The organism is Pelagimonas phthalicica (assembly GCF_004364805.1).
GTDB lineage: Bacteria > Pseudomonadota > Alphaproteobacteria > Rhodobacterales > Rhodobacteraceae > Pelagimonas > Pelagimonas phthalicica.
In genome coordinates this window covers 799404-854002 of the sequence record NZ_SOAP01000002.1, presented here as the reverse complement: position 1 = coordinate 854002, position 54599 = coordinate 799404, and the positions used below count along the sequence as shown (strand labels likewise).

The following is a 54599-nucleotide window of genomic DNA, read 5'->3' as shown; positions in this document are numbered from 1 at the left end:
CAAGGCCTGCGCCGCCTGACAGTTTGTCGACCCCGCGCGCCGCCGCATATCCCAAAGCCACCTTTGCCAGTGTTCCCATCAGACCCATGACACATTCCTTTCCCAGACTAACTGGGGTCAGAGTGCCATGGGATGCGCAAAAGTGTAGGGGAAAATTTGTGGTGTTGCGGGTGCTGCGCTCAGGTGCCGCAGAAGGTGGCTTTGACTTCCTCTTCCGGGCGGGGCGGTGATTGCAGGTCGGAATGTGCCGGTTGTTCGTCAAAAGGGGTGGCGAGCACTTTGTTCAAACGATGGAACAGGCTGTCATCGCCTTCGACTGCGGCGGCAATCATTTCTTCGATCTGGTGATTGCGCGGAATAAAGGCCGGGTTGGCCCGGGTCATCACTTTGGTCGGGGCGGTTTCATTGGACAACCGGGTCTGCCAGCGCATGTGCCAGGCGTCATATCCGGCTTGGTCCGAGAATTCTTCGCGTGCGGACCCGGCGGTCAAGGCCCGGAACGTATTGGTGAAATCGGCCCGGTCCTGATGCATGAGCTTGAGCAGGTCGCTCACCAGCGCCTCATCCTCGGGTTTGGGGGCCGCAATGCCGATCTTGGCGGCAAAACGCGTCAGCCAGTTGTTGCGGATCAACTCGGGCATGGCGTTGATTTGGGAAGTGAATTGTTCAATCGCAGCATCGGTGTCAGGCGTCAGCAGCACAAGCGACGTGGCCAACTGCGCAATGTTCCAAACGATGATATCGGCCTGGGCGCTATAGGCATAACGACCATGATGATCGATCGAGGAATAGCGGCCATGGGCGTCAAACCCATCCAGGAAGGCACAGGGCCCATAGTCGATGGTCTCACCCGAGAGTGTGCAATTGTCGGTGTTCATGACCCCGTGGATGAACCCAAAGGACATCCAATGCGGGATCAGGGCCGCCTGACGGTCGATGACCATTTGCAATAGATCGCCGGGGTCCTTGGCCGCGGGGTAGTGGCGCGCGACGGTGTAGTCGAACAGGGTCTGCAGAGATTGTACATCGCGGCGTGCGGCAAAGATCTGAAAGGTGCCCACCCGGATATGGCTTTGCGCCACGCGTGTCAGAACCGCACCGGGCATGGGGCGTTCGCGGATGACATCCTGACCAGTTCGGGTGGCGGCCAGGGCGCGGGTGGTCGGCACACCAAGCGCATGCATGGCCTCGGACACCACATATTCGCGCAGGACCGGCCCCAACCACGCCCGCCCATCGCCACGACGGCTATAGGGGGTTTGACCCGATCCTTTGAGCTGGATGTCGCGCCGAACACCATGCGTATCAACTACTTCGCCCAGCAAAACCGCGCGTCCGTCGCCGAGTTGCGGGTTGAATTGGCCAAATTGATGCCCAGCATAAAGCTGCGCTATGGGCTCGGCCCCCTCAGGCAGTGCATTCCCGGCCAAGGCGGCAATATCGTCAGATGTGGGGTGGCCCGTGATGCCAAGCTCTTTGGCCAGATCTTCATTGAAGGCGATCAAAGAGGGTTTGGCGACCGGCATCGGTGCCTGGCGGCTGAAGAACGCCTCGGGGAGGCGGGCATAGCTGTTGTCAAAAGGGATGTGCATGGTCATGGGCAATAGATAGGGCAGAGATGTGCCTTTGTCAGGGTGTTTGCAGGTCTTGACGCACTTGCATCAGAATTTTCCCAAGCTTGTTCAACCCGTTCCCGTCCGGCCCACAGCCCCAATAGGCATCCATGGGCGCATTTTCGATGATCTCCCGCTTGCCGGTCGACAAAAGCAAGTCGCGACAATGGTCATGTGTTTGGAACTTTGTTCGCACCGCGCTGAGCATGATGCCATCTTTGACCTCTTCCCAATCATCGCGCAGCGGCAGTGAGCGAGTCATGCCAAGCGCTTTGGCATCTTTGGGGCGATTGGAAAGGCGGATTTTGCGGCGATAGTCCTGATCCTCAAACTTCTGGGCTTGAAAGTAATGTTCAACAGTGGGCCACCATGCGCCGTCCATGGCCACGCCATAGGGGGCAAAGTTTGAGAATTCCGAATAGGCATCAGTCTGAGAATAGAAATAGATTTTCTCGTTCTCAGACATAAGCTTACAGCTCCTTGCTCATCAGCACATATTTGTCGCGTTTCTGAAAATGGGCGCGGCGGTAGAAGCGTTGCGTGGCCTCGTCCTCGCGGTCGACCTCAAGGTGGAGCGCGCGCACACCGCCTTCGCCCAGGGCTTTGGCAATACCTGCCAAGGCTTCACCGCCCATGCCGCGTTTGCGCACGGCGGGACGAATGAACAACTCGTCGACAAAGGCATCCATGCCGCCAAACTCCAGCGACCAGCCAAAGGTGACGGCGATATATCCAACCGGGGCCTTGCGCGGGCCGATCAACCAGATAGCCCCATGGGGCGACCCGGTCAGCAGCGGCGCAACGGCGGCCGTCTGCTGCTCTTCGGTGGTGGCAAATCCCATCTCTTGGTGAAAGGCCGCGACGAGCGGCAAGAGTTTTGCCGCGTCCCCTTCGTTTGCGAGTTGCAGGGATTTCATAGCCGCGCCAGCCTTTGTGTGATCAGAGCAAAGAACCCATCCGCATCAAGATCCCCCATAAAGGTCGCGTTCTTGGGGCGATCCGTGACGCCCCACCAATCCGCAACGGTCATGCCGCGGGTGAGTTCGGACTTGGTTTCGATCTCAACATTGATGTGACGCCCTGAAAAGAGGTCGGGGTTGATCACATAGGCGGTGACACAAGGATCATGCAGTGGAGCCCCGGCTGAGCCGTATTTTTCCTTGTCGAACCGTTCAAAGAAATCGGTCATCTCGGCTGATGCGATCCCGGCCGGGTTGCCAAGCGCGCGAAAGGCATCGTTGCGCGGCTTGGTCACCAGTGCCTTATGGGTGACATCCAAAGGCATAACGCTGATCGGCGCACCGCATTTGAAAACGATCTCGGCGGCTTCGGGATCCACATAGATGTTGAATTCGGCTGCGGGCGTGATGTTGCCCACCTCGAAATAGGCCCCGCCCATCAGCACGATTTCCTGAATGCGCTCAGCAATATCCGGGGCCTTTTGCAAGGCCGTTGCAATATTGGTCAGCGGGCCAAGAGGGCACAGCGTGACAGTGCCAGGGGGCTGTTCGCGCAGGGTGTCGACTATGAAATCAACCCCGTGTTTGTCCTGTACCGGCATGTGAGGCTCGGGCAGGTCCGGGCCATCCAGCCCGGTTTTGCCGTGCACGTGCTCAGCCGTCACCAGGCTATGGGCCAGCGGGCGATCACAGCCCGCGTAAATCGCCGTTTCGGGTTTACCGGCAAGCTCGCAGATTTTGCGCGCATTCAGCGTGGTCAGTTCCAGCGGCACATTGCCCGCCACGCTGACAATGCCAAGCACATCAATCTCTTCGGGAGAGGCCAGTGCCAGCAGAATGGCCACGGCATCGTCCTGCCCGGGATCCGTGTCGATGATGATCTTGCGCGGTTTTGTTGTTGTCATTGGGATTCACCTATTCTTTGGCAAGATTGGTTACATGACGGGTCCGCATGATCAAGCAAATGTCAGCGCTATCGGCGGAGGAAGGCGCAGTCGCGCCATCATCAGTGTGGCCGTTCAGAAGGGAACGGAGCGTCACCTTTCCCCTAACTATGCTTTGGAATAGTTGATTTGGTCGTTCAAAAAGGTACTGAGTAAAAAATGGGCATAAGACTAATAAGATGCAAACACTGTAATCACGTAAACAAGTTTGGTGCGCGTACCTGCAGTTATTGTTTTAAGCCGACGTCGTTTCTGAACCGCATCCTGTTTTGGGTCATCCTTGCGGTCGGGTTGGGAATGGTCGTCTATTTGAACACTGACTGGATGGGGCGCTAACCTGTTACAGAAAAAAGGCGAGACAGTTGAGCCAGATGGTTCAGGCGGAGCAGCTGGCTCCGCCGAGAACACAGAATTTGGCGCAATGGGGGTGGTTCAGGGGAACGGCGCGTTCGGCGTCTTTCAGGGTTTCCCCCAATTCGAATTGCGGGTCATAGGGCAGCAAGGTACAGGCCAGAACCGTTGGTTTTTCTGCCCCTTTTCGTTTGACCACCATACGGGACGATGCACACATGACGCTTTCGGGCGACTTGTTGAGGATCGACCAGCACTCCGTGGTGATCTCGGGGACCTCAACAGTTTCGTCCATCTCGGGGAAGAGGACGGTCTGGCCTGGGTTGTAAGCATCGATATCGAACCCTTCGCTGAGGAATAGCGCGGCAAAGCCATCGCGCGCTTGCTTATCCGTTTCATCCCACATGCTGCGCCCGGCCACGGCCATCGGAATGCCCGCATCCCGCAACCAGCGCATACCGATCAGGGTTTTCTCAAAGGCACCAGTGCCACGTTCTTCGTCATGGAACCGCGCGCTGTGATGATCGACCGAGATGCGCAGGGTCAGTTTGCCGGGATAGGCCGCATTCAGATCGCGCAAACCCTCTTGGACGCGGCGGCGCATCATCGGCAGCATGGCATTGGTCAGGATCAACACCTCATAGCCACGGTCCAGCGATACACGGGCCATGTCGATCATGTCCGGATTCATAAAGGGTTCGCCGCCGGTAAATGCGATCTCACGCACGCCCCAATTGCGATCCTGCAACTGGTCCAGATAGTCACTGACCTCATCCGTTGTCAGATAGACAAGCCGGTCATTGGTGGGCGAGCTTTCGATGTAGCAATTGGCGCAAGTGATGTTGCACAAGGTACCGGTATTGAACCACAGCGTTTGCGGATCGGTCAGGGCGACACGTGCGCGCTGATCCCCCTTGGCGGTGATGCCGGGATGCTCGAACTTTCCGATATTTGTCGTCGCGCTGTCTTTCATGGTCGTCCTCAACTCGCTGTTCAAACAGACCTATTGCCTCCATCACTGTGTGACCAGCCCATGAATATTTTGCTGACGCCATTGTGATGGATCAATTGGATGTTAGACTCTTGCGAAAAGATCGGGTAAACGCGCCGGTGAATGAACCCGTTAGCGCTAACGATCCTAAGAGGGGCCAGCCATGGTATCACGCGTCATTCCGGTCGAAAACTTCGACCTCGTCATTTTTGGGGCGACCGGCGATCTTGCCCGCCGCAAGATTCTCCCCGGTCTATTCCGCCGCTATTGCGCGGGGCAAATCCCCGAAGGGTCCCAGATCATCGGGGCCGCGCGGTCTGATGAAGGGGATGAGGGGTTTCGCAAAACCGTTGCCGAGGCGATCCGCGAATTTGGCAGCGGCAGCCATTGCGAAGACGGTACCTTGGACCAGTTTCTTGAGTGCATCCATTACGAGCGTGTGGACGCGATGGGAGAGGCCGGGTGGCAGGAGCTCAAGGGGCGCTTGCGCGACAATGTGATCAAGGCGTTTTACTTTTCCGTCGCCCCCAGCCTGTTTGGGGCCCTGGCTGAGCGTTTGCGCAGCTTTGGCTTGGCGGATGATGACAGCCGCGTGGTTGTTGAAAAGCCCTTTGGCCACAATCTGGAAACCGCCCGCGCCCTGAACCAAACCCTGGCGCAGCATTTTGACGAACACCAGATCTACCGGATTGACCATTACCTGGGTAAGGAGACTGTTCAGAACCTGATGGCGGTGCGCTTTGGCAATATGCTGTTCGAACCGCTGTGGAATGCGCAATACGTCGATCACATCCAGATCACTGTGGCGGAAACCGTCGATGTTGGGGGGCGCGGGGGCTATTACGATAAATCGGGTGCCATGCGGGATATGGTGCAAAACCATTTGATGCAGCTCTTGTGCCTGATCGCCATGGAACCGCCGGCGCGTTTTGAACCGGATGCGGTTCGGGATGAAAAGCTCAAGGTGATCCGTGCGCTGGATCCGGTAGACTATCATCATATTGTGCGCGGCCAATACGGGGCGGATGAAAACCAGCCGGGTTATCGCGCCCATGTCGAGGACCCGCGGTCGCGCACCGAAAGCTTCGTGGCGCTGAAATGCCATATCTCCAATTGGCGTTGGGCGGGAACGCCGTTTTATTTGCGCACCGGTAAGAAGCTGAAGGCACGCACCAGCGAGATCGCTGTGGTGTTCAAGGACGCGCCGCATTCGATCTTTGGCACGGATGCTGGGCAACACCGCAACGTGCTTGTCATCCGCTTGCAACCCAATGAGGGCATGACGCTGGATGTAACCATCAAGGAACCCGGTCCAGGGGGCATGCGTCTGTTGGATGTGCCATTGGATATGAGCTTTGCCGAAGCGCTGGGCGCAGAAGCGGATGAGGTACCAGATGCCTATGAGCGTTTGATCATGGATGTGATCCGTGGCAACCAGACCCTGTTTATGCGTGGTGACGAGGTCGAGGCTGCCTGGGCCTGGACAGATCCCATTATCGAGGGCTGGCAAAACCGGGGCGAAGTGCCCAAACCTTATGAGCCAGGCTCTAGCGGACCTGAGGATGCCCTGATGTTGATGCACCGGGATGGGCGCAAATGGCGGGAGATCAAAGCGTGAGCTACGAATTCATCGAATACCCGGATCGGGATATGCTGGCCATTGATTTGGCCAACCAGCTTGCCACCGATCTGGAAGAGGCGTTGCTGCACGAGGACCGTGTGGCAATGGCCGTGCCCGGAGGAACCTCGCCCGGTCCTGTCTTTGACGATCTGTGCAATGCTGACCTTGATTGGACCCGTGTTGACGTCATGCTGAGCGATGAGCGTTGGCTGCCCGAAGAACATGAGCGCTCCAACACCCGGCTGTTGCGTCAAAGACTGTTGGTCGAGCGAGCGGCCAAGGCGAATCTCCTGCCCATGTATGCACCCAAACCCACACCAGGAGAGGTTCTGCCTGAGCTGGAAAGCATGATTGCGCCTGAATTGCCTTTGGCGGTTGTGCTCTTGGGGATGGGCGAGGACATGCATACAGCCTCGATTTTCCCCGAGGCTGATCGTCTAGAAGACGCCTTGTCGCCAAAGGCTCCGATCCTGCTTCCGATGCGCGCGCCCGGTGCGCCCGAGCCGCGCATTACCCTGTCGGCGCGTGTTCTTGACGGCGCTTTGCGCAAACATGTGTTGATCTTTGGGGCGGGCAAGCGTGCGGCCCTGGAGAAAGCCAAGGGGCTATCGCCAGTAGAGGCCCCCATCAATGCCGTCTTGAACGGTGCCAAGGTTCATTGGGCGGAGTAACATCATGTGGATTGATCTAAAGAACCACGCCACGCGCGTTGCGGATCGGCGTATCGAAGAGCTGTTTGCAGATGACAGCCGCGCCCAAACCTATAGCACGACGGCGCTGGGCATGTTGTTTGACTATTCTAAAACCCAGATTGATGCCGATGTGATGGACACGCTCATTGCCTTGGCCAAAGCGTCAGAGGTCGAAGCGCGGCGCGATGCCATGTTCCGCGGTGACAAGATCAACGAGACCGAAGGGCGCGCAGTGCTGCACACAGCTTTGCGTAACCTTGATGGCGGCGCGATTGAGGTCGACGGGGCGGATGTGATGCCCGAGGTGCTGGGCACTCTGGATCGGATGGAAGCACTGGCCGAAGAGATCCGAGCGGGTGACATCACTGATGTGGTGAATATCGGGATTGGCGGTTCTGACCTTGGGCCGGTCATGGGTGTGCTGGCGCTTGCTCCGTATCATGACGGTCCGCGATGCCACTTTGTGTCCAATGTGGATGGGGCGGATATCGCCGATACGCTGCGCGGCTGTGATCCGGAAAAGACGATGTTTATCGTCGCCTCCAAGACCTTTACCACCATCGAAACCATGACCAATGCCCGCACGGCCAAAGCGTGGTTGGCCGATAAGGGCGTGTCCGAAGAGGGGCGCTTTGTTGCGCTGAGTTCCAATGTGGACGGGGCAGGGGCCTTTGGTATCCCGGCCGAGCGTGTCTTTGGGTTCGAGGATTGGGTTGGCGGTCGCTATTCCATGTGGGGCCCGATTGGCCTGTCCATGATGATCGCCATTGGCGGCGCGGCCTTCAGGGCCTTTCTGCGTGGTGGTCAGGCCATGGATCGGCATTTCCAAGCCGCCGAGCTGCATGAGAACCTTCCGGTTCTGCTGGCTTTGGTTGGGATCTGGCACAATCAGGGCATGGGTTATGCCTCGCGCGCTGTGCTGCCCTATGACAATCGCCTGATGCGGCTGCCCGCCTATCTCCAGCAACTCGAGATGGAGAGCAATGGCAAAGGTGTCGCCATGGACGGGTCCGATCTGGCAGTCCAATCTGGGCCGATTGTCTGGGGTGAACCGGGGACCAATGGTCAGCACGCCTTTTACCAGTTGATCCATCAGGGCACTGCCGTTGTCCCTTGCGAATTCCTTGTTGCGGCCCAAGGTCATGAGCAGGACCTCAAGCACCATCATCAATTGCTGGTTGCCAATTGCTTTGCGCAATCCGAGGCCCTGATGCGTGGTCGGACCTTGGACGAGGCGCGGGCCAAAGTGGCGGGCAAGTTCGAAGGTGATGAATTGGAACGCCAGGCGCGTCATCGCGTGTTCCCCGGAAACCGCCCGTCGACGACCTTGATCTATGATCAGCTCGATCCGGAAATCCTAGGCAAGATCATCGCGCTATATGAGCATCGCGTCTTTGTCGAAGGAGTGATCTTGGGGATCAATTCCTATGACCAATGGGGTGTTGAGCTGGGCAAAGAGTTGGCAACTGCGCTGGGCCCTGTGGTTACGGGAGATGCGTCCGCCGCCGATAAAGACGGGTCGACGCAGCAGTTGGTTTCCTTCTTTCTACGCCATAACGCGTAACCTGCAAGTTCACAGGCATAAATTGCGGCGGGCGGACCATGCCCGCCGCTTTACCTTTTACGCCTCTTGCGGCTCGGCTTTGACCATGGCTCCGGCAAGCTTTTCGCTGACAAAGCCAAACAGATTGCCCAGGATCAGCGAAGCGACGACCATTGCGGCAGCTTGGCCCGTGGCGGCGATGTCGCCAATTGCAACACCGGTCAACAGGCAGAAGGCCGCTGTCGATGCATAGCCGTAAACCGCCGCCGGGATCGTCGACAAAACCGGCAAATGCGCCCCAAGCACCAGGACAATAACGGACGCTCCGACCAAGAGCGACGTGACCTCGACTGATCCGCCAACAGTGCCGACGACAACCAGCGCGACCGTCGCAACCAGAGCCCCCCAAACATGGTTGATCGCAGATTTCGTCAACCCGTCTGATCCGCCACCGGTGTGATAAAAGCTTCCCCATCCGATGAACAGGGCCCAGACCTGAAGACCATAGCCGTTGCCCAAACACAGCCAGGTTGCAATGGCTGCCAACACGCCGATCGAGATCGCAAGTGCGTTGATTAGATTCATAGTTTCCTCCCATTTTTCCGGTCACGCCAGAACGGCTTGACCGGCGCCGGAACGTTAGTTTCGGGGCTGCAATGGGGGTATGGTACTTTGGTTCATTCGACCCGAAAGGGCTTGACACCGCATGGTTGGCCGAGCCTGGGTCACCCTTGTCCAATAGGGGAAAGTCGTGACGTTTCAGATCCTTTAAGGTGATTCCCGGATGTGGTTTCAGGGAATATCGAAACCGGCCTCGGCCAATTCAAAGCCTGAAAACTGAAACGCGGGTGAGACGGTACACCCCACCAAAGTCCAATCTCCCACGCTCTTGGCAGCCTGCCAATGACCGGTGGGAACGATAATTTGCGGCTGTTGATTTGACGAAAGGTCGGGTCCCAAGGTCAAATCTTGACGTGGGCCAGCCTCGGTTGCCGCCAGGGATAGCACCAGCGGCGCACCCGCGTAGTAATGCCAGATCTCCGCCGCATCCACTCGATGCCAATGACTGCGCTCGCCGCCTTTCAGCAGGAAATAGATGCAGGTCCCGGCTGGTCGATCATCGCCAGTCGCCTCGGCAATCCAGGTCTGGCGGTAATACCCGCCTTCGGGATGCGGGGCCAGGTTGAGCTTGGCAATGATATCATCCGCTGTCAGCACCGTGCGTTCCTCTCAGAGTTGGTTAACGAACCGGGGTCACCCTTTGCCGCATTCCTAACCGCTTCGAGCAGGAGGCACAAATGGCGGCACTCAAGAAAGATGTTCGGCAGATGGCCGAAGAGATCGTTGCCCGCGAGGGTGGCTATGTGAATGATCCAGACGATCCGGGCGGGGCGACCAAATATGGGGTCACGATCCACACCATGCGTCGGTTGGGCATTGATCTGGATGGTGACGGCAAGGTGACCCCCAATGATGTCAAACGTCTGAGCCGGAATCAGGCGGTGAATATCTTTCTGGAACATTACTTCATTCGCCCGCGCATCGCCGAGCTGCCCTCGGTTTTGCACAGCACGGTTTTTGACATGTATGTCAATGCCGGGGGCAATGCGGTGAAGATCTTGCAGCGCATGTTGCGTCAGATGGGCGAAGAGGTCAGCGTTGATGGGGCGATTGGTCCACTGACCATTGCTGCGACGGTGCGCGCCTTTAACAAGGCCCCGGATCACATCGTGGACGCCTATGGGATCGCGCGGCGCAATTATTACTTTGGCATTGCGGATCGGCGTCCGGCCAGCCGCAAATATGCGCGCACCCGTGCCGGGGGCAAAGGCGGTTGGATCAAACGCGCCGAAGAGTTCATTTCGCCGAAATATCACCTGACCGAGGCGCAATTTGCAGCGCGGGTGGCGTCATGGGCCTGATCGAACGGTTGCTGGGATTGGTTTTTGGCGGCGGGCGCAATGTCGTTGCCGAAACCGCCGAAGTCTTTCGCGTGAATGCCGAGGCCGAGGCCGCGCGCAATCATGATTTGCGCAGCTCGGCCTTGCAGCAATTTGGCCAAGAGTTCCGCATTGTCCGGCGCAGCTGGTTTGATCGGTTTATGGATGCTCTGAATCGTGTGCCGCGCCCGGCCATGGCCTTGGGGACATTGGGTTTGTTTGTGGCCGCCATGGTCGATCCGGTGTGGTTTGCCGCGCGCATGGCCGGAATCGCCTTGGTGCCCGAGCCGCTTTGGTGGCTGCTCGGGGCGATTGTGTCATTCTACTTTGGCGCACGCCATCAGGCGAAAGGGCAGGAGTTCCGAAACCAACTGGCCGCGACCATGGCGGCTGTTCCTCAAGTGGTGCAAACGGTGCGCGAGGTGGAATCACTGCGCCACGTTACGCCAGAGCCGGTCGGGCAGGATGACGCCCAAGAGGACATCCCAGATGCGCAGTTTTCTGACAATCCCGCCCTGGCCGATTGGAGCGCAAAGACCAAGTCGTAACTGCACGCGCCCAAATGCGCGACAATGTGAACAGGTTGGCCTAACATAAGTCATTGGACGCTGAAATTGATGGGCGTATAAACATGCCCATGATTACAGAGCTCGGCCACTTCACCCTGATCCTCGCCTTCATGGTGTCCATCGTCCAGGCGGTGGTCCCTTTGATCGGTGCCCATAAACGTCTGCCCGGCTGGATGGCCGTCGCGGAGCCCGCTGCCACCACGCAATTTGTGCTGGTGGCGGCGTCTTTTGCAGCCTTGACCTATGCCTTTGTGGTTTCGGATTTCTCGGTGCAACTGGTTTACGCCAACAGCCATTCTGAAAAGCCGATGCTTTACAAAATTAGCGGTGTTTGGGGCAACCATGAGGGGTCCCTGCTGCTTTGGGTCTTTATCCTGGCCCTGTTCGGGGCGATGGCGGCCTGGTTTGGCGACAATCTGCCACCGACATTGCGCGCACGGGTTTTGGGGGTGCAAGCCTCGGTCGGGGCGGCGTTTTATGCCTTTATCCTGTTCACCTCGAACCCGTTCTTGCGCCTGAATGTGGTACCGATGAACGGACAGGATCTGAACCCGCTTCTGCAGGACCCGGGCCTCGCCTTTCATCCCCCGTTTTTGTATCTGGGCTATGTCGGTCTTTCGATCTGCTTTAGCTTTGCGGTGGCGGCCCTGATCGAAGGTCGCGTTGATGCAGCCTGGGGGCGCTGGGTTCGGCCCTGGACTTTGATATCCTGGGTGTTTCTGACCATCGGCATCGCGCTTGGCTCTTGGTGGGCTTATTACGAACTTGGCTGGGGTGGTTTCTGGTTCTGGGATCCGGTCGAAAACGCCTCCTTCATGCCCTGGCTCTTTGCGGCGGCCTTGCTGCATTCAGCCATCGTTGTCGAAAAGCGCGAAAGCCTGAAAAGCTGGACCATTCTACTGGCGATCATGGCGTTCAGCTTTTCCTTGATCGGCACCTTTATCGTGCGCTCCGGCGTTCTGACCTCGGTCCATGCCTTTGCCACCGATCCTGAGCGGGGGGTCTTTATTCTGGGCATCTTGGTCTTTTTCACAGGTGGCGCGCTGACCTTGTTTGCAGGCCGCGCTAGTGTGATGGAGGCCAAGGGCGTCTTTGGTGTCGTCAGCCGCGAGAGCGCGCTGGTGGCCAACAACATCCTATTGGCAGTGGCCAGCCTTGTGGTCTTTGTCGGGACCATGTGGCCGCTGGTGGCCGAAATGGCCTTTGCCCGCAAGCTTTCGGTTGGACCGCCCTTCTTTAACATGGCCTTTACACCCTTCATGGTGCTGCTGGGGCTGCTTTTGCCGGTTGGCGCGATGCTGAGCTGGAAGCGCGGGCGCGCCGACAAGGTTTTGCGCCAATTGGCTCCGGCTTTGATCCTGTCACTGGCCTTGGCCGGTCTGGTTTGGTCGATGCAAACCGGGCGCACCATGCTGGGGCCGGTTGGGGTTTTCCTTGGGGCCTGGCTGGTCTCGGGTTCGATCATTGATCTGATCGCCAAAACCGGGCGTAACCGCGACCTGTCCCGCCTGTTCCGTTTGCCACGCGCTGAGTGGGGCAAGGCGGTGGCCCATGGTGGGCTGGGCATTACCATGCTGGGAATCGCCGGCCTGATGGCCTGGGAGGAAGAGCGCGTTTTGGTCGCCCAGATCGATGAACCTTTCACCGTTGGGCAATTCGACTTTGTTTTGAAAGGCGTCGAAACCGTTCAGGGGCCGAACTATGTCTCGGACATGGCCGAGGTGGCGGTGCTGCGTGGTGGCAAAGAGATCGTGCGCGTCTTCCCAGAAAAACGCAACTATCCGGTGCAGCAGATGCCAACCACCGAAGCGGCGATCGATTACCGCTTTTTGCGCGATATCTATGTGGTGATTGGTGATGCCCAGAATGACGGCGGCTATGTCATGCGCATTTATATCAAACCGCTGGCCAATTGGATTTGGGCGGGCTGTATCCTGATGTCGCTGGGGGGCTTGCTAAGCCTTTCTGACAGACGTTATCGCGTAGCCGCGGGCGCACGCAAAGCCGCTCCGATCAAAGGGGTGCCTGCGGAATGACTGTGTTGCGTCTGTGGATCTCGGTCTTGCTGATTGCTTTGGCTGCGCCTTTGGCGGCGGTGGAACCGGATGAAATGCTGGATGACCCGCTGCTGGAAAAGCGGGCACGCCATATCTCTGACGGGTTGCGCTGCCTTGTCTGTCAGAATGAGAGCATTGATGAATCCAACGCATCGCTGGCCAAAGACCTGCGCATTCTGGTGCGGGAACGGCTGAGCGAAGGTGATAGCGACACCGAAGTGGTCGACTATATCGTTGCGCGCTATGGTGAATTTGTCTTGCTGCAGCCAACCACCGGCGGTTGGAACTGGGTACTTTGGGCGACCGGGCCGATTGGGTTTGTTCTGGCGCTGCTGATTGCGGCGGGTTATTTGCGCGCGCGCTCCAAGGCTCCGGTGAAGCCTGTTGAGGGCTTGAGCGCCGAAGAGCAGGCGCGTTTGGACGAGATCATGAAGGGCTGAGTTGGCCTGAGGCGGGGAAGGGGCGCTGCCCCGCCCCGAGCAAGCTCGGGACTCCCCGGGATATTTTTGGCCCAAAGAAGCCTGGGCGTTGACCTGTTTGCCTGGAAGCTATAGCTCTGAGGCAAGGGTGACAGGGACCCTAGGCGCCGCCACTTGCTAAACCTGTCGTTTTCTTCTGCGTTTCCCTGATGTTTCGGGCGATACCTCTGGACAAGGGCGGACCTCCTTCCCATGTCGGGTTTGGTATCGTCAGAACGGAGGACCCGATGAGTCGGGAGACGATTACACTCGAGATCAAGGATCTCACGCAATTTGCGCGCAGCTTGCGGGCGGAATTGCCCCATAAGCCCAGCCATGTCGAAACCTTGGGTCTGGTGGCCCGCGCGGCGGGGTATCGCAATTTTCAACATCTGCGCGCCCGCAATGCGCCAAAGCCTGTTGCCGATGACAAGCTGGTGGCGCGGGCCTTGGAGCATTTTGACGACAATGGGTTTTTGAAACGCTGGCCTGGCAAGACACGTATTCAGGCCTTGTGCCTGTGGGTCCTGTGGTCGCGTTTGCCCGCGCGTCAGGTGATGCGTGAGCGCGAGATCAGCCAAGCCATTGACGACATGACCTTGTTTCGCGATGCCGCGCAAATTCGGCGTGGCATGATCGAACATCGCTTGGTGATGCGCAATCTGGACGGGTCGGCCTATGAGCGTATCGAACAGGCCCCACCACCAGAAGCGCGCGCCCTAATCGCGCAATTGCCCTGAGGAATATTGCTGACGCGGCGTTTCGCTTTGCCAATCCCGCGCCAGCAGTATTTGATGGGCGCAACAGGTTAACGGAGTTCTCATGAAATACGATGCGATCACCTATGTGGTTGAAGATGACATTGCGACGATCTCGATCAATCGGCCCGATGTGATGAATGCGCTCAACACGCAAATGCGCGCCGAATTGGCGGATGCGTTTACACGCGGCGGCAAAGAGGCGCGGGTTGTGGTGCTCACGGGCAATGGCAAGGCGTTTTGTTCCGGGCAGGATCTGGGCGATGGCAAGAATGTCGCTCAGCTTGATCTGCAACGGACGCTGAATGACGAATATGTGCCGATGTTGCGGGCGATCTATGAATGCCCGGTGCCGACCATTGCGGCGGTCAATGGTCCCGCTGCTGGGGCTGGGGCCAATCTGGCGCTTGCGGCGGATGTGGTGATCGCGACTGAAAGCGCCTATTTCCTGCAGGCCTTTAGCAAGATCGGGTTGATCCCGGATGCGGGCGGCACCTGGTTCCTGCCGCGCCAGATCGGTCTGGCCAAGGCGATGGGCAAGGCGCTGTTTGCGGAGAAAATCAGTGCGCGTCAGGCGGATGAATGGGGCATGATCTGGGAAGCCGTCCCAGATGGTGAGTTCGAGATCATCTGGAAGGCCCGCGCGGCGCATCTGGCCAAGGGGCCAACCCAGGCCTATGCGCGGATCAAACAGGCCATGCGCGCCTCCTTTGACAATACGCTAGAGGATCAGCTGTCGCTTGAGGCGAGCTTGCAAGGTCAGGCGGGCAAGACGCGCGACTTCATGGAAGGGGTCATGGCGTTTCTCGACAAACGTGCGCCGGATTACGAAGGGCGCTAACTCTGGCCTTATTGCAAAAAAAAGGGGCGCGAGAATTTCGCGCCCCTTCTTTTTTCAACCCTGTGATGATTAGACCATCGCGTCGGCCATATCATCGACCTGATCATCGGCAGTGGTCTGGTCATCCGCGACTGCCGCCGGATCTGCGTCTTTCATCAGATCATCATAGGTGACGTCATATTGGCCACAATTGCCGCCGGTTTCGGAGGCATAGCACAGATCGTCAACCGCGCCGGAGCCGGCCAGAGTGACCTGCATCGAAGCCACGCCATCAACGGCGATGTCGATGGTTTGCACCGAATTGTCGCCCGCCGCCGGAATGGCGATGGAGTCGATCAACTCGCCTTCGCTGTCATAAAGGTCGATCGCGCCGCCCTCTTCTTCGATGTCGAGCACGTTCAGGCTGACAACATCGCTGGGTGCTGCAAAGTCAAAGGTGATGGTGCCGCCGCCCGCATTGTCGTCAGGATCGGTTGCGTCATTGTCTTCGGAGATAATGATCGCATTGCCCTGATCGGCATAGCCGAGATCGCTGTCGCCACCGGTTGGGTTGGCCGTGTCAAAGATCATCGCGTCGTTTTCGCTGTCAGCGGCATCACCGGCGCGCTGAGCGGTCACGGTAAAGCCGTCAAACTGCAGAGCGGCGGTTTCGCCTGCTGCGGCATCTTCGAAATCTTCGCAAGTGCCGTGTTCGTCGACGGGCACTTCGACTTCGGTCAATGTGCTGACCTCGACATTGTCGATAAAGATCTCTTCGTTACCCGCGGAGATGTCAGCGTCCAGAACCAGCTGAACCGAGCTTGCGCCATCCAGAGCGCCGCCGGAATAGGTCAGGGTTTGGCTGTCGGCTGTGATGGTCTGGCCGGTTGTGTCGCCCACCAGCGCGGTGCCTTCATCATTGACGACAAAGGTGTCCATCAGGACCCATTCATTGCCGTCAACCAGCGCCCAAACTTCGAGGCTGTCACCATAGCAGCCGCCATTTTCGAAATACTCGGTGTGCGGGGCCCGGGCGTCAAAGGAGACTTCAGCGTCGCCGTTTACTTGTGCAGTTTCAAACCACAGGTTGCCATCGTGGCAGCCATTGGCCTCGGCTTCGCCATTGGTGGCCTGCCAGCCGCCATGCCATCCGCCGTTCCACGCCACGTTTTGTGCGTCTTGCAGGTTGGAAACGCCATCAAAATTCTCAGCCAGAACAACCTCTTCGACAGTCTCGGTGGTTGTTGCGCCGCTGTCATTGCCTTCGACAAGAACGGTTTCGCTGACCTCGACATTGTCGATAAAGATCTCTTCGTTACCCGCAGAGATATCGGCATCCAGAACCAGCTGAACCGAGCTCGCGCCATCCAGTGCACCGCCGGAATAGGTCAGGGTCTGGCTGTCGGCTGTGATGGTCTGGCCGGTTGTGTCGCCCACCAGAGCCGTACCTTCGTCATTGACCACAAACGTGTCCATCAGGACCCATTCATTGCCATCAACCAGCGCCCAGACTTCGAGGCTGTCACCATAGCAGCCGCCATTTTCGAAATACTCGGTATGTGGCGCGCGGGCGTCAAAAGAGATTTCAGCATCGCCGTTCACGGCTACCGGCTCGAACCAGATATTGCCGTCATGGCAGCCATTGGCCTCGAGTTCGCCATTGGTCGCCTGCCAGTAACCGCCATAAGAGACGATATCGCTTTGCGAGGCATAAGAGATGCCGTTGAAATCGTCAGAGGCAAGGACGTTGGTCTCGTACACCGCAGCCTGATCATCGCCTGTATTGCCGATACCACCGGTCAGGGCCATGCCGCCGCCATTGTCGGTGTTTACAACCGCTGTCAGGTTGGACAGGTCAATGCTATCCGCGGTCAGGTTAGAGCCGCCACCGTCAATATAGAAGGTCAGCGTCGCCTCGTTCACATCGCCCTGCGACGAATAGGGCGTGGTGCCGAATTCCAGACGCACGTCATAAGGTTCCTGAACCTGCGCGCCATTGTCCATCTGGTTCAAGGTGCCGGTCGCCACTGTAAAGCCGGTGACATTTTCACCGTTAGAGCCGATCGCCTCGTCATAATCGGGGTAGATGGTCAGCGCGCTGGCATCGACATCATCGGCAAGGTTGAAGAACAGCGCGTCAATGTCCACGGCATCCGGATCGGGCGCGACAACGCGCATAAAGAGATTGCCGTTATCTTCGATGATCTCGACACGAACCTGAGGTTCGCAACCCAAAAGGATCTCGGTGGTGTTTCCTGTGGACATGGTCAGCTCCTGCACAAACGGGCAAACGTTAAAAATTTGACCAATTCATGCCGAAATCTGTCCTCAAACGCTCGAAATATGATGGAAACAATCCGTTTCAGCCATTTTGGTGCCACAATTGGTGATGGACCGCTGACGTTACGGGAACAGTAACTCGCAACCAATTGAATTGTTTCGATGAAAGGTGGCGGGATTTGGGCAAAGAAAAACCCGACCTTTCTCAAGGCCGGGTTCTTCTTGGTTCGATTCGGAGGCGTTTAGCGCTTTTCGATATCCGTATAGTCACGCTCGGTCTCACCGAGATAGAGCTGACGCGGGCGACCGATTTTATGCGCTGGATCAGACAGCTGCTCTTTCCACTGGGAGATCCAACCAACGGTCCGGCTCAGCGCAAAGATCGGGGTGAACATCGAGGTTGGGAAGCCCATCGCCTCAAGGATGATGCCCGAATAGAAGTCCACATTCGGGAACAGCTTCTTTTCGGCAAAGTACGGATCGGCCAAAGCGGCCTCTTCCAGCGCCTTGGCGGTTGCCAAGATTGGGTTGTTTTCAACACCCAGCAGATCCAGAACCTCGTCGGCGGACTGTTTCATCACGGTCGCGCGCGGGTCAAAGTTCTTGTAGACGCGGTGACCAAAGCCCATCAGGCGGAACGGATCGTTCTTGTCTTTGGCACGGGCGATGAATTCAGGAATGCGATCGGGTGACCCGATCTCCTTGAGCATCTCCAGGCACGCCTGGTTTGCACCACCATGGGCCGGACCCCAAAGGCAGGCGATGCCCGCAGCAATACAGGCGAACGGGTTGGCACCGGACGAGGAGGCCAGACGCACGGTCGAGGTCGAGGCGTTCTGTTCGTGATCCGCATGCAGGGTAAAGATACGGTCCATGGCGCGGGCCAGGATCGGATCAACCTGATATTCCTCGGCCGGAACGGCAAAGCACATATACAGGAAGTTCGCCGCGTAATCGAGATCGTTGCGAGGGTACATGAAAGGCTGGCCGATAGAGTATTTATAGGCCATCGCAGCGATGGTTGGCATCTTGGCGATCAGACGGTGCGACGCGATCTCGCGCTGGCGCGGATCAGAAATGTCGGTGGAGTCATGATAGAAGGCCGACATCGCACCCACAACACCCACCATGGTGGCCATCGGATGCGCATCGCGACGGAACCCACGGAAGAAGTTGTGCATCTGCTCGTGGATCATGGTGTGGTTCGTGATGGTGTTCTCGAACTTTTCCAGATCAGCGGCGGTCGGCAGTTCACCGTAAAGCAGCAGGTAGCACACTTCGAGGTAATGCGATTTGCCAGCCAGTTGATCAATCGGATAACCGCGATGCAGCAGCTCGCCCTTGCCACCGTCGATAAAGGTGATTGTGCTGTCACAGCTCGCAGTGGAGGTGAAGCCCGGGTCATAGGTGAACACGCCCGCCTGGGCATACAATTTACGGATATCCAGCACATCAGGGCCGGCAGTCGGCGAATGGATTGGCAGGTCGTAGGATTCCCCATCAATCGTCAATGTCGCGGATTTTGTCGATTCAGCCATGCGTGTCTTCCCTTATTCTCGAACGAAGCGGGCCACGTCCTGCAGCCCGCAAGTGTTTTGTTCTTTGGGGAAGGCTGCGGCGAAATGCCCTCAGCTGTCTCCCCCAGTTGCGGCTTGGGTCAGCCGTTCCAGGCTGGTCTCCTTGCCAAGTACGAGCATCATGTCAAAAACGCTCGGTGTGGCAGCCCGGCCTGCCAGGGCCGCGCGCAGCGGTCCGGCCAGCTTGCCGAATTTCATGCCATTTTCCTCTGCGAAACGGTTCAGGACCGTTTCTAGGTCATCCCGCGACCAGCTAGCATTTTGCAGCTGCGGCGTCAATGAACTCAGTATACCACGGGATACACTATCAAGGTTTTTTGCGGCTTTTTCATCAGGAACAACCGCGCCTTCAATCAGGGCAAAGTGAGCCTTTTCAATGAGTTCCGGGAAAGTCTTGGCCCGGTCTTTCAGGCAGTAAAGCGCGGCGTTCAGCCGCTGTGACTGAACGTCTGTCAGGTCCGGCAATCCCGCAACCGCACGATACATCACGATCTCTTGCAGCAATGCAGCATCGTCAGTGATCGCAATATGTTGGCCACAGATATTCTCCAGCTTCTTAAAGTCAAATCGGGCGGGTGATTTGCCGATTCCATCGGTCCCGAACCACTCCTTTGCCTGATCATCGGTAAAGAATTCGTCATCGCCATGGCTCCAGCCCAGACGCGCAAGATAGTTGCGCATGCCCGCCGCAGGGTAACCCATGGCCTGATATTCCTCGACCCCCAGCGCGCCGTGACGCTTGGACAGTTTTTTGCCATCGGGCCCGTGAATCAGCGGAATATGGGCATAGACCGGCAGGTCCCAGCCCATGGCCGTGTAGATGCCCATCTGGCGCGCAGCATTGTTCAGGTGATCATCCCCGCGAATGACATGGGTCACGCCCATATCGTGATCATCCACCACAACAGCCAACATGTAGACGGGCGTAGCGTCGGAGCGTAACAGGATCATGTCATCAAGATTGGCATTCTTGATGCGCACAATGCCCTGAACCTCATCCTCAATCACGGTTTCGCCGTCCTGAGGGGTTTTCAGTCGCACCACAAAGGGGGCATCTGGGAAGGTGCTTGGGTCTGCATCACGCCAGGGGCTTTGGAAATGGGTCGATGTCCCCTCGGCGCGGGCCTTTTCACGAAAGGCTTCGATGTCTTCCTGTGTCGAGAAACACTTGTAAGCCGCGCCTTTGGCGAGCAGCTCATTGGCGACCTCGACATGGCGATCTGCGCGGGCGAACTGGCTGACAGCCTCGCCATCATGGTCCAGCCCCAGCCAGTCCATGCCTTTCAGGATCGCCTCTGTCGCTTCGGGGGTTGAACGGGCGCGGTCGGTATCCTCGATGCGCAGCAGGAATTTGCCGCCGCGACCGCGGGCATAAAGCCAGTTGAACAGCGCCGTGCGGGCACCGCCGATATGAAGATAGCCCGTGGGCGAAGGGGCAAAACGGGTCACGACTTGCGTCATCTTGGTTAACCTTTTGCTAACAAGGAAAGGGGTAGCTTGGGCTGTTCCTTAAACACAGGTCCGCCCTTGGGCAAGTGGAGCCATGGTGCGGATCAGCAAAGGTCTGGCATGAGGCACGCCTTTGACATGTTTGCGGGGGTGATGCTAGCGCAGCGCGGTCACCTCTTTCCCTGGTCGCCGGTCTGTCTGGCCGTCGGCATTGGCTGCTATTTTGCCCTGCGGGTGGAGCCGCAGCTTTGGGTTCTGATCACACTCGCTCTTTGCGGATTGATAACGGTGCTGCTCAGCGCGCGCGTTGGTCCGGTTTTCGCCCCCTTGCTGAGCGCGCTGGCGTTGGCGGCTGTCGGCTTTTCTCTGGCGGGTGCGCGGGCGCATTTGGTTTCGGGCCCGGTGCTGGATTTTCGCTATTACGGCGCGATTGAGGGGCGGATTGTTGCGATTGACCGGTCTGGCTCGGATGCGGTTCGTTTGACTTTGGACCGTGTGGTTCTGGAACGCATGGATCCGGCAGTGACGCCTGAACGGGTTCGTGTCTCTTTGCATGGGCAGCAAGGCTACATGGAGCCGCGACCCGGTGCCGTGGTGATTCTGACCGGGCATTTGTCACCCCCTGGTGGTTCAGTGGAACCCGGCGGGTTTGATTTCCGCCGACACGCCTGGTTTTTGCGGCTCGGCGCGGTGGGATACACCCGCACGCCGGTTCTGTTGCTCGAAGAACCGGGCGCAGGCCAATGGTTGTTCAAGGCCCGAATGTGGCTGTCTGCCCGCGTTCAGGCCCAATTGCCCGGCGAAACCGGGGCCTTTGCCGCCGCGTTGATGACAGGCGACCGTTCGGGCATGGGGCAGGGCACCTTGCAGACGCTGCGCGAAACCAACCTCGCGCATTTGCTGGCGATCTCCGGGTTGCATATGGGGCTCTTGGCGGGGTTTGTCTTTGCCGCTGTGCGCTTTGGTCTGTTGCTGAACGGCCATACGCGCCACAATTGGCCGGTGAAAAAGATTGCCGCTGCCGTGGCCCTGTTGGCGGCCCTTGGCTACCTGTCGCTGAGCGGGGGAAGTGTTGCCACACAGCGCGCCTTTATCATGGCCGCCGCCGCCCTGACCGCGATGATGCTGGACCGGCGGGCCTTGTCCTTACGCTCTGTGGCGATGGCGGCCTTGGTCGTTTTGGCCTTGCGACCCGAAGCTCTGGTGTCGCCGGGATTCCAAATGTCCTTTGCCGCAACAACCGCCTTGGTGGCGGTGTTTGAGCAAGTCTCGCTTTGGCAGCAGGGGCGGCAGGTGCCGCGATGGTTAAACCCGGTTGTTGGGTTGGTTGTCTCCTCAGCGGTTGCTGGGGCTGCGACGGCCCCCGTGGCCATGGCGCATTTCAACATGTTGTCGCAATACGGATTGATCGCGAACTTGCTATCGGTGCCGGTGATGGGGGCCATTGTTGTGCCCTTGGCCGTTTTGGCGGCCTTGTTGATGCCGTTTGGGCTGGATTGGATCGCTTTGGCGATTATGGGGCTGGGCCTGGATTGGATCCTGGGTGTTGCAGAGGTTATCGCATCCTGGGACGGCGCAACCCGCGCAATCATCGCCCCGGATTGGCAGGTCTTGCCCTTATTGGCCTTCGGAGGCCTGATCCTATGCCTATGGCGCGGAGGAGGGCGGGCAGTTGGCTTGGTCCCCATGATCCTTGCGGTGGTGCTGTGGTCGCAGACGGATCGGCCTGTCTTGCTTGTCTCGGATACCGGCACCTTGGTAGGTCTGATGACAGAACAAGGCCGGGGATTGTCACGCCCCAAAGGGGCTGGCTTTGTTGCGGAAAACTGGCTGGAAAATGACGGGTTTGGCGGCAGTCAACAGGAGGCCGCCCAAAGATGGCCCGGAACGGTTGAGGCCCGCATCGCGTTGAGCGGGCTGGGCGACCTGGAAGTGGTGCATTTACAAGGCAAACGCGCGGTCGGGCGTTGGTCGAGCTGCCACAAGGGGCAGATCATTATCGCCAGCACGCCAATTACGCTTTCCGGTGGCTGTCAGATCTTTGATCCGACAACATTGCGTAGCACTGGATCACTGGCCTTTTGGGCCAGTGATACAGGGATCAAAATGGTCACGGATCGTCAGATTTCAGGCCACCGCCTGTGGCATGGGATGCCAAAGGACGACTTCAAACTGGCCTCTCAAACTCAATAGGTGCGGATCAGCCCGACCAATCGGCCCTGAACGCTGACCGATCCCTCGGGCAGAACGCGTGGTTCATAGGCAGGGTTGGCCGCCTCAAGCACAATCATACCACCGCGACGGCGAAACCGTTTCAGCGTCGCCTCGTAGCCTTCGACCTGAGCTACCACAATGTCGCCCTCAGCGGCGTCGCTGCTTTCACGGATCACCACCACATCGCCATCATTGATGCCAGCATCGATCATTGAATCGCCTTTGACCTCAAGCGCATAGTGCTTGCCCGCGCCTTGTACCATCTGACCGGGCACCATCACGCCGGGTGGCACATCATTGATCGCTTCAATCGGGCGACCGGCGGCAATGCGCCCCATCAAAGGTAGCTCAGCAATTGCCCCCTTGGAAATCTCAATCGCATTTGACGGCGTGTCCGGGCGGTCCCCCTCAATCACCTGAGGCCGAAAGCCAGCGGGCGCGCCCCCAAGGCTTTCGGGCAGTTTTACAATCTCAATCGCGCGTGCCCGGTGGGCCAAGCGGCGAATGAAACCACGTTCCTCCAAAGCGGTAATCAGCCGGTGAATGCCGGATTTTGACCGCAGATCGAGCGCATCCTTCATCTCATCAAAACTGGGCGGTACGCCATCCTTGGCCAAACGCTTGTTGATAAAGTCCAAAAGGTCCAATTGCTTTTTCGTCAGCATGGTCTGCTCCCAACCTTGTGTCAGGTTTTGTTCTACCCCTGTTCTCGTTTTGTGTCAATGAGGCTGTGGATAATTCAATCACAGCGGGATGTAGTCGACGGCGTCACCAACCTGGCGCTCAGGATCTTTTGGTGCGCGCACCAAAAGCGCGTTGGATTGGCCCAAAACGCTGAGCAGGCTGGAATCCTGTCGCTCAAAGGCTGTCAGCCCCTTTGGCGTCACCTCGGCGCGCATGTAGTGTTCACGCGGGCCATTGGCAGCGACGGGGGCGGCCAGTTTGGCCTGCAGACGCGGCGCGGGCGCGTTGCCCAGACCAAGCATGGCGCGGATCACCGGCGCGACAAAAACATGGCCGCAGACCATGGCCGAGACCGGATTACCGGGCAGGCCCATCATCATGGCACTCCCCAAACGGCCCGACATCAGCGGTTTGCCGGGGCGCATGGCCACCTTGTAAAAGGCGCGCTCCATCCCAAGATCACCCGCCACCTTGGCGACCAGATCATGATCCCCGACCGAAGCCCCCCCGATGGTGATCACCAGATCCGCGTCATCAATCAGGCCGAACACGGTCGCCAGCGATGCCTCATTGTCGCGCGCAATCGGCAAGAGCCGCGGTTCCGCCCCGAGTTCGCAAAGCATGGCATGCAGGCCAAAGGTGTTTGAGGCGATGATTTGATCGGGGCCGGGGTCTTCGCCAGGCATGACCAACTCGTCACCGGTCGAGATCAAGGCGACCTTGGGTTTCCTGGCAACGGTGACCGTCGGAATGTTCATGGCCGCCAGCAAAGCGACGTCATTCGCACCCAGCAGGCGCGGCGCACCCACGATCTGTCCATCTTGAAAATCACCGCCGGCGGGGCGGATATTGGTGCCGTGCTCGGCCTCATTGATGGTGATGTGATCGCCCGAGCGGGTGACATCCTCTTGAATCGTGACATGGGTCGCGCCCTTCGGAACGGGGGCCCCGGTGAAGATGCGCACGCAGGTGCTGGCGGTCACCTCGCCATCAAAGCGATGCCCGGCAGCGGCTTCGCCAATGACCTCTAGCGTTTGCCCGACTTGTGGGTTGACCGTCGCATAGCCATCCATTGCCGAGGCCGCAAAAGGCGGCTGATCCCGCCGCGCCTGCACAGGTTTGACCATCACCCGCCCAGCCGCCTGGATCAGCGGCACCTCTTCCTGACCCAGCGGGCGGGCAAGGGCAAAGAGGTGATCAAGCGCTTGGGAAACCGAAATCATGGCCGGGCCTTTCCTTTGGCATAGTGGCGATACGGGGCTGGAATTGCTGTGACTGTCACTTGGTTGTCAGTTTCACTCTGCCTCGTAACGCCCTGACTTTCCGCCATCTTTCAGGATCACACGGGTGCCGCCGATTTCCATGGCTTTGTCGACGGCCTTGACCATGTCATAGACGGTCAGCGCGGTGACGGACACCGCGGTCAGCGCTTCCATCTCGACACCGGTTTGGCCGGTGGTTTTCACGGTGGCTTTGATACGGAGGCCGGGCAGGTCTGGGTCTTGGGTCAGGTCAACTGACACCTTGGTGACAGGCAGCGGGTGGCAGAGCGGGATCAGATCCGGGGTTTTCTTGGCCCCCATGATACCTGCCAGCCGGGCGACCCCGATCACGTCACCCTTCTTGGCGCGCCCTTCTGTAATCAAATCAAAGGTTTCCGGGGTCATCTTGACCCAGCCTTCGGCGGTGGCAATGCGCGAGGTGACAGCCTTGTCAGAGACATCGACCATATGGGCGTTGCCGTCTTCGTTGAAATGGGTCAGATCGCTCATGACATCTCCTTAGGCGGGCACGGGGTTGGCAAGCAGGGTCTCGGTGGCGCTCCTGACATCCTCTTGACGCATCAGGCTTTCGCCAATCAGGAAGGTGCGCGCGCCATATGCCGCCATATCGGCCAGATCAGCCGGGCTGTTCAGCCCGCTTTCCGAGATCAGCATACGGTCCGCAGGCACCATCTTGGACAATTCGCGCGTTGTGTCCAACGTCGTCTCAAAGGTCTTGAGATTGCGGTTATTCACCCCGATCAGCTTGGATTTCAGCCGCAAGGCACGTTCCATTTCATCGGCATCATGGGTTTCGATCAACGCATCCATGCCCCAGGAAAACGCGGCATCTTCAAGTTCTTGCGCCTGTGCATCAGACACAGAGGCCATGATGATCAGGATACAATCCGCCCCAAGCGCGCGCGCCTCGGCGACCTGATAGGTGTCATACATGAAATCCTTGCGCAGGGCAGGCATATTGGTGGCCGCGCGCGCCTGAACCAGAAACTCCTTGGCCCCTTGGAAAGACGGGGTGTCAGTCAGGACCGACAGGCAGGTTGCACCGCCATCCTCATAGGCTTTGGCTAGCTTGGCTGGCTCGAAATCAGCGCGGATCAGCCCCTTTGAGGGGGAGGCTTTCTTGACCTCGGAAATCAACCCGTAGCCTGTTTTCTCAGCGGCAAACAACCGATCTGCAAAGCCACGCACGGGAGTTGCATTGCGCGCGGCTTCTTCGACATCGGCCAAAGAACGGGCGGCTTTGTCAGCGGCCACTTCCTCAAGCTTATAGGCTTTGATCTTGTCAAGAATGGTGGTGCTCATGGGGTTGTCCAGTCGATTTCTGTCTGTCCATTGGCTTTAAGCCAGTCATTGACCGTGGAAAAGGGGCGCGAGCCGAAAAAGCCGCGCCGGGCGGACAAAGGCGAGGGATGCGCGGTTTTCAGGATCAGGTGATTGTCACCTTGAATATGCTTGGCAAAGCCCTGCGCATGGCCGCCCCAAAGCACAAAGGCGCGGGGGCGGTCAGAAAGGAAGGCGATGACCTGTTCGGTCAGCTTGGCCCAGCCGAGTTTCTGATGCGCATTGGCCTCGCCCGCGGGAACGGTCAGCGCGGTGTTCAGCAGCATCACACCCTGGCGCGCCCAGGGGCGCAAGTCACCGGTGATGGGCGCGCTGCCCAGATCCTCAACCATTTCTTTGTAGATATTGCTCAAACTACGCGGCAGTTTCACGCCGGGTTCTACCGAAAAAGCCAAACCATGGGCATGGCCGTGTGTGGGGTAGGGGTCTTGGCCCAGAATGACCACTTTGACGGCGTCGGGTGCGCAGGCGTCAAAGGCGGCAAAGATTTGCTGCTGCGGGGGAAAGATTTGGCGACTCTCCTGCGCCAGTTGTTTGGCGATGGCAGGCAGGTCCTCTGCAAAGAACGGTAGATGTGCCCAGTCTTTTGGAACGCGTAAATCCATGTTTCCCCTAGACATTTGCGAGGCCCGCCAATCGGCGGGATGAGCAGGCCTCAGGCGGCCTGCGTTGCCTTTGCCAGCGCGTCGATCTTGGCTTTGGCGGCACCGCTATCAATGCTTTCGCGCGCCATTTCAGCGCCTTGTCTCAGATCGTCCGCTTTGCCTGCCACGGTCAGAGCTGCGGCTGAGTTGAACAAAACCGCATCGCGATAGGCGCTTTGCTCTCCCCCCAGCAAAGCGCGGAAAGCCACCGCGTTTTCCTCAGGTGTGCCACCCAGAATATCCTCGAACGGATGAACAGGCAGGCCAGCATCTTCAGGGTGCAGTTCTGTTTCAGTGACACTGCCATCCTCTTCCAGAGCGGCGACCCAGCTGATGCCGGAAATTGCCAGCTCGTCTGTGCCATCCGAGCCATGCACCAGCCAGGCGCGTTCCGAGCCAAGCTGCCCCAGCGTCTCCGCCATGGGCCGGATCAGGTCGCGAGTGAAGGCTCCGGTCAGCTGGCGTTTTGCCCCGGCCGGGTTGGTCAGTGGTCCGAGGATGTTAAAGATTGTGCGGGTGCCCAGCTCCATCCGCACCGGCATCACATGTTTCATCGCCGGGTGGTGCATCGGGGCCATCATGAAGCAGATGCCAACCTCGGCCAGCGCCTTTTCCACCGCATCGGCCCCGATCATCACATTGATGCCCATCTGCCCCAGCGCATCCGCCGCGCCGGATTTTGAGGACAGGTTGCGGTTGCCATGTTTGGCCACGACCTGACCGGCCCCGGCCACAACAAAAGCCGTCGCGGTTGAGATGTTCAGTGTGCCTTTGCCATCGCCGCCTGTCCCGACAATGTCCATCGCGCCCTCGGGAGCGGCGACCTTGTTGCATTTAGCACGCATCACGGCGGCGGCGGCGCTGTATTCGTCGACGGTTTCACCACGCGTGCGCAATGCCATCAACAGGCCGGCAATTTGGGCTGGGGTGGCGTCGCCTTCGAACAGAACGGTAAAGGCGGCTTCCGCCTCTTCACGGGTCAAAGCGCGGTCGGCGGCGGCCCCGATCAGCGGTTTCAAGAGGTCACTCATGCCGGTTCCTTTGCCAGATCGAGGAAGTTCTGCAGCATCGCATGCCCATGTTCCGAGCGGATCGATTCCGGATGGAACTGCACGCCCTGGATGGGCAGGCTCTCATGTTGAAGGCCCATGATCGTGCCATCCTCAAGCTCGGCAGTGACTTGCAGGCAGGACGGCAGATCGTCGCGGCGCACGACCAGCGAATGATAGCGGGTGCCCAGCAGCGGTGAGGGCAGGCCTTTGAACACGCCTTTGCCCTCGTGATGGATTTCGCCCATTTTGCCATGCACAATCTCGTCATGGCGCACCACGGTGCCGCCAAAGGCCTGGCCAATGGTTTGATGTCCCAGACAAACCCCCATCAAGGGCGTGCGGGTTTCGGCGGCGGCTTCGGTCAGGGCCAGACAAATCCCGGCCTGATCCGGGTCACAGGGGCCGGGGGAGAGCAGAATTGATGACGGTTTCAGCGCCATTGCCTCTTGAACGTTCAGGGCGTCGTTGCGGTGCACCACCACATCGGCCCCAAGTTCCCCAAGGTAATGAACAAGGTTGTAGGTAAAGCTGTCATAGTTATCTATCAGAAGAAGCATGATATTGCGCTCTTATGTCTGGCGGCTAGCCGCATGGTCGCGGTATACATGCACAGGCAGTCAGACCGGCGTCAAGGGGCGCAAAGGTGCGACCACAAGGCAAACAAGGGCGCAAAGCCGTATAAACGGGTGAGGAGTGGCACATGGCACGAGGATTTCTGAGCGGCGCGATCTGGGGCGTGGTGGTCTCTGGTGTCTCGGCTGGGGCGGTATCGGTTGCAATGGGGCCGCCGGATCGTCCTGATCCTGCGCAAGCCGTCGACAATGATGTGGCGGTCATTGCGCCGGAACAGGTTGATGATGGCGCGACGCCTGATCCTCAGCAAGCGGTTGATGCGGACACCGCCAAGGAACCTGACACAACGGCAGTCATGGAACCCCCGGCCAAGGATCCCTTGCCTCAGACACAGGATGCTGGTGCGGCACCCGCTGTGATGGCTGACGCGGCCAAGCCCGGGCGACGCCCGCAGGCCGAAACCGGATTTGAGGCCCCCAAAGCGCCGGGCGGTGCCTTGGATGCGCCCGATGGGCCATTTAGCGCAGAGGCGGATACGGATCTGCCACAACAACCGGTGATTGGCGCGGCCCCGGATGCGCCAGTGGCTGCTGATCCTGCCTCGGAAACGGCTGAGGTCAGCGTGACCACCGATGCGCCGGTGCAACCCTTGGCGCAGGCTGAAATTCCGGGCGCGCCTGTGGCCGAGGACAGCCTCGATATTTCCACCGACCCGGCCCAGCCGCCAATTCCTGCGGTGCCCGAAGCCGAAACAGCTTTGATCGTCGAAGAGGCTCCTGTCGCCGAAGAACCTCAGCTTGAGGATGTCGCCGAACAAGCCCCAGCGCCCGAACTGGAACAGCCCGAAGCTGTACCGGATTTGGAAACCGCCGAGGCCCCGATTGCGCCTGAACCTGTTGCAGAGCCAGAGCCGCAAGAGGCCCCTGAGCCGCAGCCAGAACCTGAGCAAGTTGCCGTCGCCGCGCCGGAACCCGAGGTTGAGAACAATCGCCCGAGTATCGGCAAACCGGCGGGGTCCTTCCTTGATCGCGACACAGGCGTGCAAACCTCGCGCCTGCCGCGTTTGGGCGCGGAAACTGCGGATGCCAGTGCGGATGCGCCGCAAACTGAAACACCGCTGAGCAAATTCGCCGCCAAGCCTGATCCGGCTCCGGCGGTGGATCTGCCACGCATTTCGGTGATCCTAATTGATGACAAGGTTGATACTTGGGGCCCCGAGGCGCTCAAAACCCTGCCGATCCCGGTCAGCATCGCCATTCCCCCCTCGCATCCTGAGGCCACCAAAACCGCCGAAGCCTATCGTAAGCTGGGTTTCGAAGTGTTGGCCATGGCGGACATCCCAGAGGGGGCTGCGCCATCAGATGTTGAGGTCACCCTGAGCGGCACTTTGCAAACCATCCCCGAAGCCGTTGCGATCCTCGAAGATCCGGCCGGGGGCGTGCAATCAAGCCGCGCCGTGTCGAGCCAAACTGCGGCCTTTCTGGCCGAAAGCGGTCATGGATTGGTCATGTTGCCCAAAGGCTTGAACACCGCGCAGCAATTGGCCGCCAAGGCGGGGGTGCCCTCGGCCAGCCTGTTCCGTGACATGGACAAGGACAATCAGGATGCCGCCCATGTCCGCCGTTCGCTCGATCAAGGGGCGTTTCGTGCCAAACAGCAGGGGGCGGTGATCATGCTGGGGCGCTTGCATGCCAATACGTTGTCGGGGCTAATCCAATGGGGCTTGCAGGACAAAAACGCCTCTATCGCGATTGTGCCAGTGTCGACCGTCTTGCAGGAAGCATCGCAAGAGTGATCTCAAACCGGGACCGGATAAGGGCGGGGTAAGACAGCACACCGCCCATTGCGAAGCTAAAGATCAGGATCATAAGGCGCGGAGCCGTGTCTGGTGTGAAAAGGCTAAACCAGAAATAGAACTCGGGCGCGCCGATCAGGACGCTTGTCAGGAAAATGTCGCAGGTGAAGGCGCAGATGAGGCCAATATTGGCTTTCAGCGTTTTGACTGCGATCAGAGCTGGGCGTTTGGATATCAGTGCCAGGACAGTGGCTGGACCAAAAAGAGCAAAGAAACAATAGCTTGCAACCTTGGCCCAATATTGCCACCAGGGCAGGGAGAGCAGTTGCAGATAAATCGGCGTCACCTCATCTTCGTGATGCAAAATGATGTTCAATTCGCGCCAAAACGCATCGTCCATGTGACCAAACCAAAGCGTGGCTGACGTGTATTCGCCCAGCATGACCCAGCCAAAAATCAGCGCCACCGACAGGCTCAAGCCGAAAGCATGCCAATGCAGCCGATAGGTCGGAACCCGTTTTCGGATCAACCACCAAGGCAGGGCCAAGGCCACAGCCAAGGGCAAAGCGCAGGCCAGCCATAGCAAGACAAGCAGATTCAGCTCTTTGGGGTTCGCGAAAATGGTGATCCAGGCCAACCCCTGAAGCCAAAGGACCAGGGCCAATGGCAGGCCTGTCCAGAGCAAAATCCAGGATCTCAGGTTTAACTTCGTCATGACTGTCCCTTTCTTATTCGGGACAGAACACCATTGTTGGTTTGCAGGATTTGTGCAGGTTTTGACGGCGGCTTGAGGAGGGGGCGTTAAGTCGTTCAAAGTTTTAACAAAAGGGTGAGTTGAGATTGTGAATATTTGAGCGATATTAACCAAATTTTTGTTCACTCAGCCCGTGCTTTTCACGGTGATGCATGCCCGAATACCTTTCCGAGTTCCAACCCTACGGGGACTCATCGCAAGAGTTCATAGAGGTTGCCCTTCCCGAAGGGACCGACCCGTCCGGCTATTCTGTCTATATCTATGACACGTTTGGGAACGCCATTTATTCCTTCCCGCTTGGAACCGCGACGGATACGGTGGCGAGCTATGATGTTTACGTCATCGATAGTTCGACACCCGGTTTCAGCGATGGCGGCGCGGATCCGACCGGGCGTCTCTATCCCGATGACGGCATTGCGCTCGTTGATGATACGGGAACGACCGTTCAGTTCATTTCCTATTGGGGCAATACCGTCACAGCGGTTGATGGTCCGGCGGCCGGGTTGACCAGCACCGATGTCGGCACGGCCCCCATGGGGGAATCCCTGCAATCGGATGATCGCGGGGCCACCTATTACGGGCAGCCGATCACCAATGCTGGAACGATCCCAGCCTGTTACGGGGCCGGTACGTTGATCGCGACACCTGCTGGACCTTGTCCCATCGAAAAGTTGCAGCCGGGGGATCACGTGATCGGAGAGGCTGGGGAGCCGCTGCGCATCCGACTGATCCGGCATGATGTGCAATCCTTTGGCACCTGCCGACTGGATCAAAGACCGGTGCGTATTGCCCCACATGCTTTCGGGCGGGATCGACCCTTTCAACCGCTGATCTTATCCTCTCAACATCGCGTGGTTCTGGGCGGGCATGGGCAATTGCAAGGCGGCGGGCAGTCCCCTTGCTTTGTTCCGGCCAAGGCGCTGACAGAACTGAAGGGCGTGCGCTTTATGGCGGGGCGGCGCAAGATGGATTGGTATCATATCCTATTGGACAGGCATGCGGTCATCTGGGCCAATGGTGTCGCCTCCGAGAGCCTGTTGCTGGGGCCGTCTTTGCTCGCCGATTGCAGCCCCGCGCAGATGCGGCGGCTGTCCAATGCCACCCAGCAATCCTTGTCCAGTTTGGAGACGGATAGGCCAGCCCATCCCTGCCTGTCGCTGCGCCAGAGCCGTGCGCTGATCGCGGGTTTCAAGTTGCAGGGGAAACGCAGGCAGGGTCAGGCATCAGGCAAGGTATCGCGCTCCTCCAGCGTTTTGGCCCAGTCGATGGCCCAGGGGCCAAAGGGCTGCAAGAGTGAGAACAGCGCCTTTCCCGTATCGGTCAGGTGATAGCCGTTCCCGTCATGGGCGACGATCGCGCTGGCTTTGAGCTCTTTCAACCGGCGGTTCAAAACCGTGGGCGACACGCCTTCACAGGCCGATTGCAGGTCGCGGAACGTCTTGGGACCGTTGGACAATTGCCAAATCACCCCCAAGGCCCAGCTACGTCCCAATAGGTCGAATAGCGCCATGATCGGCTTGCCGGTTTTTGAGCCACGGACAGGGGAGCCTGGGGTTGGGATTTTGTCGGGCATGAAAAATTCTCTTGCTATCTTTTCTGTAGCGGCCTAACGCTCGACCACTTGCTATCGAAATGATAGCGAGTTCGAGAGGGCGTTTCATGATTCTTTTTCCCGCTTTGGCAGCTTTGTTGGCGTCCTTTGGCTGGGCCTCCGGATCGGTCCTGGCGCATGATCCGGCCAAGCGGTTGGGCGCGTTTGAATTCACCCGCATCCAACTGGTGGCCTGTTCGGCGATTCTGGCGGTGATCTGCTCGGTTCTGGGCCTGTGGGGCAGCATCGATGTCGCGCATTGGCCCGCCTTCGCAATCAGCATCCTGTTTGGCATCCTCTTGGGTAACCTTGCGATGATCGAGGCCTTGCGCCGCGGCGGCCCGAGGGTGCTGGAACTCTTACTGACGATGAAAGCGCCGATCGTCGCGCTCATGGCGTATTTTTGGTTGGGCGAAGTGCTGAGCCTTTGGGATTGCATTGGGGCAGGGGTGACCTTGGCGGGCATCGTGCTGGCCATTATGAGCAGTGGGGGATCACGCGGATCAGACCCGAATAGCGGAGGGCTAATCGTGGTGATCCTGCTCAGCCTGACCGCGGCCATATTGCAGGGCCTGGGATTCCTGATCGTAAAACCAGCCTTGTTAGACGGCGCAGCCCCCTTGGCCGTCAGCGCTGTGCGCTTGCTGGGGGCGGGGCTGTTGATCTCGGTTATCGCGCTTTGGCCAAGCACGGCTTTTCAACCAAAGGAACGCCCAACCCCGAAACTGGTCGGTGCAACGATTTTGCCGGGCTTCATCGGCTACGGGGTGTCATCGTCGCTCTTGCTGGTCGCGATGGCCCATATGCAGGCCGGGATAGCTGTGACGCTAGGCTCTTTGTCACCGGTGATGGTTCTCCCGATCCTGTGGCTCAAAACGGGGCACAGGCCAGACAAATTGGCCTGGATCGGGGCCATGCTGGCTGTTCTCGGTACTGCTTTGATTGCGCTCTAGCGCTTGGCCCAGCCCTGAAGGGTCGTCTCAAGATCGCCATAGCCAGACTTGCGATGTTCAAAGGCCAAGCCCATGCGATCTGCATGTTGTTGGGCAAGATCGACCAGAGCCGGATCATCAAGTTGCGACAGGTAGACCAGAGTTTCGTAATTGCCGAAATACATGTCCCGCAGGTCTGGATGACGGTCGAGGCCAAGGGGTTTCCAGACGAAACTGTCGAACTGGCGCACAAGGAAATCGGTTAGGTAAAAGGCCGTGACCTCATCGCGATTCCCAAAGGCTGCGAGCCCGTCAAAGAAGGCATAGCAATGCGGGCCGGGCACCATCTCAACGCCCAATTCCTCGCAGGCAGCTTGCAACAGCCCCCCCGTGCCGCAATCCGCATAAACCACATAGATCGTGGCATAGGCATCGCGATGCTTGGCGACTGCGTCACGCACCGCATCGGTGATTTTCTCAGGATGCACATGCAGGATCGCGGGCAGGCAGGTGAGATCCATATGATCCCAGCCATTGCGCTGCTTGAGGTCAAGAATCTCGCGCGCCAAAGCCCCGCAAGCCAAAAGCAAGACACGCCCATCGCCAGATGGGGCAAGACCGTTTTTGGTTAGGGCGGAATCGTCAGGGGTGGTTTGTGTCGTCATGGGTGACATGCGCCAGACCCCAACGGGCCAACAGCGCCAAGGCAAGAAGGACAGGAAGCACGTTCAACACACCCCAGGTCGACATAGCCATCACCGTAACGGCCGCAGCGGCGATAACGGTCACGAGCAATAGCGCAAAGGATGTTACTGGCATTCGAGTCTCCTCTTCCGGGGCCAGTATGTCGCACATGGAGGTAAAGAAAAAGGCCTCATTTCAGGAATATCTCCCCACGAGGTCTTGGATGGCCCCCAAGACGGGGACCAGATGTTTTGATTTAGGCGGAAAGCTGGTTGTGTTTGCGCGACATGAATTCCTTGGCGGTTTCCACGGCAACAGCGGCGTCACGGCAATAGGCGTCGGCCCCGATGGCCTTGCCAAATTCCTCGTTCAGGGGCGCACCGCCAACCAACACGACATAGTCGTCGCGAATGCCCATTTCGACCATCGTGTCGATGACGACTTTCATATAAGGCATGGTGGTGGTCAGCAGGGCTGACATGCCCAGGATATCAGGCTCTTCTTCCTTGATCGCATCCATATAGGCCTCAACCGCGTTGTTGATGCCCAGATCGACAACCTCAAAGCCTGCGCCTTCCATCATCATGGAAACCAGGTTTTTGCCGATGTCGTGGATGTCACCCTTAACGGTGCCGATGACCATTTTACCCATGCGCGGCGCGCCGGTTTCGGCCAGCAGCGGCTTGAGGATGGCCATGCCGCCCTTCATCGCATTGGCGGCCAGCAGAACCTCGGGGACAAAGAGGATACCGTCGCGGAAGTCAGCCCCGACGATGGTCATGCCACCCACCAGCGCTTCGGTCAGGATGCGATAGGGCTCCCACTTGCGTTCCAGCAGGATGTTGACGCCTTCTTCGATCTCTTCCTTGAGACCGTCATAGAGGTCGTCGAACATCTGTTGGACGAGTTCCTCGTCGTTCAGTTCGGACAGGATGATGTCGTCTTCTTCGTCGGACATTGGCGTTTCCTTCATGCTGGCAAGCCCAGGGTCGCTGTGGGGGCTGCACGTGTTCTTAGGGGACTATTCTTTGTTTTTTCCAAAAGACAAATGGCAGATTGCGACATAGGGCAATCTGGCAACGACCTTGACTTCGACTTGGCCATTTGGTTTGGCCGATGATTGTATTTGTTCTTGTTGTGTTCTATTTTGAGGTCATGACACAGCCCAAACGCCCCGTTGCCCCCGATCTGCGCCGTGCGCGCGGAGCAACCAGCCGTGATTGCGGCAGGTTTGAACGGTTTAGCCGGTCGGACGAAAGTGATGGCTGGGATATCCCCGAAGAGGAGGTCCCGTTTCGCACCGAGGTCCGTGAAGAGCAGGCGCGCAGCATGATCAATTACGTGCGTTCGCCTGATCTGCCCTTTGACCGGTCGTTGAACCCGTACCGGGGCTGTGAACATGGCTGCATTTACTGTTTTGCCCGCCCGACCCATGCCTATCTGGGCCTGTCGCCGGGGTTGGATTTCGAAACGCGGCTGATTGCGCGGCCTAATGCGCCCGAGGTTTTGGAGCGTGAGTTGCGCCGCAAATCTTACCGAGTGGCGACCTTGGCGATTGGGACGAATACAGATCCCTATCAGCCGGTTGAACGGGATCTTGGCCTGATGCGCGCCTGTCTTGAGGTGTTGCGCGACTATCGCCATCCGGTGGCGATTGTGACCAAAGGCGCGCTGATCGAACGCGACATCGACATTTTGTCGGACATGGCTGAACTGGGCCTTGTGCGTGTTGGCGTTTCCGTCACCAGCCTGGATGCGCAGCTGAGCCGCAAAATGGAACCGCGCGCGCCCGTGCCGGCCCGTCGCTTGGCAATGATCGGACGGTTGAGCGAGGCCGGTATTCCGGTGCGCGTCATGGCCGCGCCCATGGTGCCTGCGCTGAGCGATCCGGAGCTGGAACATATCCTTGAGGCCGGGCGCGATGCGGGGGCGGATGCGGCGAGCTGGATCATGCTGCGCCTGCCATTGGAGGTGGCCGAGCTCTGGCAAGACTGGCTGGCCGAGCATTACCCGGATAGGGCAGGGCGTATCATGGGCCATCTGCGCGACATGCATGATGGTGAGGTCTATTCCAGCCAATGGCATCGCCGGATGCGCGGCACGGGCGTCTATGCTGAATTGGTATCGCAACGGTTTCACCGTGCGACGCGCGCGCTTGGGCTGGCAGTGGAAACGCCACCGCTGCGGACGGACCTCTTCCATCGCCCCCTGCGCGCCGGAGATCAGATGCAATTGCTGTGAGCGGCGCGCAACAAATTCCGTCGACGGAATTTGCAAATTCCATGGATGGAATTTGGATGGCGCGCGCCGGTAGGCTATGCGCCAGTTTCGAGTGTCTGAACCAGCATCACCGCAAGAGGCGCACAGGCTCTTGGTTGCAGAAAATGACCATCTGACCGGCATTTTCCACAGCGCGAAACCCGCGCCTGTCCAATTCTGCCAAGAACCTGTCACGTCCTACGATCCTGTCGATATCCGAAGACTGACGACGCACAATACCACCCTCTGCCGCCGCGCGGGCGGTAAAGATCGAGCGCATCCAGTCCTCGGGACGTTGGGTGATGGGTGGGCAGGTCATATATGAACACTGCCCGATCCATGGTTAATAAGAGATGAACGCCTTACGAGCGGCGACGGCGGCTGCGGCGTGCCGGAGCGGCAGCGCTATCGCCCGTGCCATCGCTTTCCGAGCTGAAACCACCGATCTTTTCAGCGATCAGTTCAAGAGACGGCATCTCGCCCTTGGGTCTCTCTTCCAAGGCCGCGCGCATGGCTTTCAGGTGGTTTGGCATGGTGCCGCAACAGCCGCCGATGATTTTGGCCCCCGTATCACGGGCAAGCACCGCGTAATCTGCCATCAACTCAGGCGTGCCATCATAATGGATATGGCCGTCGACATATTTCGGAATGCCAGCATTACCCTTTGAGATGATTGGCGTTTCGGTACCCTGAGCCACAAAACCTTTGATGGTGCGCAGAAGGTCAGAGGCACCGACACCGCAATTGGCCCCAAAGGCGACGGGCGCGTTTGGCAGCTCATCCACCAATTTGACCATATCCGCCGAGGTCACACCCATCATGGTGCGGCCTGCGGTGTCAAAGCTCATGGTGCCACACCAGGGCGCGTTGATATTGGCAAAGGCTTCTGCGGCGGCGCGGAATTCTTCGGGGGCCGAGATCGTCTCAACCCAGAGCACATCGGCCCCACCATCCATCAGGCCCTTGGCGGTTTCTTCAAACATCTCGACCGCGCTTTCATGGCTCAGCGTGCCGGCTGCACCCATGATTTCACCGGTCGGGCCGACAGAGCCCGCAACGATAATGTCGCGATCTGAGGCATCGGCCACTTCGCGACCCAGCTCAGCCGCCAGTTTTGAGAATTCATAGGCGCGGTGCCCGGCGTCATGCAGTTTCAGACGCGACGCATTGGCCCCAAAGGAGTTGGTCAGAAACAGGTCAGACCCGGCATCGACCGCGCCACGATACAGGGCACGGATCTTGTCAGGCTCGATTTCGTTCCAGAATTCCGGCGCATCACCGGATTGCAGACCCATATTGAACAGGTTGGTGCCGGTGGCCCCATCGGCCAGCAGCCAATCCCGGGTTTCCAAAGCGCGACTCAGTGCGTTGCTCATGTGATATGCCTTTGTATGTTTGGGCGCGGTTTTTCACATAGAGTCGGTTTAATCAAACTCATAATCTGCAAGATGGTTATGAAGGTTCCTTGTTTTGCGTTTTCAAAGATCCACCGCTAAATCCCAAGAATTTCGTAACTGCGTTCAATGCCAGCACTGATCTTGCCCCAGTCAGAGGCTTTGACCCGCGCCTGATGGGCATCAAAGGCAGCTTTATCCGTGAATTCCTCGGCGACATCAAAACGGCCGGGAGTCGTGTCGGATTCTGTCACGACAAAAGACATACAACCCGGTTCCGCGCGGGTGAGGCGAATATGCTCGGGCAGGGCGTTGCGAATGCTGTCCAGCCGCTCTTGGGGAACGGAAATGAAGCCTTTGAGTGTCACGGTCATAAAAAATGCCTATTGCAACAGAAAATCAGGATCGCCGAGTCCGGTCAGTTGGCCGAGTTCATAAACCGGGAGGCGCAGCAAATTGAACCATATGGCCAGGGTTTCCCGTGTCAATGCACCCCTGTCGGGGGTGGTCAGGCCTTGGCCGTCGCGGGCTGGGACCAGATGAAGATCAGAGAGGCCCGCCCAGCGAAAAGACAGCCAGCTGCGTGGCAGATGATAGGCATCGGTGACCAGCAGCGATGATTGGGCATTCTCCATCAACTCTCTGGAAAAAATCGCATTTTGTAAGGTCGACCTTGCCAATGGGTCCGTTTTCATCGCCGAGGTAGGCACACCCATCTCGTGGGCAAGCGTCGCCATTTGATCCGCCACTGAGGCCGCCGTGGCATGGCCATTTGAGCCGCTAAAGATGATTAGGGGGGCTTTGCCCGCCAAATACAGATCAGCACAGGTTTTCGCCCGATGGATCGAACTGCCGATGATCTCGCCGCTGGCCGGGTTTGCCCCGCCGCCAAGGCAAAAGATGACATCGGCTTTGGGTGCGTCGGCAATATCGATCCAGAGCGCCGGGCGGCTCCAGACGTACGCGGCGCAATAGGTCGCAAGAAAAAGGCCGAGCCCGGTAAGGCTCAGCCTGATTGTCCAACGGATCATTCCCACTCGATTGTGCCCGGAGGTTTCGAGGTGATGTCATAGGTGCAGCGGTTGATGCCCTTGACTTCGTTGATGATGCGCGTGGCGGTTTCGCCAAGGAATTCGTGGCTGAACGGATAGTAATCCGCTGTCATCCCATCAACGGACGTCACCGCGCGCAGGGCGCAGGCATAGTCATAGGTGCGACCATCTCCCATCACGCCAACAGTGCGCACAGGCAGGATTGCCACAAAAGCTTGCCAGATCTCATCATAAAGACCGTGTTTGCGGATCTGATCGATATAGATCGCATCGGCCTCGCGCAGGATCTCCAGTTTCTCACGGGTGATTTCACCGGGGCAACGAATGGCCAAGCCGGGCCCGGGGAAGGGGTGGCGACCAATGAACGACGCAGGCAGACCTAGCTCGCGACCAAGGGCGCGCACCTCATCCTTAAAGAGCTCGCGCAGCGGTTCCACCAGTTTCAGACCCATCTTTTCAGGCAGGCCGCCGACATTGTGGTGAGATTTGATCGTCACAGACGGACCGCCGGAAAAGGACACGGATTCAATCACATCCGGGTAAAGCGTGCCTTGGGCGAGGTAATCCGCCCCCTCGATCTGGTCGGCATATTTCTGGAACACGTCGATGAACAGCTTGCCGATGATCTTGCGCTTGGTTTCCGGGTCTGACTGGCCTTCCAACTCGCCCAGGAACAGCTCGGTTTCATCGGCGTGAATGACCTGCAGGTTCATGTTGTCGCGGAACATGCCGACAACTTCCTTGGCCTCATCCTTGCGCAGCAACCCGTGATCAACAAACACACATGTCAGTTGATCGCCAATGGCTTCGTGGATCAAGGCCGCGGCAACCGAGCTGTCAACGCCCCCGGACAGGGCGCAGATGACCTTTTTGTCGCCAACCTGATCCTTGATCTTGGCGACCATCTCTTCGCGGTAGGCCCCCATGGTCCAGTCACCTTTAAAGCCCGCGAGACGCACGAAGTTCTCATAAAGCTTGGCTCCGTTGGGGGTGTGATGCACTTCGGGGTGGAATTGCACGGCGTAGAAATTGCGCGCTGTGTCAGCGGTGATCGCATAGGGCGCGTTGGGTGAGGTGCCATAGACCTCAAAGCCTGGCGCGATGGCACTGACATGATCGCCATGGCTCATCCAGACCTGTTCGTCGCCCGCGGCAAACCAGCCATCCAGCACGTTCAATTCACCCTTGGGCGTCACGAATGCGCGGCCAAATTCGGCGGTGCCATGGCCGCTTTCGACTTTGCCGCCCAGCTGATGCATCATCACCTGCTGGCCATAACAAATCCCAAGGATCGGCACACCCAGCTCAAAGATCTCTTGCGGGGCGCGCGGGCTACCCTCGCGTGTAACACTGTCAGGGCCGCCGGAAAAGATGATCGCCTTGGGCGACATCTCGCGGACCATATCCATGGTCACGCTCTGATAAGGGTGGATTTCGCAATAGACAGAAAGTTCCCGCAGGCGACGCGCAATCAGCTGCGTGACCTGAGAGCCAAAGTCGATGATCAGAAGCCGATCATGCCCGGACGTGTTCGAGGTGCTGGTCATGCGCCCTGATAGGCGCAGGCCTGATAAAGTGCAATATGATCCCTTTGCGTAAAGAAACCAAATAGCAAAAAAACGCCGCCCGGTTGGGCGGCGTTTTACGATTGTGATTTGAACCGGATCAAAAGGAGAAGTTGAGACCAAACCGTATGGCGTTAAAGGTGCCAACACCATCAAAAGTGTTCCCCGAACCGTCATCCCCAAACTCAAGATCACCCAAGTTGTAATGGTTGACTTCGGCAAAACCGCTCAACGCACGGCTGAATTTGTGCTCGATACCCAGGCCGATGGTGTAACCGGTAGTGGTTTCTGAGTCGCCTTGTTGGTCCGAATCCTCGATACCGCCCTCGTATTTTGCAAAGGCGATACCCGCTGCACCATAGGCCAGAGTGCGTTCGGAAATCAGCACCCCATAGCGACCGCGCAAGGAGGCGAGGGTTTTGAAGTCGATATTACAATCGCCTGTAAAACAGGACCAGTCGTCGCCTGTTGTTCCTTGCTCGGTTATACCATTCGGACCGTTACCAATGTCTAGGTCGAAACCAAACACGTGGTTGCCTGAGCGTTTGTTATATCCAAAGCGCAGGGCGTAAAGGCCACCATCAACGTCTACATCGGGACCTGTTTCATCCTCAGAAGAAACGCCGGTTTCGTACGTGCCCTTGGAAGCTCCTACTGAAAGGCCGACAAAGAACCCGTCCCAGTCATACTCAAGGGACGGTTGGGTAGGGGGTATATCAACAGGTGGGTCATTATAGTCGCCAGCAAAGGCCATGGTGCCAGAAATCGCAAGGGCAGCAGAGGTAAGTATAATCTTCGAAACCATCGTTCAAATCTCCATTTAATAAGAAAAACTTGCGCATTTTTAACGCAAACACATAGACGACTATAGATGTTTACATGATTGCATTTTTAGTGAGCTCCACAACGCTGCATTTATGCAACGCATGCCTTTAAGTACTCGAACAAAGTCCTACAAAAGGTCGATCAGCCCCTCGGGGTAAAGCGCGACTCGCTTGGCGCGGAACTTTTCCAGAGGGATCCATTTGGCATATTGCTCGCCGCTTTGCTCCTCTGAAAAGGCCAAAAGGTCAGCCTGGTAAACAGCGGCTTCGGCAAAGCGGGCGTGGTAGACAAAGACGATTTCATGGCCTTTGTCTCCGTGATGTTCAAAATGATTTTCGAGCACGCCGATCTGTTTTAGGTCGGTGACATCCTGAGCCGTTTCTTCCTTGATTTCGCGGATCAGCGTGTCTTTGGCTGTTTCGCCAAATTCGACACCGCCGCCCAAGGGACGCCAGCCTTTGATCTGGCCCTGATCGTCATGCACGGGTGCGGCCAGAATCTGCCCCTCGCGGGTGAAAATGCCGATACTGATGACACGAACAGTCTGACGGGGCCGCCAAGGGGCCGGAGCTTGGGAGACTTCGGGGCGCGGACCGGTTGAGGGCGCGCCGCAACCGCAACCAGCCGAACAGGAATGATCATGTGCCATTGGGAACCCTCTGCCGTTTCCGGCTTTATGGCCTGCGACATGCACCTGGCACAAGGGCAGCTTGTGCAGGGATCAGCATTTCCGCCCGGGCCCCAATAAAAGGTGATCGCCGGATAGGGCCGGAGCGGTTTCCCGGCGTCAAAGCTCTGCGAATGTCGCATTTGCGACCAGAGTGCCGCTAACTCGTGCGGGCATTTGCCGGGTTCAGGCTACCAAATATGAAAATCGAAACTCAGGACGGAACAGACCATGGCAGAACCAGCGCGCAGACGGGGACGCGGCGGAGGCGGAGCCGCGCGTCGGGCGGAACGCACAGCGATCAGCATCGAGACTGCAAAATACATCGAACGCAATATCCCGAACTTCGAAGTCTTGACCGAAGAAGCGCTGGAAATCATCGAGGCCAACGCAGAAACCGTTCTCGAAGAGATCGGGGTCAATTTCGTTGATAACCCTGCGGCGTTGGAGCGTTGGCGCGAGGCCGGTGCAGATGTTCAGGGCGAACGCGTTCGCCTGCCCAAAGGTCTGGCCCGCAAGCTCTGCGCCACGGCCCCCAGCCAATACACCCAGCACGCGCGCAACCCGGAAAAAAGCGTCGTCGTCGGCGGTCGCAATCTGGTGCTTGCCCCGGTCTATGGCCCGCCCTTTGTACGCGATGTCGAAGGCGGTCGGCGCTATGCCACGATGGAAGATTTCCGCAAATTCGTAAAGCTCGGCTATATGTCGAAATGGCTGCACCATTCCGGCGGCACCGTTTGCGAACCGACAGATATTCCGGTGAACAAACGCCATCTGGACATGCTACACGCCCATATGACCCTGTCGGATAAGCCGTTCATGGGGTCCGTGACCGCGCCAGAACGCGCGCAAGACAGTGTTGAGATGTGTGAGATTCTGTTCGGCAAAGACTTCGTTCAGGAAAACACCGTGATGACCTCGCTCATCAACATCAACTCGCCCATGCAATTTGATGATGTGATGATGGGTGCGCTCGAGGTCTATGCCAAGAACAATCAGGCCGCGATCATTTCGCCCTTTATCGTTGGCGGGGCCATGGCACCGGTGTCGGTTGCGGGCACTTTGACCCAGGTTCTGGCCGAGGTTCTGGCGGGGATCGCCTATAGCCAGCTGATCCGTCCCGGTGCGCCGGTGATCATGGGGGCCTTTGTGACCTCGATCGATATGGGCTCGGGTGCGCCGACCTTTGGCACGCCAGAGGCGGCTCATATCACCTATGGGGCCGGGCAATTGGCCCGCCGTCTTGGGCTGCCTTACCGGTCTGCCGGGTCCTTTTGTGGTTCGAAACTGCCTGACGCACAGGCGGCCTATGAAACCGCGAACTCACTGAACATGGGCCTGATGTCAGGTGTGAACTTCATGCTGCATTCTTGCGGCTGGCTCGAAGGCGGTCTTGTCTCCAGCTTTGAGAAATTCGTTATGGATGCCGATCAGCTGGGCACCTTGCATGGCTTGGCCAAGGGCGTGTCGGTTGACGAAAACGCCCAGGCGATGGATGCGATCCGCGAAGTGGGGCCGGGTGGCCATTATCTTGGTTGCGCCCATACGCAGGCCAACTTCAAGGATGCGTTCTGGAAAACCGACCTGCTGGATTACAAGCCGTTTGAAACCTGGTCCGAGGAAGGGTCCAAGGACACGGTTGCCCTGGCATCCGAGCGGGTGAAGTTCCTGTTGGACAATTACAAACAACCGTCCATGGATCCCGGCATCGCCGAGGCCTTGGCCGGTTATGTCGCCAACAAGAAAGCGTCGATGCCCGACAGCTTTACTTGATTGATTAGGCTTCCGGCGGGTGCGCATGTTGTGCACCCGTCAAACCTTGTTACGCCCTCTCTGTCCGTCAGAGGGGGTGTTTCTTTTTGGGGTTAGCCGATCAGACCGCCGGATTGGGTTTCGCGCAATACGCGTGCTTCGCCCATCATCGCGACCAAAACCTCGACATGGCGGCTGACGGAATAGCCCGAATCGTCTCCGGTGCGTTTGTCGTTCAGATCCGCCTCAATTTCCATCAAACGCATTAATGCGGCACCGGGGCGTGGAAGGTTTCCATATCCTAACAAACGGTGAAGTTGTGGGTCCCGGCGATAATCCTGCGCGCCGATACGGGCGGCGCGGATCAAAAGGCGTGGGCGGCGCAAGTCTTTGAGAATGCTGAGAATATCTTTCATGTCTGCTCTCCGAGTATTCGTGATTCCGCAAGGACATTCGCACAGGTTGTGGCGTGTTGCGTTGCGCACGGATACGGCGTTCGCAGGGGTTAGGAACGTTTATACTTTGGGCACAAAGATGGCTTTTATGCGGCTTTGTTAACCTCGCAGTAAGAGACACACGCCTAGGTTGCGACTTAATCCATGGGGATAAATCTGTGGAAAAAGGCAAGAAAGACGGGATAGCGCAAGATGAGCAATTTGAATGTAGATGGTGCAGTCAAGGGGTTACCCAATTGGGTGCCGGACGCGGCACGGGTCTACCTTGCGCATACGGAAAACGGGTGTACGATCCGCGAATTGGCGCGTCAGGCGGGGTGTCATGCCTCGACCGTGTTGCGCCAGGTTCGCCGGATTGAAACCCGGCGCGACGATCCACTGGTGGATGCCGCGCTCCGTCATCTTGGCCAAACGCCCCGGTCGACCCTGTCCGAAAACAAAGCCGCAGCGATCCATGTCGGAAAGGACAAGACAGAGATGAGCGCTGCCAAACCTATGCCCACCCCCCCGGATGAAACCACCTTGACCCGCGAGGCGCGGCGCGTGTTGCGTCGTTTGTGCGAAAGCGGGGCCGTTTTGGCGGTCGCCGCCGAGATGGAAAAGGCCGTCGTGGTGCGCGATACAGGCGAGGGCGGCAGCACACGCACAGCCGTGGTGGATGCCCCCATCGCCGAAGCCATGGCGCTGCAAGACTGGATTGCCTGCGACGCGCCGGGGCGGATTTCGCGCTATCGCATCACCTCCGCCGGGCGGGCCGCGCTCAGCCGTATGGTGGCGGAACAGGAAAACAAAGTACGCGGCTTTGCCGAGGCGCAGGCCGGGTTTGACACCGGTCGCGAGGCTGAGGCGGCGTTGGAAGAGGTCGAACGTGACCCACGCGCCCGCAAAGGCCGGTATTTACTGGCCGAAAGCCCGCTGACCGCTTTGGCTCGGCGCAAGGACAAGGATGGCACACCGTTCTTGTCAGATGTTCTGGTCGCGGCGGGCGAACGGCTGCGCGAAGATTTCGAACTTGCGCAGATGGGTCCACGCGTGGCGCAGAACTGGGATCAGTTTCTGACTGCCGGGGTTGAGTCCGGTCACAAGGGGGATGCAGGACCAAGCGCCGCGCAATCACGCCTTCAGGCGGCTCTCAAGGATCTGGGCCCGGGCCTTGGCGATGTGGCCTTGCGCTGCTGCTGCTATCTTGAGGGGTTGGAGACCACCGAAAAGCATCTGGGATGGTCGGCACGCTCGGGCAAGGTTGTTTTGCGCATCGCCCTGCAACGCCTGCGCCGCCATTACGAGGAATTATCGGCTAAGGGTGGCGATCTCGTCGGCTAAGCGACTAAACGAAAAAGGCCCGCCAATTTGGCGGGCCTTTTCTATCGTGTCACAACCGAATTAAGCGGCGGAGGACGCAGCGTCTTCCAGATGCTTCATCAGGTTTTCAGGCGCGGACACACCATAGGGGTCTTCGCCGTGGTTGTCCGACAGGCCGGGCTCTTCGAACCATGCTTCGACCACACCATCATTGACGATGGCCGCGTAACGCCAGGAACGCATGCCAAAGCCCAGGTTATCCTTGGCAACCAGCATGCCCATCTTGCGGGTGAACTCGCCGGACCCATCCGGGATCACGCCAACATTTTCCAGCTCCTGGTTTTTGGCCCAGGCGTTCATGACAAAGCTGTCATTCACGGACATGCAGTAAATCGCATCAATGCCCTTTTCAGCGAAATCGCCAAAGCCTTTTTCAAAGCCGGGCAGCTGGTAGGTGGAGCATGTCGGGGTGAATGCGCCAGGCAGCGAGAACAGGATGACGCGCTTGCCTTTGAAATAATCGGCGGTGGTCATGTCCTGCCAACGGAAGGGGTTTGGCCCTTCGATGGAGTCGTCGCGAACACGGGTGTGGAAGGTCACTTCGGGGAGGGTGAAGCCAGCTTTCATCGGGCACCTTTGTAAGTTTGGAACGTTTCTAAAGGCGGGCTACCCTGAGAGGGACCGAGTCGCAAGGCAATTTGAGCGTTTAGCGATAACGCAATGATCACGCATGGCGGCCATTCGTCTCGGGCAAGGCTGTTCGCCTATATAAAGGGCAGGTGCAGGGGGGTACTAGCTACATTTGGGGATGCGCCGCTGATGTCTCAGCAAAGCTTCACTGGAAAAACCCCCTGCACCTCCTTATTAGTGACGTAACGTGAAACCTTCGCGGGGAAAAAAACATGCGTGATCTCAAAATCCCGTCCGAGCGCCATCCTGAGAAAGCTCATCGGCCGGACAATGCGCAACCAAAGAAACCGTCCTGGATCCGGGTCAAGGCACCTGGCGGGGAGGGGTATAACACGACGCGCAGGATCATGCGGGAACACAACCTGACCACGGTTTGTGAAGAAGCGGGTTGCCCAAATGCTGGCGAATGCTGGAGCCAGGGCCACGCCACCATGATGATCATGGGCGAAATCTGTACCCGTGGCTGCACCTTTTGCAATGTTGCAACCGGCAAGCCGGACACGCTCGACGTTTTTGAACCGGGGCGTGTTGCGGATGCGGTGCAAAAACTGGGTCTGAACCATGTGGTTATTACCTCGGTGGATCGCGACGACCTCAAAGATGGTGGGGCCGAGCATTTTGCCCAGACCATCCGCGCTGTGCGCCATCGCTCCCCCGGCACCACGATCGAGATCCTGACCCCGGATTTCCTCAAATGCGACGATGATGTGTTGGACATCGTTGTTGATGCACGCCCGGATGTGTTCAACCACAACCTCGAAACCGTGCCCGGGCTCTATCCAACCGTGCGCCCCGGCGCGCGCTATTTCCATTCGCTGCGCCTGCTGCAACGGGTCAAGGAGCGCGATCCTTCGATCTTTACTAAATCCGGCATCATGGTCGGCCTTGGCGAAGACAAACAAGGCGTGACCCAGGTCATGGATGACATGCGCGCGGCGGATGTGGATTTCCTCACCATCGGGCAATATCTGCAACCGACTCCCAAACACCATGTGGTCGACCGCTTTGTGACGCCGGATGAATTCGAAGCCTATGAAAAGGCCGCCTATGGCAAAGGCTTTTTGATGGTCTCTGCCACACCGCTGACCCGGTCGAGCTATCACGCAGGAGATGATTTCGAACGCCTGCGTGCCGCCCGCGAAGAAAAACTGGGCCGCGTCTAGCGACACAGCCCAGCTTCTTCTTGGTCAAAATATCCCTGGGGAGTTGCCCAAAGGCGACGGGGGCAGCGCCCCCATCCCCGTTAGTAGCTGGATGATCCAGATGTGTCTGCCTTTGGCGCAGGCAGCGCTTTCACATAGGCCGCAACCGCCGCGCGATCTTCGGCGCTGAGATGGGCAAAATTGTCCACCACTTCGGCCATATGCCCGCCAACCGAATCGTATTCAGGTGTGAAGCCTGATTCGAGGTAATAGGCGACATCCTCAGCCGACCAGGTCAGCTTGTCCGGGGTCAGAGCAGGGATTGTGCCTTTGCCCGATGGATTCGGTGCGCCCGCCATCCAGCGCGACGTGTCCAAGCCACCCAAAGCATTGCGAGGTGTGTGGCATTCGGCGCAATGGGCCTGCGCTTCGACCAAGTAACGCCCGCGCTCCAGATCGGCGGGCACATCCATGACATAATCATCCGAGAAGAACAGCAGCTTCCAACCACCCAAAGAGCGGCGGATATTGAAAGGAAAGCCAACATCATGTGGTTTCGACGGCGTCGCATCGGCGGGCAGGCTTTGCAGATAGGCAAAGAGATCCGCCACGTCCTGATCGGTCATCTTGTTGTAAGCGTTATAGGGGAAAGCGGGGTAGTAATGCTGGCCCTTGGGTGACACGCCTTTCATCACCGCATTGGCAAGATCGATCACCTTCCAATCACCGATTCCCGCGCTGGGGTCGGGGGAAATATTGGGGGCGTAGAATGTCCCGAAATCTGACGGAAAGGCCATGCCGCCAGCAAGAATCAATTTATCCTCTGCGCCGGGCACATGGTGGCAAGAGGCACATCCCGAGGCTGTAAAAACTTTCTCCCCGGCAGCGACATCGCCGCTAAGGGAGGCGAAACGCTCTGGGGCAACCCGATCCGGGGCTGTCAGCCAGAGGCCCACCGCGACGCCGATAACCGCCGCCGCGACAAGCAATTTCAGAATACGGCGCATTTATTGTGGCGCACGATAGGTGTCATGGCAGCCTTTGCAAGAACCGCCGATCGCACCCATGTTTGGCCCAATCTGGTCCTGACCCTGGCCAGCGGCCGCCTGCATCGCCTTGGCGGCTTCGCCAAAAGCCCCCCATTTGGCAACAACATCGTCAATATTGGCCCAGATCGCCGGCAGGGCGCGGGTGCCTTCGATGCTGTCCGCATCGGTCCCTTCGGGCCACAGCGCGGTTTGGTGAATCATCGACACGGCAACCAGGCTGTCTGCGGCGGCCTGTGCGGCCTCGGCGTTGTATTCAACCTGACCTTTGGCCATGCCACCCAGAATCCCGAGGTTCAGCGCCATGATGTTGAACTGACCCTGACGGGCTTTGACGGCTTGCGGCACTTCGGCCATGGCAGTCGTGGCGAGCGTGGCCAGAACGGCTACGGTGGCGAAAGACTTTTTCATTGGTATCTCCCTGATTTCAATGAGTCCCAGCATAATATGACTTGGCTATGTGACAATCCTATACTGTATCCCCCCACTTGACCGGGTGGTAATATTATGAGTGCTTTTGTGCTTGATTTTTCTATTCTTAGGTGGATGACCCATGCGAATTTTGACCAGCCTGTTTTTCCTGCTGCCCGGTTTGGCCATGGCAGAGATGTCGCCCGAGCTTGCGGATGCGCGGCAATCTTATTTGTCAGGTGATTACAGTGAGATATGGGGTGTTGTTCAGGCCGAGGCCGAGGCGGGCGACCCGGTTGCGCAGAACATGCTTGGGGCCGCTTTGACCACGCATGATGGCTCCAAAGGGCTGGACTATGACCCCGAACAGGGCCTGGCCTGGTATGAAAAAGCGGCGGATCAGGGCTTTGACAAGGCGGTTTATAACATGGCCTTGTTTTGGCAAACCGATCACAAAGGATTTACCGCAGATTACAATCGCTCGCGCGCATTGGCCGAAAAAGCCACCGAGATGGGCTATATCCACGCACCGAATCTGATCGCCGACATGCTCTATACCGGCAAAGGCGGGCCGGTGGATCATGCCGCGGCCTTTGAACATTATTCCCGCGCGGCCGAAATGGGTTCTTACGTAGGGTTGCGCGCTGTGGGTTATGCCTATTTCCACGGCGAAGGGGTCACGCGAGATGTGGAGCAGGTCCGACATTTCCTCGATCTCGCCGTGGCAGCTGGCGACACGCGCTCGATCCCCGATCTGGCCTATCTTTATGAGGGAGACCAGGGCATTCCAGCGGATCCGCTGCGCGCCTACACGCTTTATCGCTACGGGGTGGATCGTGGAAATGCCAAGGCGGCGTTCTGGCTGGCAAGCTTTTCCGTGGATGAGCGGTTTGAAGGCGTTTGGCGGGATGCGATCAAGGGCTATGGTTATTGTCTACACGCCTTGACGCTGGGCTATGCGGCGGACGGGGCCGAAGCGGACTGTCAGGCGATGGCCGATGCTTTGGGCGATAAGGAAATCGCGCGCGGCCAGGCTTTTGCGAAGTCCTTACAATAGGTTATCGCCGCTACGCCGATTGCTTTAGCACCGCCGGGTGGTGTGCGCTGGCGGTGATGTCGACGCGATAGGTGCGCACCGTATGGATGCTATCGCGCAGAACGGAATTTCGCGTGCTGATAGCCTTGAGAACCGTTTCCATTTCTTCCTGAATGGCGGCGGTTTCCTCCAACAGGGCATAGGTCGTCGCGCCCTTGTCGCTTTGCCGCGCGGTTTCGATCAGGCCAATTGTGCCGGTCATGCCGAGGCGATCCACATGTTCCAGCATCTTTTTGCAGAGCTGTTCAAACGCCTCAATCTCGCCAGTCATCTTGTCCAGACTTTGCGCGGCTTGTTCGGTGTATTCCGCGCTTTGCTGGTTGAGCAGCGTAATTTCCTGCGCGTGATTGATCTGGCTTTCCTGATCCGCCTCTTGTTGAAAGAGATGCGCCATTTCGGTCTGGATCAAGACAGTAGATTGCAGGAACAGGCTGGTGTTGATCTGGTCAAAGACCTCCTCCGCCATGACGATGAATTCTTCCATCTTCTCCTTGAGAAGCGCGCAGACCCGGGCGAAATCCTGTGAAATCACCTGAAACAGCTTGTGCTGCGTGGCGTGTTTTGACGATTGGATCGACAGGTTGATGGCAGAATTCTTGAGCTTGTCACACAGGCGCAGGATGCGGGCGGAATCGATCTGGTTCTGCTTGGCGGATTTGACGATTCGGTCTGTGGCAATGCCGAAACTGCTGTCTTCCCCGCTCAACGCCGCTTGGCGCGCGCTGAGTTCCTGAACTGACGCTTCGGCGAGGAAAGCCCCATAGCTGTTCCACCCCAGTTCACCCAGCCGGGCCAGCAGCAAACTCGCGCTTTCCTCCGCCTCCAGCCCGTCCGTGCGTTCGCGCTGGCGCAGGCTGGCATATTCCTTTTCAACGGCACCAAACAATGCGGTGGTGGGTTTCATACGCACCGAAAGATATCCGCCCTCGATCGGTGTCACAAAGGCAAACACCCAATAGAACTGACCAGTCTTGCTGCGATTTTTGACATAGGCGCCAATGGGTTTGCCGGATTTGATCGTCTCCCACAGCAAATGGAATACAGCCTTGGGCATGTCGGGATGGCGGATGATCTTGTGCGGGGCATTCAGCAGATCATCCCAGGCATAGCAGGACACCCGTTGAAACACCGAATTGCCGGCCTGAATGACACCGCGGTTATCGGTGCGGGAAAAGAACAGTTCGGCGAGATCAAAATGCGCTTCGAGCGCGTCAGAGTTGGACGCTGTCGGTTGGGACATCGGTTAGGCACCTTTGGCAAAGTTGCCTATAATTTGACCCACGAAGCTTAAGATGCCGTAAGCGCGTTTTATTCACCGCCCTCAAATCGCACCTTGCCGATAAAGGCGAGGTTGCGGTTGCGTTGGGCAAAATCGATCCCGTAGCCCACGACAAATTCATCGGGAATCTCAAACCCGATCCAATCGGCGCGCACATCCACCTCGCGTCGGGTGGGTTTGTCGAGCAGGGCAATGGTGCGCAGACGTTTGGGGCTGCGGCTTTGCAGCAGGGAAATCACGTGGTTCAGCGTATGGCCGGTATCAACAATATCCTCGACCAGCAGCACGTCGCGCCCTTCAATCGGGCCGCGTAAGTCCTTGAGAATGCGCACTTCTCGGCTGCTTTCCATGGCATCGCCATAAGAGGACGCTTCGAGAAAATCCACCTCAACCGGCAGATCCAATTCGCGCACAAGGTCGGCGATAAACACAAAGGATCCGCGCAATAGACCAACAACATACAGCTTATCCGTCTGGGAAAAGTCGCGTTTGATTTCGCGGCTGAGCTCTTCGATCCGGGCAGCAATGGCCTTGGCCGAGATCATTTCGTCTACGACATATGGACGCTCTGTCATGGCTGGACCCTTGTATTTTCCGCCTTGGCATACGACATGTGCCGCGCGAACACACGGCCCCCATTGCCGTACCCAACCCCAGGCCAGAGAGCAAGATGCCATCCCATTCCGAGACAAAACGCCTCCCTTATACCGCTGCGCAAATGTATGATTTGGTCGGGGATGTGGCCAATTATCCGAAATTCCTGCCCTGGACTGCGGCGGCGCGCATCCGCTCGACCGAAGAGCGTGGGGATCACACGGAAATGCTGGCGGATCTGGTGATCAGTTTCAAAGTGTTCCGCGAACGGTTTGGCTCGCGCGTGCGCTTGTTCAGCGATGAGCAGCGGATCGAAACCGAGTATCTTGATGGGCCGTTCAAATACCTCGTGTCGAATTGGCGTTTTCAGGATGCTGAGGGGGGCGGCTGTGACATCTCTTTTGATGTCGATTTCGAATTCAAGAATGTGATCTTGCAAAAGGCCGCCGGGCTGTTCTTTTATGAGGCGATGCAACGTGTTGTGCGCGCCTTTGAGGACCGCGCGAAGGAGCTTTATGGATAACTGGCTAAGCCCGGCCCTGCGGGAGCCGACCCAAGAGGCGCTAGAGATCATGCGCCTGTCCTTGGTCGATTGGTTGGCCTGCGGTCTGGCCGGAGTTGATGAGCCGGTTGCGCACCTGACCCGGGCTATGGTTCTGGACGAGGGCGGGGCGGAGCAATCCAGCCTGTTTGGCGGTGGCAAGGCCCCTGCGCGGGCGGCGGCTCTGGTCAATGGGGCCACCAGCCATGCGCTGGATTATGACGATACCCATTTCGCCCATATCGGCCACCCATCCGTCGCCGTGAACTCTGCCGCTTTGGCCGTGGCCGAGCGGGAGGGGGCGGATTTTGACGCTTTCCTGCGGGCCTGCCTGGCGGGTTGCGAGGCGTCGATCCGGTTTGGCGTGCTGTTGGGGCGTGATCACTATCAGATTGGTTTTCACCAGACCGCCACGGCCGGGGCCTTTGGCGCAACGGTTGCAGCGGGATTGCTGCTGGGGCTGAGTGATGCGCAGATGCGCCACGCCTTGGGGCTGGTCAGCACCCGCGCTTCGGGGCTGAAATCTCAATTTGGCACCATGGGCAAACCCTATAATGCCGGGATAGCAGCCGCAAATGGGGTCGAGGCCGCCGATCTGGCGCGGCGCGGCTTTGTTTCCAACCCAGAGGCTCTGATTGGGCAAAACGGGTTTGTCACGACGCATCATGGTCGGGGCGTTGAGGCGAGTACCGATGACTGGTTGATGGAACAGATCAGCCATAAGTTCCACGCCTGCTGCCACGGGCTGCACGCAACGCTTGAGGCGCTGGCGATGTTGGACCCAGGGCCGGTCAAAGATATCCAGAAAATCGAGATCACGACACATCCGCGCTGGATGACCGTATGCAATCAGCATTCCCCAAAAACAGGGCTTGAGGCCAAATTCAGTTACCGCGCGGTGACGGCTTTGGCTTTGCTGGGGCATGATACGGCGTCTTTGGACAGCTATCGCGACGAGTTGATGCAAGATCCTGAGGTCTTGGCCCTCATGGACAAGGTCGCGGTGACTTCAGAGCCAAGCTTGGCAGAGACAGAGGCGCGGGTGGTTGTGACAAGGCAGGGCGTGGCAAATGCCAGCTTTGATTTGAACACGCCGCTGTCCTTGCAAACCCGTTCGGACAAGATCCGGGCAAAAGCGCAGGTTCTGACTGGAGATGATCGGGTTTGGCAGGCGGTACAGGCCCAAGAGCTGACACAGATTGTCGGACTTCTGGGTTAACCTATCGGATTCGATAGGTTGCCCGACGCCTGGCTTCTTTATCTAATCAGCGTCAGGACAAGCCGTTTCGTGTTGTGAGTGCGCGCTTCGGTCAGAATTTAAGGTCCATTCTTTTTCAAGAGTCGCGGGCATGTCATGGACATGCCCGTTTTTGTATCCTTGGTTGGAAAGCGACGGTTCGCCAGGTTAGATCTGGATCAACCCATCCCGCACGGCAATCGCCACAGCTTGGTCGCGTGTTGAGGCCTGCAGTTTTTGGCGCGCAGTTTTGACATGGGTGCGCACCATGATCTCGGAAATTCCCATTTTCTCGGCCATGCGCGCATATTGAAACCCAGAAGCCAGCAGTTTCAGCACCTCGGTCTCGCGATGGGTCAGGGGGCTGTGCTCGATGAAATAGACCGGTGCGGTGGTTGTCTCATCCGGTCGTCCTAGAAAGGCACAGAGCGTGCCGGTCACGCGCTGCAAGTTCAGCGACAATTCCGGGCCACCAAAGGTCAGCAAATCCCGATCCGCGAGCAACACCGCCCCGGTGCGGGTATTGGGCTCAGTCGATTGAAAGGCCTGGCTGACCGCGCCGAAATAGCCAAGATCATGCAGGTCCTCATGCATCATCGCAGCTTTTTTCGACAGGGTTTCGCTTTGCCGCATCTGGCCAAAGTCATGGCGGCACAACTCATTTGTGCGCACGCAATCATCAATGATCGAATCCGTCAGATAGTATTCGCTGGACATGTAATGCGCGAGGTAATCGGGGCACATTGTCGAGCTCATCCATTTCAGCGCGCCACTGGGATGATCCAATTCGCCATAGTTCAGATCCGCCCCGGCCACTTTGCGTGCAATCGATTTAGCCACATGCCAGCGCTGATCGAACCCATCGCTGGCCAGGAAACCGTCAATCATATCAATCAGATCGTTCAATTGAGACATCTGTGCGCCCCCTCCTGAACTAAATCTTTAGCAGATAATCGGGAAAATCCATAGCGTTACGCCGCGGTGCATGTTGGGTTGGTTGTTTCTATTTTGGAAACGCTATGAGTATTGTTTCGATATTCTAAACAAAAACGGGCCCCGTTGGACGGGACCCGTAAAGCTGATCGCGAAAGCTGCGATATCAGCTGGAGTGATCGTAGGCGCG

Annotated in this window: 58 protein-coding genes (2 of these 58 cut by a window edge); 20 read left to right on the top strand and 38 right to left on the bottom strand. The window is 58.1% G+C overall.

Annotation, left to right across the window (positions count from 1 at the left end; translation table 11 throughout):
• The 6 genes from CLV87_RS14275 to CLV87_RS14250 form a co-directional block, all read right to left on the bottom strand.
• A protein-coding gene (locus tag CLV87_RS14275; protein WP_099246395.1) for a DUF533 domain-containing protein crosses the window boundary here: on the bottom strand, positions 1–88 show its start. 695 nt of this gene lie to the left of the window's left edge; only the first 88 of its 783 coding nucleotides appear in the window; its start codon is at positions 86–88; the stop codon falls past the left edge of the window.
• Between the two features lie 91 nt (positions 89–179).
• Positions 180–1598: a protein adenylyltransferase SelO gene (locus tag CLV87_RS14270; protein WP_099246393.1), complete on the bottom strand. Its 1419-nt coding sequence runs from the start codon at positions 1596–1598 to the stop codon at positions 180–182.
• Positions 1599–1629: 31 nt separating this feature from the next.
• On the bottom strand, positions 1630–2079 hold the full coding sequence (locus CLV87_RS14265; protein ID WP_099246391.1) for an NADAR family protein: 450 nt from the start codon (positions 2077–2079) through the stop codon (positions 1630–1632).
• A gap of 4 nt (positions 2080–2083) precedes the next feature.
• Positions 2084–2530 carry a GNAT family N-acetyltransferase gene (locus CLV87_RS14260; RefSeq protein ID WP_099246389.1) on the bottom strand — a complete coding sequence of 149 codons (447 nt, stop codon included), beginning with the start codon at positions 2528–2530 and terminating at the stop codon, positions 2084–2086.
• A complete protein-coding gene (locus tag CLV87_RS14255) occupies positions 2527–3477 on the bottom strand; it encodes a nucleoside hydrolase (protein WP_099246387.1) in 951 nt (316 codons plus the stop codon). Before CLV87_RS14255 ends, CLV87_RS14260 begins: the two co-directional genes overlap by 4 nt.
• A 415-nt stretch (positions 3478–3892) precedes the next feature.
• Positions 3893–4840, bottom strand: coding sequence for a radical SAM protein (locus CLV87_RS14250; protein ID WP_099246385.1), 948 nt, complete (start codon positions 4838–4840; stop codon positions 3893–3895).
• Between the two features lie 181 nt (positions 4841–5021).
• Between CLV87_RS14250 and zwf the strand changes: the two genes are divergently transcribed.
• From zwf to pgi, 3 genes are read left to right on the top strand one after another with little or no spacing between them, the layout of a single operon-like run.
• The gene (gene zwf, locus CLV87_RS14245; protein ID WP_099246383.1) at positions 5022–6476 is read left to right on the top strand and encodes a glucose-6-phosphate dehydrogenase; all 1455 of its coding nucleotides are present in this window, start codon (positions 5022–5024) and stop codon (positions 6474–6476) included.
• Positions 6473–7150: a 6-phosphogluconolactonase gene (pgl, locus tag CLV87_RS14240; protein WP_235871933.1), complete on the top strand. Its 678-nt coding sequence runs from the start codon at positions 6473–6475 to the stop codon at positions 7148–7150. Before zwf ends, pgl begins: the two co-directional genes overlap by 4 nt.
• Before the next feature lie 4 nt (positions 7151–7154).
• Positions 7155–8735, top strand: a complete 1581-nt coding sequence (pgi, locus tag CLV87_RS14235) for a glucose-6-phosphate isomerase (RefSeq protein ID WP_099246379.1) — start codon at positions 7155–7157, stop codon at positions 8733–8735.
• 57 nt (positions 8736–8792) lie between these two features.
• On the opposite strand, the gene CLV87_RS14230 is transcribed toward pgi, so the two are convergent.
• The gene (locus tag CLV87_RS14230; RefSeq protein ID WP_099246377.1) at positions 8793–9299 is read right to left on the bottom strand and encodes a DUF1097 domain-containing protein; all 507 of its coding nucleotides are present in this window, start codon (positions 9297–9299) and stop codon (positions 8793–8795) included.
• 207 nt (positions 9300–9506) lie between these two features.
• Entirely contained in the window at positions 9507–9929 is a 423-nt protein-coding gene (locus CLV87_RS14225) for a cupin domain-containing protein (RefSeq protein WP_099247782.1), read from the bottom strand.
• 83 nt (positions 9930–10012) lie between these two features.
• Between CLV87_RS14225 and CLV87_RS14220 the strand changes: the two genes are divergently transcribed.
• From CLV87_RS14220 to CLV87_RS14195, 6 genes are all read left to right on the top strand, one after another.
• Positions 10013–10636, top strand: a complete 624-nt coding sequence (locus CLV87_RS14220) for a holin-associated N-acetylmuramidase (RefSeq protein ID WP_235871932.1) — start codon at positions 10013–10015, stop codon at positions 10634–10636.
• Positions 10627–11202 (top strand): holin family protein, encoded by a 576-nt coding sequence (locus CLV87_RS14215; protein WP_099246375.1) that lies wholly within the window; start codon positions 10627–10629, stop codon positions 11200–11202. Before CLV87_RS14220 ends, CLV87_RS14215 begins: the two co-directional genes overlap by 10 nt.
• An 89-nt stretch (positions 11203–11291) precedes the next feature.
• A complete protein-coding gene (locus tag CLV87_RS14210) occupies positions 11292–13259 on the top strand; it encodes a heme lyase CcmF/NrfE family subunit (protein WP_099247779.1) in 1968 nt (655 codons plus the stop codon).
• Positions 13256–13720 carry a cytochrome c-type biogenesis protein gene (locus CLV87_RS14205; protein WP_099246373.1) on the top strand — a complete coding sequence of 155 codons (465 nt, stop codon included), beginning with the start codon at positions 13256–13258 and terminating at the stop codon, positions 13718–13720. Before CLV87_RS14210 ends, CLV87_RS14205 begins: the two co-directional genes overlap by 4 nt.
• A 266-nt stretch (positions 13721–13986) precedes the next feature.
• Positions 13987–14478, top strand: a complete 492-nt coding sequence (locus tag CLV87_RS14200; RefSeq protein ID WP_099246371.1) for a DUF2087 domain-containing protein — start codon at positions 13987–13989, stop codon at positions 14476–14478.
• Positions 14479–14560: 82 nt separating this feature from the next.
• Complete coding sequence (locus CLV87_RS14195; protein ID WP_099246370.1) at positions 14561–15337, top strand: enoyl-CoA hydratase-related protein; 777 nt, start codon at positions 14561–14563, stop codon at positions 15335–15337.
• A gap of 69 nt (positions 15338–15406) precedes the next feature.
• On the opposite strand, the gene CLV87_RS14190 is transcribed toward CLV87_RS14195, so the two are convergent.
• The 3 genes from CLV87_RS14190 to gltX form a co-directional block, all read right to left on the bottom strand.
• On the bottom strand, positions 15407–17581 hold the full coding sequence (locus CLV87_RS14190; RefSeq protein WP_133840793.1) for a hypothetical protein: 2175 nt from the start codon (positions 17579–17581) through the stop codon (positions 15407–15409).
• Between the two features lie 257 nt (positions 17582–17838).
• Positions 17839–19134 carry a citrate synthase gene (gene gltA, locus CLV87_RS14185; protein WP_099246366.1) on the bottom strand — a complete coding sequence of 432 codons (1296 nt, stop codon included), beginning with the start codon at positions 19132–19134 and terminating at the stop codon, positions 17839–17841.
• A gap of 90 nt (positions 19135–19224) precedes the next feature.
• Positions 19225–20634 carry a glutamate--tRNA ligase gene (gene gltX / locus CLV87_RS14180; protein WP_099246364.1) on the bottom strand — a complete coding sequence of 470 codons (1410 nt, stop codon included), beginning with the start codon at positions 20632–20634 and terminating at the stop codon, positions 19225–19227.
• Between the two features lie 108 nt (positions 20635–20742).
• Here gltX and CLV87_RS14175 point away from each other — a divergent pair, with 108 nt between their 5' ends.
• Positions 20743–22815, top strand: coding sequence for a ComEC/Rec2 family competence protein (locus CLV87_RS14175; RefSeq protein ID WP_235871931.1), 2073 nt, complete (start codon positions 20743–20745; stop codon positions 22813–22815).
• Here CLV87_RS14175 and lexA read toward each other — a convergent pair.
• The 7 genes from lexA to CLV87_RS14140 form a co-directional block, all read right to left on the bottom strand.
• Positions 22809–23501 (bottom strand): transcriptional repressor LexA, encoded by a 693-nt coding sequence (gene lexA / locus CLV87_RS14170; RefSeq protein WP_099246362.1) that lies wholly within the window; start codon positions 23499–23501, stop codon positions 22809–22811. The two genes, CLV87_RS14175 and lexA, sit on opposite strands and share 7 nt — an antisense overlap.
• Before the next feature lie 78 nt (positions 23502–23579).
• Positions 23580–24743 carry a molybdopterin molybdotransferase MoeA gene (locus CLV87_RS14165; RefSeq protein ID WP_099246360.1) on the bottom strand — a complete coding sequence of 388 codons (1164 nt, stop codon included), beginning with the start codon at positions 24741–24743 and terminating at the stop codon, positions 23580–23582.
• 72 nt (positions 24744–24815) lie between these two features.
• A complete protein-coding gene (gene moaC, locus CLV87_RS14160; RefSeq protein WP_099246358.1) occupies positions 24816–25292 on the bottom strand; it encodes a cyclic pyranopterin monophosphate synthase MoaC in 477 nt (158 codons plus the stop codon).
• Positions 25293–25301: 9 nt separating this feature from the next.
• A complete protein-coding gene (gene trpC / locus CLV87_RS14155) occupies positions 25302–26105 on the bottom strand; it encodes an indole-3-glycerol phosphate synthase TrpC (RefSeq protein ID WP_099246356.1) in 804 nt (267 codons plus the stop codon).
• Positions 26102–26749 carry a uracil-DNA glycosylase gene (locus tag CLV87_RS14150; protein WP_176556034.1) on the bottom strand — a complete coding sequence of 216 codons (648 nt, stop codon included), beginning with the start codon at positions 26747–26749 and terminating at the stop codon, positions 26102–26104. Before CLV87_RS14150 ends, trpC begins: the two co-directional genes overlap by 4 nt.
• A gap of 50 nt (positions 26750–26799) precedes the next feature.
• Positions 26800–27819 carry an anthranilate phosphoribosyltransferase gene (gene trpD / locus CLV87_RS14145; RefSeq protein ID WP_099246352.1) on the bottom strand — a complete coding sequence of 340 codons (1020 nt, stop codon included), beginning with the start codon at positions 27817–27819 and terminating at the stop codon, positions 26800–26802.
• Entirely contained in the window at positions 27816–28397 is a 582-nt protein-coding gene (locus tag CLV87_RS14140; RefSeq protein WP_099246350.1) for an anthranilate synthase component II, read from the bottom strand. Before CLV87_RS14140 ends, trpD begins: the two co-directional genes overlap by 4 nt.
• 143 nt (positions 28398–28540) lie before the next feature.
• Here CLV87_RS14140 and CLV87_RS14135 point away from each other — a divergent pair, with 143 nt between their 5' ends.
• A complete protein-coding gene (locus tag CLV87_RS14135) occupies positions 28541–30208 on the top strand; it encodes a divergent polysaccharide deacteylase family protein (protein WP_099246348.1) in 1668 nt (555 codons plus the stop codon).
• Here the strand turns inward: CLV87_RS14135 and CLV87_RS14130 are convergent.
• The gene (locus CLV87_RS14130) at positions 30156–30923 is read right to left on the bottom strand and encodes a hypothetical protein (RefSeq protein WP_133840792.1); all 768 of its coding nucleotides are present in this window, start codon (positions 30921–30923) and stop codon (positions 30156–30158) included. The genes CLV87_RS14135 and CLV87_RS14130 overlap by 53 nt on opposite strands.
• Before the next feature lie 191 nt (positions 30924–31114).
• On the opposite strand from CLV87_RS14130, the gene CLV87_RS14125 reads away from it, so the two are divergent.
• Positions 31115–32290, top strand: coding sequence for a Hint domain-containing protein (locus CLV87_RS14125; RefSeq protein WP_099246344.1), 1176 nt, complete (start codon positions 31115–31117; stop codon positions 32288–32290).
• Here CLV87_RS14125 and CLV87_RS14120 read toward each other — a convergent pair.
• Entirely contained in the window at positions 32179–32535 is a 357-nt protein-coding gene (locus CLV87_RS14120; protein WP_099246343.1) for a winged helix-turn-helix transcriptional regulator, read from the bottom strand. The two genes, CLV87_RS14125 and CLV87_RS14120, sit on opposite strands and share 112 nt — an antisense overlap.
• 86 nt (positions 32536–32621) lie before the next feature.
• Here CLV87_RS14120 and CLV87_RS14115 point away from each other — a divergent pair, with 86 nt between their 5' ends.
• The gene (locus CLV87_RS14115) at positions 32622–33506 is read left to right on the top strand and encodes a DMT family transporter (protein ID WP_099246341.1); all 885 of its coding nucleotides are present in this window, start codon (positions 32622–32624) and stop codon (positions 33504–33506) included.
• Here the strand turns inward: CLV87_RS14115 and CLV87_RS14110 are convergent.
• The 3 genes from CLV87_RS14110 to CLV87_RS14105 form a co-directional block, all read right to left on the bottom strand.
• Positions 33503–34150 carry a DUF1638 domain-containing protein gene (locus CLV87_RS14110; RefSeq protein WP_099246339.1) on the bottom strand — a complete coding sequence of 216 codons (648 nt, stop codon included), beginning with the start codon at positions 34148–34150 and terminating at the stop codon, positions 33503–33505. The genes CLV87_RS14115 and CLV87_RS14110 overlap by 4 nt on opposite strands.
• Complete coding sequence (locus CLV87_RS23900; protein WP_166652759.1) at positions 34128–34304, bottom strand: hypothetical protein; 177 nt, start codon at positions 34302–34304, stop codon at positions 34128–34130. The genes CLV87_RS14110 and CLV87_RS23900 overlap by 23 nt, the downstream gene beginning before the upstream one ends.
• A 121-nt stretch (positions 34305–34425) precedes the next feature.
• Complete coding sequence (locus CLV87_RS14105) at positions 34426–35127, bottom strand: corrinoid protein (protein ID WP_099247777.1); 702 nt, start codon at positions 35125–35127, stop codon at positions 34426–34428.
• A gap of 197 nt (positions 35128–35324) precedes the next feature.
• Between CLV87_RS14105 and CLV87_RS14100 the strand changes: the two genes are divergently transcribed.
• Positions 35325–36410 carry a PA0069 family radical SAM protein gene (locus tag CLV87_RS14100; RefSeq protein ID WP_099247776.1) on the top strand — a complete coding sequence of 362 codons (1086 nt, stop codon included), beginning with the start codon at positions 35325–35327 and terminating at the stop codon, positions 36408–36410.
• Between the two features lie 106 nt (positions 36411–36516).
• Here the strand turns inward: CLV87_RS14100 and CLV87_RS14095 are convergent, their stop codons facing one another.
• The 7 genes from CLV87_RS14095 to CLV87_RS14065 all read right to left on the bottom strand — a co-directional run bounded on the left by CLV87_RS14095 (position 36517) and on the right by CLV87_RS14065 (position 41913).
• On the bottom strand, positions 36517–36747 hold the full coding sequence (locus CLV87_RS14095; protein WP_099246335.1) for an N-(5'-phosphoribosyl)anthranilate isomerase: 231 nt from the start codon (positions 36745–36747) through the stop codon (positions 36517–36519).
• Positions 36748–36790: 43 nt separating this feature from the next.
• Positions 36791–37804 carry a betaine--homocysteine S-methyltransferase gene (bmt, locus tag CLV87_RS14090; protein ID WP_099246333.1) on the bottom strand — a complete coding sequence of 338 codons (1014 nt, stop codon included), beginning with the start codon at positions 37802–37804 and terminating at the stop codon, positions 36791–36793.
• 116 nt (positions 37805–37920) lie between these two features.
• The gene (locus CLV87_RS14085; protein ID WP_099246331.1) at positions 37921–38196 is read right to left on the bottom strand and encodes a putative quinol monooxygenase; all 276 of its coding nucleotides are present in this window, start codon (positions 38194–38196) and stop codon (positions 37921–37923) included.
• Positions 38197–38205: 9 nt separating this feature from the next.
• Positions 38206–38853: a YdcF family protein gene (locus CLV87_RS14080; protein ID WP_099246329.1), complete on the bottom strand. Its 648-nt coding sequence runs from the start codon at positions 38851–38853 to the stop codon at positions 38206–38208.
• Entirely contained in the window at positions 38850–40421 is a 1572-nt protein-coding gene (guaA, locus tag CLV87_RS14075; protein WP_099246327.1) for a glutamine-hydrolyzing GMP synthase, read from the bottom strand. The genes CLV87_RS14080 and guaA overlap by 4 nt, the downstream gene beginning before the upstream one ends.
• A gap of 118 nt (positions 40422–40539) precedes the next feature.
• Positions 40540–41244 carry an outer membrane protein gene (locus CLV87_RS14070; protein WP_099246325.1) on the bottom strand — a complete coding sequence of 235 codons (705 nt, stop codon included), beginning with the start codon at positions 41242–41244 and terminating at the stop codon, positions 40540–40542.
• A 147-nt stretch (positions 41245–41391) separates the two neighbouring features.
• The gene (locus CLV87_RS14065) at positions 41392–41913 is read right to left on the bottom strand and encodes an NUDIX hydrolase (protein WP_099246323.1); all 522 of its coding nucleotides are present in this window, start codon (positions 41911–41913) and stop codon (positions 41392–41394) included.
• A 249-nt stretch (positions 41914–42162) separates the two neighbouring features.
• Here CLV87_RS14065 and CLV87_RS14060 point away from each other — a divergent pair, with 249 nt between their 5' ends.
• Complete coding sequence (locus CLV87_RS14060) at positions 42163–43704, top strand: trimethylamine methyltransferase family protein (protein WP_099246321.1); 1542 nt, start codon at positions 42163–42165, stop codon at positions 43702–43704.
• Positions 43705–43796: 92 nt separating this feature from the next.
• On the opposite strand, the gene CLV87_RS14055 is transcribed toward CLV87_RS14060, so the two are convergent.
• Entirely contained in the window at positions 43797–44099 is a 303-nt protein-coding gene (locus CLV87_RS14055) for a DUF6477 family protein (protein ID WP_099246319.1), read from the bottom strand.
• A 231-nt stretch (positions 44100–44330) separates the two neighbouring features.
• Here CLV87_RS14055 and CLV87_RS14050 point away from each other — a divergent pair, with 231 nt between their 5' ends.
• A complete protein-coding gene (locus tag CLV87_RS14050; RefSeq protein WP_099246317.1) occupies positions 44331–45461 on the top strand; it encodes a DUF6456 domain-containing protein in 1131 nt (376 codons plus the stop codon).
• Between the two features lie 60 nt (positions 45462–45521).
• On the opposite strand, the gene CLV87_RS14045 is transcribed toward CLV87_RS14050, so the two are convergent.
• Positions 45522–46067 carry a peroxiredoxin gene (locus CLV87_RS14045; RefSeq protein WP_099246315.1) on the bottom strand — a complete coding sequence of 182 codons (546 nt, stop codon included), beginning with the start codon at positions 46065–46067 and terminating at the stop codon, positions 45522–45524.
• A 275-nt stretch (positions 46068–46342) separates the two neighbouring features.
• Here CLV87_RS14045 and lipA point away from each other — a divergent pair, with 275 nt between their 5' ends.
• Positions 46343–47293, top strand: a complete 951-nt coding sequence (lipA, locus tag CLV87_RS14040; RefSeq protein ID WP_099246313.1) for a lipoyl synthase — start codon at positions 46343–46345, stop codon at positions 47291–47293.
• An 80-nt stretch (positions 47294–47373) separates the two neighbouring features.
• On the opposite strand, the gene CLV87_RS14035 is transcribed toward lipA, so the two are convergent.
• Both CLV87_RS14035 and CLV87_RS14030 read right to left on the bottom strand, forming a co-directional pair.
• Positions 47374–48279, bottom strand: a complete 906-nt coding sequence (locus CLV87_RS14035; RefSeq protein ID WP_099246311.1) for a c-type cytochrome — start codon at positions 48277–48279, stop codon at positions 47374–47376.
• Complete coding sequence (locus CLV87_RS14030; RefSeq protein ID WP_099246309.1) at positions 48280–48729, bottom strand: c-type cytochrome; 450 nt, start codon at positions 48727–48729, stop codon at positions 48280–48282.
• Between the two features lie 142 nt (positions 48730–48871).
• On the opposite strand from CLV87_RS14030, the gene CLV87_RS14025 reads away from it, so the two are divergent.
• Positions 48872–49786, top strand: a complete 915-nt coding sequence (locus CLV87_RS14025; protein WP_099246307.1) for a tetratricopeptide repeat protein — start codon at positions 48872–48874, stop codon at positions 49784–49786.
• A gap of 10 nt (positions 49787–49796) precedes the next feature.
• Here CLV87_RS14025 and CLV87_RS14020 read toward each other — a convergent pair whose 3' ends face one another.
• A complete protein-coding gene (locus CLV87_RS14020; protein WP_099246305.1) occupies positions 49797–51065 on the bottom strand; it encodes a PAS domain-containing protein in 1269 nt (422 codons plus the stop codon).
• A 68-nt stretch (positions 51066–51133) separates the two neighbouring features.
• Positions 51134–51679, bottom strand: coding sequence for a hypoxanthine phosphoribosyltransferase (gene hpt, locus CLV87_RS14015; RefSeq protein ID WP_099246303.1), 546 nt, complete (start codon positions 51677–51679; stop codon positions 51134–51136).
• A gap of 95 nt (positions 51680–51774) precedes the next feature.
• Here hpt and CLV87_RS14010 point away from each other — a divergent pair, with 95 nt between their 5' ends.
• Both CLV87_RS14010 and CLV87_RS14005 read left to right on the top strand, forming a co-directional pair.
• A complete protein-coding gene (locus CLV87_RS14010; RefSeq protein ID WP_099246301.1) occupies positions 51775–52221 on the top strand; it encodes a type II toxin-antitoxin system RatA family toxin in 447 nt (148 codons plus the stop codon).
• Entirely contained in the window at positions 52214–53458 is a 1245-nt protein-coding gene (locus CLV87_RS14005; protein ID WP_099246299.1) for an MmgE/PrpD family protein, read from the top strand. The genes CLV87_RS14010 and CLV87_RS14005 overlap by 8 nt, the downstream gene beginning before the upstream one ends.
• Positions 53459–53644: 186 nt before the next feature.
• Here the strand turns inward: CLV87_RS14005 and CLV87_RS14000 are convergent, their stop codons facing one another.
• Both CLV87_RS14000 and CLV87_RS13995 read right to left on the bottom strand, forming a co-directional pair.
• Positions 53645–54391, bottom strand: coding sequence for a helix-turn-helix transcriptional regulator (locus CLV87_RS14000; protein ID WP_099246297.1), 747 nt, complete (start codon positions 54389–54391; stop codon positions 53645–53647).
• Positions 54392–54575: 184 nt separating this feature from the next.
• On the bottom strand, positions 54576–54599 hold the end of the coding sequence (locus CLV87_RS13995; RefSeq protein ID WP_099246295.1) for an ammonium transporter. It continues 1158 nt past the right edge of the window; the window shows 24 of its 1182 coding nt (coding positions 1159–1182); its start codon lies off the right edge, out of view; its stop codon occupies positions 54576–54578.

Excerpts from the sequence above, each read along its gene's own strand:
- CLV87_RS14125 (WP_099246344.1), top strand. The coding sequence starts at position 31,115 with ATGCCCGAATACCTTTCCGAGTTCCAACCCTACGGGGACTCATCGCAA.
- CLV87_RS14150 (WP_176556034.1), bottom strand. The coding sequence starts at position 26,749 with ATGGATTTACGCGTTCCAAAAGACTGGGCACATCTACCGTTCTTTGCA.
- CLV87_RS14135 (WP_099246348.1), top strand. The coding sequence starts at position 28,541 with ATGGCACGAGGATTTCTGAGCGGCGCGATCTGGGGCGTGGTGGTCTCT.
- CLV87_RS14130 (WP_133840792.1), bottom strand. The coding sequence starts at position 30,923 with ATGACGAAGTTAAACCTGAGATCCTGGATTTTGCTCTGGACAGGCCTG.
- CLV87_RS14265 (WP_099246391.1), bottom strand. The coding sequence starts at position 2,079 with ATGTCTGAGAACGAGAAAATCTATTTCTATTCTCAGACTGATGCCTAT.
- CLV87_RS14050 (WP_099246317.1), top strand. The coding sequence starts at position 44,331 with ATGAGCAATTTGAATGTAGATGGTGCAGTCAAGGGGTTACCCAATTGG.
- CLV87_RS14035 (WP_099246311.1), bottom strand. The coding sequence starts at position 48,279 with ATGCGCCGTATTCTGAAATTGCTTGTCGCGGCGGCGGTTATCGGCGTC.
- moaC (WP_099246358.1), bottom strand. The coding sequence starts at position 25,292 with ATGAGCGATCTGACCCATTTCAACGAAGACGGCAACGCCCATATGGTC.
- CLV87_RS14210 (WP_099247779.1), top strand. The coding sequence starts at position 11,292 with ATGATTACAGAGCTCGGCCACTTCACCCTGATCCTCGCCTTCATGGTG.
- CLV87_RS14115 (WP_099246341.1), top strand. The coding sequence starts at position 32,622 with ATGATTCTTTTTCCCGCTTTGGCAGCTTTGTTGGCGTCCTTTGGCTGG.
- CLV87_RS14095 (WP_099246335.1), bottom strand. The coding sequence starts at position 36,747 with ATGACCTGCCCACCCATCACCCAACGTCCCGAGGACTGGATGCGCTCG.
- CLV87_RS14200 (WP_099246371.1), top strand. The coding sequence starts at position 13,987 with ATGAGTCGGGAGACGATTACACTCGAGATCAAGGATCTCACGCAATTT.
- gltX (WP_099246364.1), bottom strand. The coding sequence starts at position 20,634 with ATGACGCAAGTCGTGACCCGTTTTGCCCCTTCGCCCACGGGCTATCTT.
- hpt (WP_099246303.1), bottom strand. The coding sequence starts at position 51,679 with ATGACAGAGCGTCCATATGTCGTAGACGAAATGATCTCGGCCAAGGCC.
- trpC (WP_099246356.1), bottom strand. The coding sequence starts at position 26,105 with ATGAGCACCACCATTCTTGACAAGATCAAAGCCTATAAGCTTGAGGAA.
- gltA (WP_099246366.1), bottom strand. The coding sequence starts at position 19,134 with ATGGCTGAATCGACAAAATCCGCGACATTGACGATTGATGGGGAATCC.
- CLV87_RS14255 (WP_099246387.1), bottom strand. The coding sequence starts at position 3,477 with ATGACAACAACAAAACCGCGCAAGATCATCATCGACACGGATCCCGGG.
- zwf (WP_099246383.1), top strand. The coding sequence starts at position 5,022 with ATGGTATCACGCGTCATTCCGGTCGAAAACTTCGACCTCGTCATTTTT.
- CLV87_RS14250 (WP_099246385.1), bottom strand. The coding sequence starts at position 4,840 with ATGAAAGACAGCGCGACGACAAATATCGGAAAGTTCGAGCATCCCGGC.
- CLV87_RS14030 (WP_099246309.1), bottom strand. The coding sequence starts at position 48,729 with ATGAAAAAGTCTTTCGCCACCGTAGCCGTTCTGGCCACGCTCGCCACG.
- CLV87_RS14000 (WP_099246297.1), bottom strand. The coding sequence starts at position 54,391 with ATGTCTCAATTGAACGATCTGATTGATATGATTGACGGTTTCCTGGCC.
- bmt (WP_099246333.1), bottom strand. The coding sequence starts at position 37,804 with ATGAGCAACGCACTGAGTCGCGCTTTGGAAACCCGGGATTGGCTGCTG.
- CLV87_RS14270 (WP_099246393.1), bottom strand. The coding sequence starts at position 1,598 with ATGACCATGCACATCCCTTTTGACAACAGCTATGCCCGCCTCCCCGAG.
- lexA (WP_099246362.1), bottom strand. The coding sequence starts at position 23,501 with ATGCTGACGAAAAAGCAATTGGACCTTTTGGACTTTATCAACAAGCGT.
- CLV87_RS14220 (WP_235871932.1), top strand. The coding sequence starts at position 10,013 with ATGGCGGCACTCAAGAAAGATGTTCGGCAGATGGCCGAAGAGATCGTT.
- CLV87_RS14065 (WP_099246323.1), bottom strand. The coding sequence starts at position 41,913 with ATGGCACATGATCATTCCTGTTCGGCTGGTTGCGGTTGCGGCGCGCCC.
- CLV87_RS14060 (WP_099246321.1), top strand. The coding sequence starts at position 42,163 with ATGGCAGAACCAGCGCGCAGACGGGGACGCGGCGGAGGCGGAGCCGCG.
- CLV87_RS14165 (WP_099246360.1), bottom strand. The coding sequence starts at position 24,743 with ATGATTTCGGTTTCCCAAGCGCTTGATCACCTCTTTGCCCTTGCCCGC.
- CLV87_RS14215 (WP_099246375.1), top strand. The coding sequence starts at position 10,627 with ATGGGCCTGATCGAACGGTTGCTGGGATTGGTTTTTGGCGGCGGGCGC.
- CLV87_RS14080 (WP_099246329.1), bottom strand. The coding sequence starts at position 38,853 with ATGATCCGTTGGACAATCAGGCTGAGCCTTACCGGGCTCGGCCTTTTT.
- CLV87_RS23900 (WP_166652759.1), bottom strand. The coding sequence starts at position 34,304 with ATGCCAGTAACATCCTTTGCGCTATTGCTCGTGACCGTTATCGCCGCT.
- CLV87_RS14230 (WP_099246377.1), bottom strand. The coding sequence starts at position 9,299 with ATGAATCTAATCAACGCACTTGCGATCTCGATCGGCGTGTTGGCAGCC.
- CLV87_RS14175 (WP_235871931.1), top strand. The coding sequence starts at position 20,743 with ATGAGGCACGCCTTTGACATGTTTGCGGGGGTGATGCTAGCGCAGCGC.
- guaA (WP_099246327.1), bottom strand. The coding sequence starts at position 40,421 with ATGACCAGCACCTCGAACACGTCCGGGCATGATCGGCTTCTGATCATC.
- CLV87_RS14085 (WP_099246331.1), bottom strand. The coding sequence starts at position 38,196 with ATGACCGTGACACTCAAAGGCTTCATTTCCGTTCCCCAAGAGCGGCTG.
- CLV87_RS14005 (WP_099246299.1), top strand. The coding sequence starts at position 52,214 with ATGGATAACTGGCTAAGCCCGGCCCTGCGGGAGCCGACCCAAGAGGCG.
- trpD (WP_099246352.1), bottom strand. The coding sequence starts at position 27,819 with ATGAGTGACCTCTTGAAACCGCTGATCGGGGCCGCCGCCGACCGCGCT.
- CLV87_RS14010 (WP_099246301.1), top strand. The coding sequence starts at position 51,775 with ATGCCATCCCATTCCGAGACAAAACGCCTCCCTTATACCGCTGCGCAA.
- CLV87_RS14110 (WP_099246339.1), bottom strand. The coding sequence starts at position 34,150 with ATGACGACACAAACCACCCCTGACGATTCCGCCCTAACCAAAAACGGT.
- CLV87_RS14055 (WP_099246319.1), bottom strand. The coding sequence starts at position 44,099 with ATGAAAGATATTCTCAGCATTCTCAAAGACTTGCGCCGCCCACGCCTT.
- CLV87_RS14140 (WP_099246350.1), bottom strand. The coding sequence starts at position 28,397 with ATGCTTCTTCTGATAGATAACTATGACAGCTTTACCTACAACCTTGTT.
- CLV87_RS14070 (WP_099246325.1), bottom strand. The coding sequence starts at position 41,244 with ATGGTTTCGAAGATTATACTTACCTCTGCTGCCCTTGCGATTTCTGGC.
- lipA (WP_099246313.1), top strand. The coding sequence starts at position 46,343 with ATGCGTGATCTCAAAATCCCGTCCGAGCGCCATCCTGAGAAAGCTCAT.
- CLV87_RS14100 (WP_099247776.1), top strand. The coding sequence starts at position 35,325 with ATGACACAGCCCAAACGCCCCGTTGCCCCCGATCTGCGCCGTGCGCGC.
- CLV87_RS14105 (WP_099247777.1), bottom strand. The coding sequence starts at position 35,127 with ATGTCCGACGAAGAAGACGACATCATCCTGTCCGAACTGAACGACGAG.
- CLV87_RS14020 (WP_099246305.1), bottom strand. The coding sequence starts at position 51,065 with ATGTCCCAACCGACAGCGTCCAACTCTGACGCGCTCGAAGCGCATTTT.
- CLV87_RS14260 (WP_099246389.1), bottom strand. The coding sequence starts at position 2,530 with ATGAAATCCCTGCAACTCGCAAACGAAGGGGACGCGGCAAAACTCTTG.
- CLV87_RS14120 (WP_099246343.1), bottom strand. The coding sequence starts at position 32,535 with ATGCCCGACAAAATCCCAACCCCAGGCTCCCCTGTCCGTGGCTCAAAA.
- CLV87_RS14190 (WP_133840793.1), bottom strand. The coding sequence starts at position 17,581 with ATGTCCACAGGAAACACCACCGAGATCCTTTTGGGTTGCGAACCTCAG.
- CLV87_RS14045 (WP_099246315.1), bottom strand. The coding sequence starts at position 46,067 with ATGAAAGCTGGCTTCACCCTCCCCGAAGTGACCTTCCACACCCGTGTT.
- CLV87_RS14025 (WP_099246307.1), top strand. The coding sequence starts at position 48,872 with ATGCGAATTTTGACCAGCCTGTTTTTCCTGCTGCCCGGTTTGGCCATG.
- CLV87_RS14195 (WP_099246370.1), top strand. The coding sequence starts at position 14,561 with ATGAAATACGATGCGATCACCTATGTGGTTGAAGATGACATTGCGACG.
- pgi (WP_099246379.1), top strand. The coding sequence starts at position 7,155 with ATGTGGATTGATCTAAAGAACCACGCCACGCGCGTTGCGGATCGGCGT.
- CLV87_RS14205 (WP_099246373.1), top strand. The coding sequence starts at position 13,256 with ATGACTGTGTTGCGTCTGTGGATCTCGGTCTTGCTGATTGCTTTGGCT.